The organism is Paenibacillus sp. FSL L8-0502, assembly GCF_038593055.1.
Lineage (GTDB): Bacteria > Bacillota > Bacilli > Paenibacillales > Paenibacillaceae > Paenibacillus > Paenibacillus polymyxa_D.
On sequence record NZ_CP151958.1, the window covers coordinates 1,371,372 to 1,429,042 of the forward strand.

56 protein-coding genes and 1 riboswitch (1 of these 57 only partly in view) are annotated in these 57,671 nt (G+C 47.9%); of the genes, 45 read left to right on the forward strand and 11 right to left on the reverse strand.

The features are described from left to right. The 10 genes from NSQ57_RS06105 to NSQ57_RS06150 all read left to right on the forward strand — a co-directional run. Positions 1-310 carry the 3' portion of a glycosyltransferase family 2 protein gene (locus NSQ57_RS06105; protein ID WP_039269533.1) on the forward strand. 530 nt of this gene lie to the left of the window's left edge, so only the last 310 of its 840 coding nucleotides appear in the window; its start codon lies beyond the left edge, outside the window; it ends in the stop codon at positions 308-310. Then, complete coding sequence (locus NSQ57_RS06110) at positions 297-1,484, forward strand: glycosyltransferase family 4 protein (protein ID WP_029516197.1); 1,188 nt, start codon at positions 297-299, stop codon at positions 1,482-1,484. Before NSQ57_RS06105 ends, NSQ57_RS06110 begins: the two co-directional genes overlap by 14 nt. Further along, positions 1,481-2,629 carry a glycosyltransferase family 4 protein gene (locus NSQ57_RS06115; protein ID WP_029516198.1) on the forward strand — a complete coding sequence of 383 codons (1,149 nt, stop codon included), beginning with the start codon at positions 1,481-1,483 and terminating at the stop codon, positions 2,627-2,629. The genes NSQ57_RS06110 and NSQ57_RS06115 overlap by 4 nt, the downstream gene beginning before the upstream one ends. Positions 2,630-2,657: 28 nt before the next feature. Beyond that, entirely contained in the window at positions 2,658-3,758 is a 1,101-nt protein-coding gene (locus NSQ57_RS06120; protein ID WP_029516199.1) for a glycosyltransferase, read from the forward strand. 5 nt (positions 3,759-3,763) lie between these two features. Continuing rightward, positions 3,764-5,092 carry a UDP-glucose/GDP-mannose dehydrogenase family protein gene (locus tag NSQ57_RS06125; RefSeq protein WP_029516200.1) on the forward strand — a complete coding sequence of 443 codons (1,329 nt, stop codon included), beginning with the start codon at positions 3,764-3,766 and terminating at the stop codon, positions 5,090-5,092. Positions 5,093-5,334: 242 nt separating this feature from the next. Beyond that, positions 5,335-5,472, forward strand: coding sequence for a hypothetical protein (locus NSQ57_RS06130; protein WP_342425786.1), 138 nt, complete (start codon positions 5,335-5,337; stop codon positions 5,470-5,472). 262 nt (positions 5,473-5,734) lie between these two features. After that, positions 5,735-7,111: a sugar phosphate nucleotidyltransferase gene (locus tag NSQ57_RS06135; RefSeq protein ID WP_029516201.1), complete on the forward strand. Its 1,377-nt coding sequence runs from the start codon at positions 5,735-5,737 to the stop codon at positions 7,109-7,111. A 155-nt stretch (positions 7,112-7,266) separates the two neighbouring features. Continuing rightward, positions 7,267-7,347, forward strand: a riboswitch (cyclic di-GMP riboswitch). A gap of 13 nt (positions 7,348-7,360) precedes the next feature. Then, positions 7,361-8,962, forward strand: coding sequence for a glycosyl hydrolase (locus tag NSQ57_RS06140; protein WP_340884651.1), 1,602 nt, complete (start codon positions 7,361-7,363; stop codon positions 8,960-8,962). A 48-nt stretch (positions 8,963-9,010) separates the two neighbouring features. Further along, positions 9,011-11,308, forward strand: coding sequence for a hypothetical protein (locus tag NSQ57_RS06145; protein ID WP_029516203.1), 2,298 nt, complete (start codon positions 9,011-9,013; stop codon positions 11,306-11,308). Positions 11,309-11,617: 309 nt separating this feature from the next. Then, positions 11,618-11,800 (forward strand): hypothetical protein, encoded by a 183-nt coding sequence (locus tag NSQ57_RS06150; protein ID WP_029516204.1) that lies wholly within the window; start codon positions 11,618-11,620, stop codon positions 11,798-11,800. Positions 11,801-11,853: 53 nt separating this feature from the next. Here NSQ57_RS06150 and NSQ57_RS06155 read toward each other — a convergent pair whose 3' ends face one another. Continuing rightward, positions 11,854-12,222: a helix-turn-helix transcriptional regulator gene (locus NSQ57_RS06155; RefSeq protein ID WP_025720479.1), complete on the reverse strand. Its 369-nt coding sequence runs from the start codon at positions 12,220-12,222 to the stop codon at positions 11,854-11,856. 326 nt (positions 12,223-12,548) lie between these two features. On the opposite strand from NSQ57_RS06155, the gene NSQ57_RS06160 reads away from it, so the two are divergent. The 16 genes from NSQ57_RS06160 (at position 12,549) to NSQ57_RS06235 (ending at position 29,553) form a co-directional block, all read left to right on the forward strand. Next, entirely contained in the window at positions 12,549-13,298 is a 750-nt protein-coding gene (locus NSQ57_RS06160; protein ID WP_029516205.1) for a Wzz/FepE/Etk N-terminal domain-containing protein, read from the forward strand. After that, positions 13,279-13,965: a CpsD/CapB family tyrosine-protein kinase gene (locus NSQ57_RS06165; protein ID WP_029516206.1), complete on the forward strand. Its 687-nt coding sequence runs from the start codon at positions 13,279-13,281 to the stop codon at positions 13,963-13,965. The genes NSQ57_RS06160 and NSQ57_RS06165 overlap by 20 nt, the downstream gene beginning before the upstream one ends. 85 nt (positions 13,966-14,050) lie before the next feature. Then, positions 14,051-14,749, forward strand: coding sequence for a sugar transferase (locus tag NSQ57_RS06170; protein ID WP_029516207.1), 699 nt, complete (start codon positions 14,051-14,053; stop codon positions 14,747-14,749). A gap of 36 nt (positions 14,750-14,785) precedes the next feature. After that, positions 14,786-15,724 carry a GDP-L-fucose synthase gene (locus NSQ57_RS06175; RefSeq protein WP_069012566.1) on the forward strand — a complete coding sequence of 313 codons (939 nt, stop codon included), beginning with the start codon at positions 14,786-14,788 and terminating at the stop codon, positions 15,722-15,724. A 21-nt stretch (positions 15,725-15,745) separates the two neighbouring features. After that, the gene (gene gmd / locus NSQ57_RS06180; RefSeq protein WP_029516209.1) at positions 15,746-16,735 is read left to right on the forward strand and encodes a GDP-mannose 4,6-dehydratase; all 990 of its coding nucleotides are present in this window, start codon (positions 15,746-15,748) and stop codon (positions 16,733-16,735) included. 78 nt (positions 16,736-16,813) lie between these two features. Further along, complete coding sequence (locus NSQ57_RS06185) at positions 16,814-18,157, forward strand: flippase (RefSeq protein WP_039269547.1); 1,344 nt, start codon at positions 16,814-16,816, stop codon at positions 18,155-18,157. Next, entirely contained in the window at positions 18,144-19,406 is a 1,263-nt protein-coding gene (locus NSQ57_RS06190) for a hypothetical protein (protein ID WP_209949660.1), read from the forward strand. The genes NSQ57_RS06185 and NSQ57_RS06190 overlap by 14 nt, the downstream gene beginning before the upstream one ends. A gap of 752 nt (positions 19,407-20,158) precedes the next feature. Next, positions 20,159-21,391 (forward strand): glycosyltransferase family 4 protein, encoded by a 1,233-nt coding sequence (locus NSQ57_RS06195; protein ID WP_029516212.1) that lies wholly within the window; start codon positions 20,159-20,161, stop codon positions 21,389-21,391. Continuing rightward, positions 21,388-22,629 carry a glycosyltransferase family 4 protein gene (locus tag NSQ57_RS06200; RefSeq protein ID WP_342425787.1) on the forward strand — a complete coding sequence of 414 codons (1,242 nt, stop codon included), beginning with the start codon at positions 21,388-21,390 and terminating at the stop codon, positions 22,627-22,629. The genes NSQ57_RS06195 and NSQ57_RS06200 overlap by 4 nt, the downstream gene beginning before the upstream one ends. Beyond that, positions 22,607-23,416, forward strand: a complete 810-nt coding sequence (locus NSQ57_RS06205; RefSeq protein ID WP_342425788.1) for a WecB/TagA/CpsF family glycosyltransferase — start codon at positions 22,607-22,609, stop codon at positions 23,414-23,416. Before NSQ57_RS06200 ends, NSQ57_RS06205 begins: the two co-directional genes overlap by 23 nt. A 51-nt stretch (positions 23,417-23,467) precedes the next feature. After that, positions 23,468-24,808 (forward strand): UDP-glucose/GDP-mannose dehydrogenase family protein, encoded by a 1,341-nt coding sequence (locus NSQ57_RS06210; protein ID WP_342425789.1) that lies wholly within the window; start codon positions 23,468-23,470, stop codon positions 24,806-24,808. A 14-nt stretch (positions 24,809-24,822) separates the two neighbouring features. Next, entirely contained in the window at positions 24,823-25,800 is a 978-nt protein-coding gene (locus tag NSQ57_RS06215) for an LCP family protein (RefSeq protein WP_342425790.1), read from the forward strand. Between the two features lie 130 nt (positions 25,801-25,930). Then, positions 25,931-26,422, forward strand: a complete 492-nt coding sequence (locus NSQ57_RS06220; protein ID WP_342425791.1) for a hypothetical protein — start codon at positions 25,931-25,933, stop codon at positions 26,420-26,422. Between the two features lie 108 nt (positions 26,423-26,530). After that, positions 26,531-27,451 (forward strand): ABC transporter ATP-binding protein, encoded by a 921-nt coding sequence (locus NSQ57_RS06225; RefSeq protein WP_029516218.1) that lies wholly within the window; start codon positions 26,531-26,533, stop codon positions 27,449-27,451. Further along, positions 27,444-28,226: an ABC transporter permease subunit gene (locus NSQ57_RS06230; protein WP_029516219.1), complete on the forward strand. Its 783-nt coding sequence runs from the start codon at positions 27,444-27,446 to the stop codon at positions 28,224-28,226. Before NSQ57_RS06225 ends, NSQ57_RS06230 begins: the two co-directional genes overlap by 8 nt. A gap of 241 nt (positions 28,227-28,467) precedes the next feature. Next, on the forward strand, positions 28,468-29,553 hold the full coding sequence (locus NSQ57_RS06235; protein WP_029516220.1) for an AI-2E family transporter: 1,086 nt from the start codon (positions 28,468-28,470) through the stop codon (positions 29,551-29,553). Between the two features lie 39 nt (positions 29,554-29,592). Here NSQ57_RS06235 and NSQ57_RS06240 read toward each other — a convergent pair whose 3' ends face one another. Continuing rightward, positions 29,593-30,054, reverse strand: coding sequence for a polymer-forming cytoskeletal protein (locus NSQ57_RS06240; RefSeq protein ID WP_318626969.1), 462 nt, complete (start codon positions 30,052-30,054; stop codon positions 29,593-29,595). Positions 30,055-30,099: 45 nt separating this feature from the next. After that, a complete protein-coding gene (locus NSQ57_RS06245) occupies positions 30,100-31,131 on the reverse strand; it encodes a M23 family metallopeptidase (protein WP_165144681.1) in 1,032 nt (343 codons plus the stop codon). 146 nt (positions 31,132-31,277) lie between these two features. Between NSQ57_RS06245 and cls the strand changes: the two genes are divergently transcribed. Continuing rightward, positions 31,278-32,708, forward strand: coding sequence for a cardiolipin synthase (gene cls / locus NSQ57_RS06250; RefSeq protein ID WP_342425792.1), 1,431 nt, complete (start codon positions 31,278-31,280; stop codon positions 32,706-32,708). Between the two features lie 192 nt (positions 32,709-32,900). After that, complete coding sequence (locus NSQ57_RS06255) at positions 32,901-33,845, forward strand: YitT family protein (protein ID WP_029516224.1); 945 nt, start codon at positions 32,901-32,903, stop codon at positions 33,843-33,845. 69 nt (positions 33,846-33,914) lie between these two features. Here the strand turns inward: NSQ57_RS06255 and ligD are convergent, their stop codons facing one another. Beyond that, the gene (ligD, locus tag NSQ57_RS06260; protein WP_165144687.1) at positions 33,915-34,817 is read right to left on the reverse strand and encodes a non-homologous end-joining DNA ligase; all 903 of its coding nucleotides are present in this window, start codon (positions 34,815-34,817) and stop codon (positions 33,915-33,917) included. 213 nt (positions 34,818-35,030) lie between these two features. Between ligD and NSQ57_RS06265 the strand changes: the two genes are divergently transcribed. From NSQ57_RS06265 to NSQ57_RS06300, 8 genes are all read left to right on the forward strand, one after another. Next, positions 35,031-36,299, forward strand: a complete 1,269-nt coding sequence (locus tag NSQ57_RS06265) for a sulfotransferase (protein WP_342425793.1) — start codon at positions 35,031-35,033, stop codon at positions 36,297-36,299. Further along, a complete protein-coding gene (locus NSQ57_RS06270) occupies positions 36,296-38,221 on the forward strand; it encodes an asparagine synthase-related protein (RefSeq protein WP_342425794.1) in 1,926 nt (641 codons plus the stop codon). The genes NSQ57_RS06265 and NSQ57_RS06270 overlap by 4 nt, the downstream gene beginning before the upstream one ends. 52 nt (positions 38,222-38,273) lie before the next feature. Then, positions 38,274-38,402 carry a paeninodin family lasso peptide gene (locus NSQ57_RS06275; protein WP_134902123.1) on the forward strand — a complete coding sequence of 43 codons (129 nt, stop codon included), beginning with the start codon at positions 38,274-38,276 and terminating at the stop codon, positions 38,400-38,402. A gap of 199 nt (positions 38,403-38,601) precedes the next feature. Then, positions 38,602-39,645 (forward strand): serine kinase, encoded by a 1,044-nt coding sequence (locus NSQ57_RS06280; RefSeq protein WP_029516228.1) that lies wholly within the window; start codon positions 38,602-38,604, stop codon positions 39,643-39,645. Further along, positions 39,632-39,934 carry a lasso peptide biosynthesis PqqD family chaperone gene (locus NSQ57_RS06285; protein ID WP_029516229.1) on the forward strand — a complete coding sequence of 101 codons (303 nt, stop codon included), beginning with the start codon at positions 39,632-39,634 and terminating at the stop codon, positions 39,932-39,934. The genes NSQ57_RS06280 and NSQ57_RS06285 overlap by 14 nt, the downstream gene beginning before the upstream one ends. A gap of 1 nt (position 39,935) precedes the next feature. Continuing rightward, a complete protein-coding gene (locus NSQ57_RS06290; RefSeq protein WP_029516230.1) occupies positions 39,936-40,421 on the forward strand; it encodes a lasso peptide biosynthesis B2 protein in 486 nt (161 codons plus the stop codon). Between the two features lie 28 nt (positions 40,422-40,449). Beyond that, on the forward strand, positions 40,450-41,943 hold the full coding sequence (locus NSQ57_RS06295; protein WP_342425795.1) for a nucleotidyltransferase family protein: 1,494 nt from the start codon (positions 40,450-40,452) through the stop codon (positions 41,941-41,943). A gap of 142 nt (positions 41,944-42,085) precedes the next feature. Further along, positions 42,086-43,939, forward strand: a complete 1,854-nt coding sequence (locus tag NSQ57_RS06300) for an ABC transporter ATP-binding protein (protein ID WP_342425796.1) — start codon at positions 42,086-42,088, stop codon at positions 43,937-43,939. 22 nt (positions 43,940-43,961) lie between these two features. Here NSQ57_RS06300 and NSQ57_RS06305 read toward each other — a convergent pair whose 3' ends face one another. After that, a complete protein-coding gene (locus NSQ57_RS06305) occupies positions 43,962-44,876 on the reverse strand; it encodes a Ku protein (RefSeq protein ID WP_340884684.1) in 915 nt (304 codons plus the stop codon). A 210-nt stretch (positions 44,877-45,086) separates the two neighbouring features. Between NSQ57_RS06305 and NSQ57_RS06310 the strand changes: the two genes are divergently transcribed. From NSQ57_RS06310 to NSQ57_RS06320, 3 genes are read left to right on the forward strand one after another with little or no spacing between them, the layout of a single operon-like run. Beyond that, entirely contained in the window at positions 45,087-45,326 is a 240-nt protein-coding gene (locus NSQ57_RS06310) for a hypothetical protein (protein ID WP_029516234.1), read from the forward strand. Positions 45,327-45,378: 52 nt separating this feature from the next. After that, positions 45,379-45,558: an H-type small acid-soluble spore protein gene (locus NSQ57_RS06315; protein WP_029516235.1), complete on the forward strand. Its 180-nt coding sequence runs from the start codon at positions 45,379-45,381 to the stop codon at positions 45,556-45,558. Between the two features lie 3 nt (positions 45,559-45,561). Then, positions 45,562-45,729, forward strand: coding sequence for a hypothetical protein (locus NSQ57_RS06320; protein ID WP_342425797.1), 168 nt, complete (start codon positions 45,562-45,564; stop codon positions 45,727-45,729). A gap of 375 nt (positions 45,730-46,104) precedes the next feature. On the opposite strand, the gene NSQ57_RS06325 is transcribed toward NSQ57_RS06320, so the two are convergent. From NSQ57_RS06325 to NSQ57_RS06345, 5 genes are all read right to left on the reverse strand, one after another. After that, positions 46,105-46,761, reverse strand: coding sequence for a 3-oxoacid CoA-transferase subunit B (locus tag NSQ57_RS06325; protein ID WP_029516236.1), 657 nt, complete (start codon positions 46,759-46,761; stop codon positions 46,105-46,107). Further along, positions 46,758-47,423: a CoA transferase subunit A gene (locus tag NSQ57_RS06330; RefSeq protein ID WP_029516237.1), complete on the reverse strand. Its 666-nt coding sequence runs from the start codon at positions 47,421-47,423 to the stop codon at positions 46,758-46,760. Before NSQ57_RS06330 ends, NSQ57_RS06325 begins: the two co-directional genes overlap by 4 nt. Positions 47,424-47,466: 43 nt before the next feature. Further along, positions 47,467-48,207: an acetoacetate decarboxylase gene (locus NSQ57_RS06335; protein WP_039269579.1), complete on the reverse strand. Its 741-nt coding sequence runs from the start codon at positions 48,205-48,207 to the stop codon at positions 47,467-47,469. A 54-nt stretch (positions 48,208-48,261) separates the two neighbouring features. Further along, positions 48,262-49,446: an acetyl-CoA C-acetyltransferase gene (locus tag NSQ57_RS06340; protein ID WP_342425798.1), complete on the reverse strand. Its 1,185-nt coding sequence runs from the start codon at positions 49,444-49,446 to the stop codon at positions 48,262-48,264. A 588-nt stretch (positions 49,447-50,034) separates the two neighbouring features. Then, complete coding sequence (locus tag NSQ57_RS06345) at positions 50,035-50,565, reverse strand: cysteine hydrolase family protein (RefSeq protein ID WP_342425799.1); 531 nt, start codon at positions 50,563-50,565, stop codon at positions 50,035-50,037. Positions 50,566-50,699: 134 nt separating this feature from the next. On the opposite strand from NSQ57_RS06345, the gene tsaE reads away from it, so the two are divergent. Genes tsaE through tsaD form a run of 4 tightly spaced genes read left to right on the forward strand, consistent with a single transcriptional unit; the run spans position 50,700 to position 53,613 of the window. Continuing rightward, positions 50,700-51,179, forward strand: coding sequence for a tRNA (adenosine(37)-N6)-threonylcarbamoyltransferase complex ATPase subunit type 1 TsaE (tsaE, locus tag NSQ57_RS06350; RefSeq protein ID WP_342425800.1), 480 nt, complete (start codon positions 50,700-50,702; stop codon positions 51,177-51,179). A gap of 3 nt (positions 51,180-51,182) precedes the next feature. Continuing rightward, complete coding sequence (gene tsaB / locus NSQ57_RS06355; protein WP_342425801.1) at positions 51,183-52,019, forward strand: tRNA (adenosine(37)-N6)-threonylcarbamoyltransferase complex dimerization subunit type 1 TsaB; 837 nt, start codon at positions 51,183-51,185, stop codon at positions 52,017-52,019. Between the two features lie 17 nt (positions 52,020-52,036). Further along, positions 52,037-52,552 carry a ribosomal protein S18-alanine N-acetyltransferase gene (rimI, locus tag NSQ57_RS06360; protein WP_029516243.1) on the forward strand — a complete coding sequence of 172 codons (516 nt, stop codon included), beginning with the start codon at positions 52,037-52,039 and terminating at the stop codon, positions 52,550-52,552. Further along, a complete protein-coding gene (gene tsaD, locus NSQ57_RS06365) occupies positions 52,549-53,613 on the forward strand; it encodes a tRNA (adenosine(37)-N6)-threonylcarbamoyltransferase complex transferase subunit TsaD (protein ID WP_209949649.1) in 1,065 nt (354 codons plus the stop codon). The genes rimI and tsaD overlap by 4 nt, the downstream gene beginning before the upstream one ends. Before the next feature lie 547 nt (positions 53,614-54,160). Here tsaD and NSQ57_RS06370 read toward each other — a convergent pair. Further along, positions 54,161-56,125 carry an ATP-binding cassette domain-containing protein gene (locus NSQ57_RS06370; protein WP_209949684.1) on the reverse strand — a complete coding sequence of 655 codons (1,965 nt, stop codon included), beginning with the start codon at positions 56,123-56,125 and terminating at the stop codon, positions 54,161-54,163. A gap of 270 nt (positions 56,126-56,395) precedes the next feature. Here NSQ57_RS06370 and NSQ57_RS06375 point away from each other — a divergent pair, with 270 nt between their 5' ends. Both NSQ57_RS06375 and moaC read left to right on the forward strand, forming a co-directional pair. Next, on the forward strand, positions 56,396-57,049 hold the full coding sequence (locus NSQ57_RS06375) for a 5-formyltetrahydrofolate cyclo-ligase (RefSeq protein WP_029516246.1): 654 nt from the start codon (positions 56,396-56,398) through the stop codon (positions 57,047-57,049). 38 nt (positions 57,050-57,087) lie between these two features. Continuing rightward, positions 57,088-57,576 carry a cyclic pyranopterin monophosphate synthase MoaC gene (gene moaC, locus NSQ57_RS06380; RefSeq protein ID WP_029516247.1) on the forward strand — a complete coding sequence of 163 codons (489 nt, stop codon included), beginning with the start codon at positions 57,088-57,090 and terminating at the stop codon, positions 57,574-57,576. The last annotated feature ends 95 nt before the right edge of the window (positions 57,577-57,671 follow it).

The window sequence follows — 57,671 nt, forward strand, 5'->3', positions numbered from 1 at the left end:
CATCAGTGATCATATGACCCGTTTTAATAAATATACAGATCTGGAAGCAGAGACGGCGTTTAACAAAGGAAGATCCTTTCGGATGACCAGACTGTTGTGGCGGCCTCCTGCCCGCTTTGTGCAGAAGTATTTTGTCCAAGGCTTATACCGCAAGGGATTGGCGGGTTTTGCCGTAGCCGTTTTCTGGGTGATGTATGAGTTTCTCGTCTGCTTCAAGCATTATGAGCTAACCAAGCGGCGAAAAAAGATAGAAATCGTGGATGACGGACATACCGAGCAGAAAGGAGAAACCAGCTATGTCGTACAATAACGGATTTCGTATTGCGGCAACGGGGTTGAGCTGGCCGTCTTTGCAGCCAGGAGGCCTCAACACATATTTCCAATCGATCTGTGAGCAGCTTACGTTAGAGCGCAATACGTTGGATGCTCTAATCTGTAGTGACGAGCAGCCGCAAGCACCCGACCGTATTCGGATTCATACGATTGGCAGCAAGCAGCAATCCATCTGGAAGCGCCGGGAGCTAATGCAAAAATATGCAGCAGAGTTGTTCGACAAGCAACCGATGGATATATTGTATTCCCATTTTGCTCCCTATAGTGTCGGGCCAGCGCTGGAGGCGAAAAAAAGAGGAATCCCGGTAGTTACCACCTTTCACGGACCGTGGACGGAGGAAATGAAGATTGAAGGACAGGGTATCAAGCATTTTCTAAAAACGACGTTGGCTAAATCCATTGAAATGAAGGCCTACGGTCTGTCGGATAAATTTATAGTGCTAAGCGAGACTTTTCGGGATATTTTGCATGAGCACTATAAGGTTCCACTCAGCAAAATTCACATTATTCCCGGAGCGGCGAATGTAGAAAGGTTCCACCCAGCAGAGGATCGGGGAGCAGTACGAGAGCGTCTGAATTTGCCGCAAAACGCGACGATTGTGCTAACCGTTCGTCGTCTTGTTAATCGAATGGGACTGCTACAGCTACTCGAAGCATGGAGACGAGTAACCGAGCGTCATCCTGATCATCTGCTGCTGATTGGAGGGAAGGGCCCCTTGATGGAGGAATTGGCTTCCAAGGTAGCGGAATACAATCTTCATAACCATGTAAGGCTGCTCGGTTATGTGTCGGATGAGGAGCTTCCACTGTACCACCAAGCATCGAATTTGTTCGTCGTACCTACACAGGCGCTGGAAGGTTTCGGTCTGATCACGGTGGAGGCAATGGCTTCGGGACTGCCAGTGCTGGCCACTCCTGTGGGCGGTAGCAAGGAAATTTTAAGGGGATTCCGTCCCGAGCTATTGTTCCAGGGAACGGACAGTGAAGCCATTGCTGAAGGGTTGCTGCGTGTGCTGGATCATCGTGAACTTCTACCGAATGCAAGGGAATGCCGGGACCATGTCCTGAGCAGATATACATGGGGACATGTAGCGGAGCAGGTGGAAGAGGTGTTCCGACAGGTCCTTGACAGAAAGGCGGCGGCGAAATGATGAGAGTAGCTTATATTGACCATACGGCAAGATGGAGCGGCGGCGAAGTCGCTTTGTATAACATACTGACGAATATCGGGGAACATATCGACCCGCTCGTTATTTTGGCAGAGGAGGGCGATTTGGCAGATCGGCTTCGGCAGCGTGATATTGATGTGCGCATCGTTCCATTGGACGATTCGATTCGCAATCGGGGACGGAACGCCGTGAATCTAGGTGCGCCTGCAGCAGCTTTTCGTTTGCTGGCATACGGTAGAAAACTTGCGCCCTTGCTGCGTGAGGAAAAGGTCGTGTGCGTTCACACGAACTCGCTCAAGTCTGCACTGTATGGTACAGTAGCTGCCAAATCGGCGAAGCTACCCTTGATCTGGCATATCCGTGATCACATCGGTCCGCCGTATCTGAAGCCGATTGTAGCCAAAGGGATTCGGCTGATGTCCCGCTTTTTGCCCAACGGAGTGATTGCCAATTCCAAGTCCACGCTGAGTGCATTGGAGTTACCCCCGGACAAAAAGACGCTCGTCGTTTATTCCGCTTTTGCCAAAGCAATTACAGCACGTGACACGGCTGCGCATTCACGTGGTGATGACTCGTTTAACGTCGTATTGGTCGGCAGATTGGCGGAATGGAAGGGACAACATATTTTACTGGAAGCGGCACGTTCCTTTTTACCAGATCAGCGCGTGAAATTCTGGCTGGCTGGAGATGCATTGTTCGGAGAAGAGGAATACAAGCAACGATTAGAGTCCACGATGCGCGAATACGGGTTGGCTAATGTCAATCTGCTGGGGCACGTCGATGACATTCAAGGCCTGATGCAGCGTTGTGATTTACTGATTCATACCTCTATTACACCAGAACCATTCGGTCAGGTCATTATTGAAGGCATGGCTGCTGGTCTCCCAGTGATTGCTTCCAATGAGGGTGGACCCAAGGAAACGGTGGTACCCCATGAAACCGGGCTACTTATTGAACCGGGTGACCCGGCTAAGCTGGAAGAAGCCATCCGCTGGATGTTGGAGCATCCACAGGAACGTCAGCAGATGGGTGAGAGAGGGATGGAACGGGTCAAGAAGCATTTTGTCATCGAGAACACAGTTAAGGATATAGTTCATTACTATAAGGGTTTGTTGGCAGGAGTCTGACCGACATTCGCGTTAAAGGATGATTTAGATGAAAATAGCGATAGCACACGATTACTTAATCCAAATGGGCGGAGCGGAAAGGGTAGTAGAGGTATTCCACGATATGTATCCGGAGGCTCCTATCTTCACAACGGTGTTCAGCGACGACCGCCTGTCGCGTAACTTGAAAGATGCGGATATTAGAGCCACTTGGCTACAAAAAGTCCCAGGAGTGAAGGCCAACTTCAAAGGAGTGCTGCCGCTATATCCCATCGCTATCCGTGATTTTGATTTTAGGGATTTCGATATTGTTTTAAGCTCCAGCAGTGCATTTATGAAAAGCATCCAGGTACCCAAACATACGTTTCACATTTGTTATTGTCACACACCGATGCGGTTTGCCTGGGATTACGATACATATATGGCCCGGCAGTCCAAATCCAACCTGCTCAAAAACATGCTAAAGCTGTACATGAACCGGTTGAAAACATGGGATGCCAAAACTTCGCGCAACGTAGACCAGTTTGTCGCCAACTCTTCGGTTGTTAAAAGAAGAATTTTGCACTATTACCAAAGGGATTCGGATGTCATTTTCCCACCTATTAATACATCCCGTTTTAAACGCGCTACAAACATCGGTGACTATTACCTGATCGTATCCCGATTGGTGTCCTACAAGCGCATCGATCTCGCGATCGAAGCATTCAAACGTAACGGTCTCAAGCTGCGCATTGTGGGTGAAGGACCAGATCGTAAACGACTCGAAGGTATGGCTGCCCCGAACATTGAGTTCCTCGGCAGGCTTGAGGACGAAGAGGTTAACAAGCTGATGGCAGAATGCCGAGCGCTCGTTTTTCCGGGCGAAGAGGACTTCGGTATTACGCCTTTGGAGGCGAATGCGGCCGGACGGCCTGTTATCGCTTTTCAGGGTGGGGGAGCGCTGGATACGATTGTTCCTCATGTGAACGGCGTATTTTTCCGCAAGCATCAAGTAGAGGATGTGCTAGAGGCCGTCGCAAAGGTCGAGCAGCATGCATGGAATGTGGACGATATCATTACCCATGCCCGCAAATTTGATGAAGATAACTTCAAGGATCAACTAAAAAAGTATGTAGAACAAGCCTATGTGAACTTTCTAAAAGGAGGATGAACGGAATGAAGCTGGCTGTAATTGGTACTGGATACGTTGGGCTCGTCTCGGGTGTATGTTTTGCGCAAAAAGGTAATGAGGTGATTTGTGTCGATCTGGAGCAGTACAAAATCGACATGTTGAACCGGGCAGAATCTCCGATTTATGAACCGGGTATTGAGGAATTGATTGCGCTGAATCTGGAAGCAGGTCGATTGGAGTTTACTTCGGATTTGGCTGATGCGGTACGCCGCTCGGATATCGTCATTTTGGCGGTAGGTACGCCTTCTCTGGCTAACGGCGAGGCGAACTTGTCCTACATTGAACAGGCGGCTGCTGATGTTGGGAAAGCCATGAACGGGTATAAGATTATTATGACCAAGAGTACTGTACCTGTCGGAACGAACGAAAAGATTAAGGACGTATTGGCTCGTCACACGAGTTTGTCTTTCGATATCGTATCTGCGCCGGAGTTTCTGAGAGAAGGCTCAGCTATCAATGATACGCTTCATCCGGATCGCATCATTATTGGTTTGGACAATACTGGATTGCGTGAAACAATGGTCACTCTGCATCAGGTGTTCACGGATAAAATCTATGTGACGGATATCCGTAGTGCTGAAATGATCAAATACGCGTCCAATGCGTTCCTGGCAACTAAAATTTCGTTCATTAACGAAATCGCTAATATTTGCGAAAAGGTTGGCGCCGATGTAACCTGTGTGGCTGATGGTATGGGTATGGACAAACGGATCGGCTCCTCTTTCCTACAAGCAGGGATCGGGTATGGTGGCTCTTGCTTTCCAAAAGACACAAATGCGCTTATCCAAATTGCGGGTAATGTAGACTATGAATTTAAGTTGTTGAAATCGGTGGTCGAGGTGAATACCGACCAGCGATTTATGATCGTATCCAAGCTGCGTGAATCGCTGGGTCAACTGAACGGTGTGTCGATTGGCATTTGGGGCCTCGCCTTCAAGCCAAATACAGATGACATCCGCGAAGCTCCAGCACTGGAAATCGTAGAAACGCTCATTCAGGCAGGCGCAATTGTCAAGCTGTATGATCCCATTGCGATGGATAAATTCAAGGAGCACGTGGATCACCCGAATATTGTGTGGTGCTCATCCCCACAGCAAGCCGCCGAAGGTAGCGACGCTGTGTGCCTGTTGACCGATTGGGAAGAGTTCAAAAAGGTCGATCTCGTACAACTGGCCTCCCTTCTGCGCAAACCGGTTCTAATTGACGGTCGTAACGTATTCGCCGAGGAACAGATTCAAGGCTCCGGGCTGGAATACTATTCCGTGGGTCGTCCGCGGATGAGTGGGTGGAACAGAGATAAAGTGGAAGTTTAAAAAGTGACTGTGGTGGTGGGGGAGGCGCTGCGCGTGCAGATTGTTCTTCCGATTGCTGTTACCCCCGGATTTTCTTGATTGTGTAAAACATTCAAAGGTTAAAATCCGGGGGTAAAGGCAAACGCTGACGCTTCTTCAGAACAATTCTGCCCGCTCCGCTGCTTTCCGCCGTGGAGTCACAGTTTTAAACTCCCACCTTATGGGATGGGAGTAGGAAGGGCGTATCGGAAGGAGCGGCGCGGTTGATGCCGCTCCTTCCGATCAAGGCTGCCATTGTGGTTGCCGAAGGCAATCTGGGCAAGGCGTTACGAAACCTCGATTACTTGAAGCTTGCAAGCACAGCGGGCAAGCGCCGAAAGCGTGAGATTTTTACAGGCTGACCGGACTTAATCATGTCCGGTCGCGCCTTTTGCAATAAACGGTATGATCGGCATGATGCATTTTTGAGTAGCGCAGGGATGGATTTGAATCTGGAGAAGCGGAGCGTTCGCCTTTGACGTGGGATTCTTACATATAAATGTTTTACACAATCCGAAGAATCCCACGGCAACAGCGATCGTAAGATCAAATGCATTCCGTAGCGGGTAGTCAACTCATCATCAGAACGATCACCCAACCAATATAGAGAGGAAGTGGAGAGTTATGAAGCTCGTACTTTTGTCTGGTGGTTCCGGTAAAAGATTATGGCCTTTGTCCAACGATTCCCGTTCCAAACAATTTTTGAAGGTACTGGAGAGCCCGGAGGGGACTTCGGAATCCATGGTACAGCGGGTATGGAGACAATTGGGAGACAACGGATTATCAGAATCCTCGTTTATTGCGACAGGGAGAGCACAGGTCGAAATGATCCAGAGTCAGGTTGGGCCGAATACGCGTATCATTGTTGAGCCAGAACGCAGAGACACCTTTCCTGCGATTGCGCTGACAGCGACTTATTTATATTCCATTGCAGGTGTTTCACCTGATGAAATTGTAGCTATATTGCCTGTAGATCCTTATGTTGAGGATGCTTTCTTCGCCTCCGTAGCCCAACTGGAACATACGCTTCAGGAGAGTGAAGGCAAGCTTGCATTAATCGGGGTTGTCCCTTCCTATCCTTCAGAGAAATATGGTTACATTATTCCGAAAAACGATGCCACCCAAGGTAGCACTGGCTACCGCGAAGTGAGCCATTTTCAAGAGAAACCCGACCGGGAGCAGGCGGAGCGTCTGATTGAACGCAATGCTCTATGGAACTGCGGGGTTTTTGCGTTCAAATTAAGTTATTTGCTGGATATCTTGGCATCCAAGGGATTGCCGCTGAATTATGAAGAAATGCAAAAGCAATACGCATCTCTGGAAAAAATCAGTTTTGACTATGAAGTAGTCGAGAAGGAAAAGGACATTGTAGTTCTTCCGTATGATGGTTTTTGGAAGGATTTAGGTACTTGGAATACGCTCACAGAAGAAATGTCTAATCAACAAGTGGGCAGAGGTGTAGTAACGGAGGATTGCGTCAATACGAGTCTTATTAACGAGTTAGACATTCCTGTGGCGATCATTGGAACGAATGATCTGATTGTAGCGGCTAGCCCGGATGGCATTCTTGTGACCAATAAGGCAGAAAGTCCTCGTATTAAAGAAGTGCTCAAGGCTCATGATCAGCGTCCAATGTATGAAGAACGTCGTTGGGGGCAGTATCGGGTTGTGGATTATGTCAAATATGACGAGGGCAACGAGGTATTGACCAAACGAATCCGCGTACGAAAAGGCAAAAATATCAGCTACCAGCTTCATTTCAAACGGAGTGAAATCTGGACCATTATTAGCGGTGAAGCGGAAATTATTTTGAATGAGAAGCTACACAAAGTAAAGGCTGGTGATGTAGTCCGCATTCCTGAAGGGACGAAGCATAGCATTTTGGCTGTGACAGATGTGGATTTTATTGAGGTGCAGACTGGCTCTGAATTGGTTGAAGAGGATATTGTCCGCTTTTGTATGGATTGGAATGAAATTTCCCGTCACCAATTTATCTCATAATTATTTTCGTAAAAACGAAAAAAAGACAAATTCATGAAAATTCATGGCTCAAACTGTCGAATTTGGGCGAAAACCTGTAAATTCATGAACATGACCTATTAAATTTTGGTAAAATAAAGTCGATACTTAGGGTAAGAAGGAATCCAAACTCCTTCCAACGATAAACGCAGCCCTGTCGAAAGGCAGGTACGCAAAGCTAAAGGGCCTTCCACAAGGATGGCAGCCTGGCTACCGAAAGGAAGAGCGAAAGTGAGATTCAATTTTATTCCTCTGTATCGACTGATACGTCATGTACTCCCCGTTGTTATGCTTTTTTCATTGTTGCCCGTCGGTTTTGGTGATTCTCTGTCTGTGGCGAATGCCGCTTCATTACAACCTGTTAATTCGGACGCTTCTACTCAGGCCCGTGAACTATACAATTATTTACTCAACATCTCAGGGAAAAAAATAGTCACCGGTCAGCATGATTATTTGGAAAGTCCGGATGAATTAAGTAACAAGGTCCAAAAAATCAGTCAGGCATATGTAGGTGTACACGGCTATGAGATGGGAGCTATCTCTGGTCAATCTGACGCTACAGAAGCAGCGCAACGTAAAAATGTCGTCGATAGTGCTATCCGTTGGGACAGATCCGGTGGTATTGTGACGATGACTTTTCATGAAGCGCTACCAGGTAGGCCACTGACTTGGGCCAATGTACAGGCGAAAGTAAGTCAGACAGAGTTCAACAAATACGTGACCCCAGGTACTACGCAGTATAACCTCCTCATTGCCGATCTGGATAAGGCCGCTGTATCGTTAAAGCAGCTTCGTGATGCAGGGGTTCCGGTTTTGTGGAGACCTTACCACGAGATGAATGGCGACTGGTTCTGGTGGGGAAACAAAAATAATTTCAATCAGCTATGGAATATCATGTACGACCGTTTTACCAACACACATCAATTGAACAATCTGCTGTGGGTATGGAGTCCGAATGCGCCCAATTCGTATACTGTCCCGTACACCCCGAAATACCCGGGGGATGACAGAGTGGACATCTTGGCAGTAGATATTTACAACAATGATTTTAAGCAAAGTCATTACGAAGGTCTGCTTGGGCTGGCACGGAATAAGCCGATTGCCATTGGGGAGCACGGTGAGATGCCTAGTTCTGAGGTGTTGCAGGCTCAACCTAAATGGGTATATTCCATGACTTGGGGCAAGATGCTGACTGAGAATAACACAACAAATCAAATTCAGGATTATATGAATGATTCGAGGAGTTTGACGCGGGATGATGTGAAGAATGGATTGGAAACGATTCAACCACCTGGGACAGATATACCGACCTTACCGGACGAGGGACAAAGTGAGCCTATCCCGGCTCCGCCAGTAGTGATCGTTCCCCCAGCTCCGACTCCTCCTTCTGTTCCTGATGTGGTATATGTGAACGGGTTGCGTGGCGAATATTTTAACAATATGAATTTGAATGGAAGTCCTGTTTTGATCCGTACAGATAGCAAGCTGGACTACAACTGGCGTGCCAATGCCGCTGACCCTAAGGTGAATGCCGATCAGTTCTCGGTTCGCTGGACGGGTAAAATCAAACCGCAATATAGCGAGACCTATACGTTCACCACGATATCCGATGATGGTATCCGTGTATGGGTAGACGGCAAGTTGGTGATTGACAGCTGGTTCAAACAAAGCTGGACAGAGCGTAAAGGCAGTATGACTTTGGAAGCAGGCAAAATGGTAGATTTAAAAGTAGAATACTATGATGAAAAAGGCGACGCGATGGCACGTCTAATGTGGGAAAGTCAGCATGAAGCGAAAGCGGTGATTCCCGGAAACGCTTTGTTTCTTCCTTGATTAATACTCTTTCCCGGTCCAAAAATTTGAGGAGAGAGGGTCGATCATATGATAAAAAAATGGTTATCCCATAGGTATACAGTAGTTTTATCTGGACTACTAGCGATCGTAGCTATAGCGATGATCGCTTGGTTTATATACACGCCTTCAAGAAGCGCAGAATTGCAGACGGATAAAGTAGCAGCTGCCAGTCCAGTATGGAAGCTGGGGCAGAGGGATGACTCTTCAGCGGAATTCAAAGGTGTGGTCGGCAGGGATAATATCGACATTTCTACAGCAGCTGCCTCTACCGAATCATCTGCTAAAGGAGCAATGTCAGCGTTGTCGGTAGCAGAAGAGAGTACAACAGTTCCGGTATTGCTCAGCAGTGGAGATATTCCTCCCGGTTTGAATGCGTCCACGAACCCTGAACTGACACTCCAGTATAAGCTGAATCAGATTCCTCCCAATGGTATGATATTCCGTGTTCGGATTTTAGATGCGGGCAAAGCAGTCCCACAAATGGCTGTATTTTCAAATCAACAGCTGTCCGGTATTATTCAGATTGCCGGAGTATCCGGTACTGGGAGTGCTTATAATTTCAAAAACAACTACGAGCTGTATATACCCAAAGAGCAATTGCAAAGCGGTGTTAACGTACTCAAGCTAAAGACAGCGCGCTGCCTATACTGCTCCTCTGCAGAAGATAAAAATGTGTGGTGGACTTGGGATGACTTGAGCTTGGAGACGTTAGCTTCACCTGCGACCGAACCGGTACACGGTAAATATATACTGACCGGAACAAATGTGAACAATAAAGAATTTTATTATGATCAGGGTGCAGTTAAGCATTTACCATACGTTCTCAAATGGCTGGGAATTGCTTATAGTGGCAATGTCATGAGGGTCACCTGTGCCAGCAATGTGGGCAAGGCATGTACAGACGTGGATGATTACTATCAAACGTTAAAGCAGTATAATATGCAATCGTCTGCTTTGTATTTATATACAGGTGATATCAAGCTGCAAAAAGATGGTTCTCTGCCAGAAACGGCCAAGCAAAAGTTGCGCGATTATGTAAAAAAATACGGTTCTTATCTTCAATATTATGAAGTAGATAACGAACCTGGATTATTTAATCGCTCCAAGGCGGTAAATCTGGCTGTAGCTAAGTGGTTGAATACGGAAGGGAAGCAATTGGCACCGCATCTCAAAACGGTAGCGCCGGGTTGGGCCTACTGGCCGACGTACTCTACCAAGGCGTGCAAAAATCAAACCGGAGGTACGAAAAAATGCGGTGATCCGGATGGATGGGAGCGAGACCCGGCGCAGCGTAAACAGCTGGAGGAAGTCACTGACCTGACCAACGGACACGCCTACGGTGAATCGTATAATGAAGAGGGCGGGGGCAGCTTCATTCAAAATTTGAAAACCTTCGGCGGTTCGAGCGACGGACTGGCGAAGAAGATGCTGAACACGGAGTTCGGTACCAATGATACGCATCGAGATAATCCAGATTATGGGGCTAGTCAGCCACAAGCAGCCGCATTCGACCGGATTATGCGTTCACAAATTGGGTTTGCCGATATGTTTATCCAGCACGCTGCTTTTTATAAAGATTATACGCTGTTTAAAACAGGCTTCGATCTGCAAAGTCATAACCCGGCCAACACAGAAATTTATCCGTTCGGGCAGGGACAGGACACTCGTGTTAAGATCATGAGACGCTTGAGTCTAGCCTATGCCACCCATGGAAAACCTCTGACTTATACAGTGCTGAATCCAGAGGATACCAAGGATAAAATGGTGTATGTGCGTGCGGTGGATACGTCCAAGCTTAAACCGCTGGCAGGTAGCGGCGCTACTTCAAACAAATTGCTGGTGAATCTAGTGAATTTCGAATCCACCACGCAGACCGTTCGTGTACGGGTGACAATGCCGAATGCCGGTTTGTACACGGGTGAACGTTTTGGAGCGGGTTCCACTTACAGTCAGGCACAGCGTTCCATATCAGGGCTCAAGGCTTCTCCTGCCCTTGATTTTGAAGAAAAGCTGGGTCCTGGCGAAGCGGTACAATATATTTTGGAATTAAAAAGTACAGATCAGACCGCAGCTTCAGCTCCAACAGGGGTGAAGGCTGCCTCTGTTCAGGATGGGGCGGTAGAGATTAATTGGCTTCAGGCAGAAGGCGTATCTTCCTATGATGTGCTGCGTGCTGACGGAACCGACGGGGCCTATCAGGTGATTGCCTCGCAAGTAGCGGGAAGCACGTATACAGACCGCACGGTAAAAGCCGGAGGCCACTATGTCTACAAAGTCCGAGCGACCGGAGGTACTCAGGTTTCCCAGGCAGCCGAGGCCGCTTAATCAGATCGGAATGCATATAGGACCTTAGAGTTCGAATACCTAACATCATTTCGAAATAAAACAAAAAAGAACCTATCAGGAGAAAATAGGACCTGACAGGTTCTTTTTTGTTGGAAAATCGTTCTGATTTGCCAATACTTTACGTATAATGAAGAAAAAAATAAGAAAATCCTTTTTTATTCTCGTCATAAGACGACAACATTGCAGGTGTGTATTCATATATAATAGTTTTGTTCGTGACTATACATACAAGGTTTGTGGGAAATTTCTTTCCGGTGACCAAGAATAATAAAGTGAGGTTAGTGCTGAATGAACAAGGAGACAGAATTAGGGGGGAACAACCCTCTTTTTCAAAACAACGTACAGAAAGCAGACAAAGCTGCCATCCACTTGGACATCCGGGACATTTTGCTCCAATGTGGGTTCACGATGCCAGAATGGCTAGAAAGCGACGCGGATGGAACCACATACCGGAAGGACAAGCGCGTGTAAATTCCAACGGCTGGTCTTACTTGAGCGAGACGTGAAGCAGTCGGCCGCTTTCTTTATTCCATCATTCGTTCCATTCGGACAAATGCAATAAAACGTTTGGCTTCTTCCTCAGACAAGGTGCGTCCATCAATGGTCAGGTTGAAACGTTGCAGAATATCCTCATCGGACAGTTCAAGCTGGTCCACAAATTCCCTCACATCTGAATCCAATATTGCCGCCGGATGGCTCGTACGTCCCACCAAGTAGTCAATCGTTACCCCGAAAATATCAGCGAGCTTGGTCAGGATCTCGAAATCTGGCTTGCGCCTATTTTTTTCATAGTGAGAAAGAGCTGCCCGCGTAATTCCGAGGGATTGTGCTAGTTCCTCTTGTTTTAATCCCTTATGTTCTCGTAATTCAGCGATGCGGGTGCCATAATTCATCCGTTTTTCCTCCTGAAGGCAAGGTTAAGAAAGGTAAAAAAGCAAGTTTACGCTTGACAAGATACGTTTTGTATCATAAATTAGTTATGTAAGTTACATAACGTATCTTTATTTAATAGTTTTCACTGATGTCTTCGTTTATATACCCTAAGAGGCCACCGATGATGAGCATTTTGTGCTTATTCGCTGGCTAGACCTTCTATGCGCTATTATACAACATTTTACTATAGATTAGAGGGTCATGCACCGTTCTTTTCCCCGTTATGCAGAGGATCAGTACAAGCGTTATTGCATCGAAAACAAGTCAATCAGGGAGGACTGGTCTTGTGCAGTTGAAAGAGTACATCCGTTTGATCCGTAAAAGAATGTGGTTGATTGGTAGCATCGTACTGCTAGTATGTACTGTAGTGGGCATAAAAAATATGTATTTTACCCCGCAGATTTATGAAGCTACCGCAAAGCTCATTATCAACCAGACGCCACGACCGGATCGTGCAGGTGTCGTCGATTACAGTGTAGTTCAAACGAATATAGCCTTAACGAACTCCTATAAGCAAATTATGATCTCCTCGGCGATTATGGATCAGGTGGTCGCCAGCTTCCCCGATCTTAAGGTCACTCCGTCAGCATTGGCGCAAAAATTAAGAGTGAACACCGCAGGTGATTCACAGGTCATGGATGTAACAATCCGCGATTTATCGTATACGAAGGCTGTGAAAACCGTCAATGCGGTAGCCAAAGTATTCAAACGGCAAATCCCCTCTATCATGAAAATGGACAATGTCACCATCCTAAGCGAAGCCAGTCTGAATGATCCAGCAGTTCCCGTGAACAGTAATGCCACTATACAGATATTTATTGCTTTTGCCACCTCTTTATTGTTGGGAATAGGCTTGGCGTTTCTGCTGGAGGTACTGGATGATACATTTAAGAATGAAGAGGATATTGAAATAGAACTCGGTCTGCCTACCCTAGCCCTGATTACGAAAATGAAAAAAGAAGATAAACGCTCTGACAGCTCCACTACAACTCCTAAACAGGTAGGTGAAGGGCAATATGCCGCGATTAATCAATAATCAGCTCGTTACATCCCTACATGCTCAGTCTTCCGTTTCGGAGGAGTACCGCATGCTTCGCACTAACATCCAGTTTTCTTCTATAGACGAGCCGATTGAGGTTATGATGGTGGCGTCCGCTCAGGCGGGTGAAGGCAGAACGGTCACAATTAGCAATTTGGCTGTAACCTATGCGCAAGAGGGGAAAAAGGTGCTGATTATGGATATGGATCTGCGCCGTTCCTCCTTGCACCATATGTTTGGTTTGCGTAATCATACAGGGCTGACACGGGTGCTTGCCAATCAACAGGCATGGCAGGATGTGGTTCAAGAAACCGGGATTGACCATCTGCATGCAATTACAGCCGGACCGAACCCGCCCAATCCGTCCGAGATGCTCAGTTCCCGCAGAATGAATGCTCTGCTGGTTGAGCTGAAAGAACATTATGACGTGATCCTAATGGATACACCGCCGTTGCTGTCCTTTCCGGATGGCTTCATTATAAGCGCCATGTGTGACGGAGTCATTCTGGTGGTGCAGGCAGGGAAGGTCAAAAAGGATGTCGTCAAGAAAGCAAAAGCGAATTTGGAAAGAGTAAAGGCGCGCATTCTGGGCGTAGTACTTAATAATGTGAAGCGTTCGAATACCCGTGTCGAGCGGGGGATGGAGGAACGCAATCTGACATGAATAAAAAGGAGGAAAATGGGAGTATATAAAATTCTTTTAACAGTGTATAAATAATACTTATTAATAAGGAGCGAGGTGATGAGACGTGTCTTCTTCCCGCTCGAATGAGGTCGAAGTGCGGGGTGCGTCAGTGGATGTTTATTCGGTCGCTCATGGGCTTGAACGGCGGCAAGGATGGAACGTATACCCGTTCGTGAAGCGAAGCATGGACATTATATTGTCTTTCATTGGAATCATCGTGCTATGCCCGGTATTTCTGCTTGTCATTTTGCTGATTAAGCTGGAGGACCCCAAAGGAAGTGCAATATTTTATCAAGTACGTATTGGAAAAAATGAGCGGCCGTTTCGCATGATCAAATTTCGTTCCATGGTGTCTGATGCCGAAGCCAGATTATCTGCACTGCTGGTGGAAAATGAAATTGAGGGTGCGATGTTCAAAATGCGGGACGATCCCCGAATTACCCGTGTGGGTCGCTTTCTTCGCAGAACGAGCATCGACGAGTTGCCACAACTGTTCAATGTACTGCGTGGGCAGATGAGTCTGGTAGGACCCAGACCCCCATTGCCAAGAGAGGTCCATGATTACACAGTGAGGGATAAGCTGCGTCTGACGGTTACACCGGGCTGCACTGGTTTATGGCAGATCAGCGGCCGTAATCATCTAAGCTTTAACCAGATGGTAGAACTGGATTTGGAGTACATATCCAGACGCAGTTTCCGCACAGATATGATTATTATGCTGAAAACATTTCGTGTGCTGCTAGGCTCCAAGGATGCGTATTAAAGTCTTTCATTTTCACGAAGAAGGTAGGGGATAAGTATGGATCTTCATTCCAACATATATGTAGCAGGGCATCACGGACTGGTGGGTTCCGCTATTGTCCGAGCGCTTCAGGAAGCGGGTTACCGTCATATTATTACTCGCACAAGCCGTGAGCTGGATCTACGTAATAAAGAGGCAGTAGATCATTTTTTTGAAACAGAGCCTGTGGATTATGTATTTTTGGCAGCGGCCAAGGTTGGTGGGATTTTGGCGAATAACGAATATCCGGCTGATTTTATCCGTGACAATCTGCTTATACAAACAAATGTGATTGATGCGGCATACCGGGCAAATGTAAGTAAGCTATTATTCCTAGGTTCTACCTGTATCTATCCTAAATTTGCTCCGCAGCCGTTACGGGAAGAATATCTGCTCACGGGTGAACTGGAGCCTACTAATGAGGCCTATGCGATTGCTAAAATTGCCGGGATTAAAATGTGTCAGTCTTACAACCGTCAGTATGGAACCCGGTTTATTTCTGTGATGCCGACGAATTTATACGGTCCGGGCGACAATTTTGATCTCCAGACTTCTCATGTGTTGCCTGCGCTCATCCGCAAGTTTCATGAAGCCAAGCTGAATCAATCTCCGACTGTAGAAGTATGGGGTTCTGGTACGCCGCGGCGAGAATTTCTTCATTCTGATGATTTGGCTGAAGCCTGTCTATTCCTAATGAACAATTATGAGGGAAATGAAATTGTAAATATCGGCGTAGGTGAGGATATCTCCATTCGTGAGCTGGCTGAGCGAGTGAAGAATGTAGTCGGCTATGAGGGGGAAATTACCTTTAACACCTCCGCTCCTGATGGAACGCCGCGTAAGTTGGTAGATGTATCCCGAATTTCCGGGCTGGGCTGGTCGGCGCGTATTTCACTAGAAGAGGGATTAAAGTCTGTGTATCAGGCATTTCAAGGTCTGGATCTGGTTGAACAATAAAAAAACGGTGGGGGAATTGGAATGAAAAAAGCGCTGATCACAGGAATTACCGGGCAAGACGGGTCCTATCTGGCTGAATTGCTGCTATCCAAAGATTATGAGGTGTACGGGATGCGCAGACGAACCAGCACACCGAACTTTGAAAATGTAGCGCATATCCAGAATGACATCCACTGGCTTTCCGGTGATATGACCGATCTGGCTTCATTGATTGAAGCCGTTCGGCAGTCCGACCCGGATGAGGTCTACAACTTGGCTGCTCAATCCTTCGTAGCGGCCTCATGGCCGCAGCCGTTGGCTACAGGGCAGATTACAGCATTATCTGTCACCAATATGCTGGAGGCGGTTCGAATTGCCAAACCGGAAGCGCGCTTTTACCAAGCGTCAAGCAGCGAGATGTTTGGTAAGGTGCTGGAGACACCGCAGACAGAAACGACCCCGTTCTACCCACGTAGTCCCTACGGTGTTGCCAAAGTGTACGGCCATTGGATTACAGTGAACTATCGTGAAAGCTTTGATATGTTTGCTTGCTCTGGCATTCTGTTCAATCACGAATCCCCACGTCGAGGATTGGAATTTGTAACGCGTAAAGTGTCGGATGCGGTAGCTCGTATCAAGCTGGGGTTGCAGCAAGAGCTGCGCATGGGAAATTTGGATTCACTGCGAGACTGGGGTTTTGCAGGGGATTATGTAAAGGCGATGTGGCTGATGCTTCAGCAGGATCAACCGGATGATTACGTCATTTCCACGGGAGAAATGCATTCTGTGCGTGAACTGCTGCAAATTGCCTTTTCCCATGTAGGTTTAAATTATGAGGATTACGTCGTGATCGATCCTCAATTTGTCCGTCCGGCAGAGGTAGATCTATTACTCGGCGATTGTGCCAAGGCGAAAGAAAAGCTGGGCTGGCGATTGGAAGTAGGCTTCGAGCAGCTCATTCGTATGATGGTGGATACAGACTTGGAGCGGGTAAAAAGGCAGGCTGCAGTTGAAGCTTCTGTCGTCGTGTAAGAGATGGAGAGGCCATCCGCCTGAGCGGGGGGTCTCTTCGCTGTACGCAAGGTCATTTTTCAAGATGGAGTAAAACCTATGACATTAGTCGAAAAACGCGCCAAACCGCGCAGAAGTTTGCTGGTGAATACATCCTGGCTGTTCGGTGACAAAATGATTCGCATGGTGTTCGGCCTGGCAGTCAGCATCATCATGGCGAGAGTGTTGGGACCAGAGGAACTGGGAAAGTGGAATTATGCGGAATCCTTTTTCGGGATGTTTCTGATTTTTACGACCCTTGGCTTTGATTCTATATTAGTACGCGATCTTGTCAAAGACCCCAAGGATGAGCATGAGCTATTGGGTACGGCGGTTCTGTTGAAATTGTTAGGTACTCTGATAGCCATTGTACTGTCCTATTCCTTCATTTCACTACTCAGACCGGAAGACAGTTCGGTGCGGTTGATCAATCTGATCTTGGCTACGGCCTCGGTATTTCAATTGTTTGATATCATCGACTACTGGTTTCGTGCGCAGATGCTGTCCAAATACACGGTTGTTGCCAAGAATACCGCTTTTGTTCTCGGCTCCACTGTCAAAATCATTCTGTTGTTATCGGGTGTTCCGATATGGATGGTGGCGTTGTGTGCTCATGGAGAGTTTCTGTTGGGAAGCCTACTGCTGCTGTATTTCTTCCGTAAGGAAGGACGACGCGTGAACCAATGGACGTTCCGTTTAGCCACAGCTCGGCGAATCATGAATCACAGCTGGCCGCTTATACTGTCATCCTCCGCTGTATATGTACAGGCACGGATCGACCAAGTCATTATCGGTGAACTGCTGGGAAACGCTGCGGTTGGGCAATACTCCGTTGCACTCCGACTCATCGAAGTGTTGGGCTTCATTCCGGTCGTTCTGACAACGGCTTATGCTCCGGTGGTGACGCGTTCCAAGCAGAAAGGAAGCGACGAGTACAGACAGACATTGTCCAAGGTGTATCGGCTGATGTTTATATGCTTTCTTGTGACCTCGGTACCTTTATTTTTTCTATCCCAATGGGTAGTGGTTGTGCTGTATGGGAGAGAATTTACCGAAGCAGGTTCGCTGTTGTCTCTATTCGCGATTCGTCTGTTTTTCACCAACTTCAGTGTTGCTAAAAGCTTGTTTATTACCAATGAAAATTTGTTCAGATACACGCTGCTGACCTCGGTGGTGGGGGCGGTCACGAATATCGCTTTCAATTACGCGCTAATCCCGTTGCTTGGTGTCCGAGGGTCGTTAGTGGCGACGATTTTGTCCTTTACGATATCTGTATTTCTATTAGATTTGTTGTTTAAGGAAGTTAAATCTAATTTGGGTTGGATGATGAAGTCCATCCTGACCTTCTGGCGTGTTCATATTACAGTACCGAAAGTTGGAGAGAACAATCATGATACCCATTAAACCGTTTGTTCGGCATGAGGAACAGTGCCCGCATTGTGGAGGTAAGGTACGTGGTGGAGAGGTGCTGTGGCAGGGAATCCATGTATGTGTCAGCACTATGTGTGAGGGGTGCGGACGCGAATATCTTGAGGACATGAGGGTCGGCCATGCTACGTATTCACCTTATCGTGTAGAAATGCCTGACTATATTCTGACCGGTGATGCGAAGTCGAGAAAATGGCTCGGAGAACCTTTGCGACAATCGTTGATGAATCCTTCCTATGACTTAGCAGTCGGCATGACCGTGCATAAAATGAAAGCTTCTACACGTGTAATCATCGTCAACACAATGGATTATTTGTATGGTCATGCTTTGCTCAAGCTGCTCAATGTGCAACGCGAATACGAGCAATCGCCGGACCTGGGCATCATCGTCATTGTGCAAAAGTCGCTGGAGTGGATGGTGCCAGCATATGTGTCTGAAATTTGGACGGTTGATGTGCCGTTCAGCAGGGCACGAAACTTTTATCCTGTACTACATCATCGGATGATTGAGGAACTGATGCGTTTTGATGAGGTGTATGTCAGCCCGGCGTATTCACATCCCAATCAGTTTGATATTGAGCAGTTTACAGGTGTCTCCCGTTATAACGAGGATCGTGAACCGGAGCCGCGCATTACCTTCGTATGGAGGGAAGACCGCTTGTGGAGCGGCAGCCATCATATCGCAAGAGCGGTACAGAAATTTCCGCAGCTCAAACGTGGGCTAAAACCGCTAATTTATCATCAGCGCAGTAAAATCATACGGCTGTTCCGCAGGCTGAGAGAAAGCTTCCCGGATCATCGCTTTACAGTCGCTGGACTTGGGCGTACCGGGAGCTTCCCGGCATGGATTTCTGATGAGCGTGTCACACGCTTCGACCGGGAAAGTGAGCTGCGGGTCTGCAAGGTATATGCAGCCAGCCGATTAGTGATCGGTATCCACGGCTCTAATATGCTGCTGCCCTCTGCGCATGCCGGTATGACCATTGATTTGATGCCCAAGGACCGATGGGGGAATTACGCTCAGGATATTTTATTTCACGAAACCGACCATCGGCTTACAGCCTACAAATACCGCTTTGTGCCGATGGAATCGAGTGTAACTCTAGTGGCAGATATGGCAGCTGCCCAGCTCAAAGGGGCAGATCATTTTAATATGCAGATGACGGAGGAGAGGCAACGGGAACATTCAAGTTGGAGGGGGGAGGCCGCTTCGGGACGGATTTGATCCTGGAGCGACTTTTGTGGATGGAAGTCCGCTGCGGGACGGATTTGATCTTCCGATCGCTGTTGACGAGGGATTCCCTAGATTGAATAGGCCCTGTAAAAGGGCGGAATCCCTCGTCAAAGGCGAACGCTGCCGCTTCTCCAGATTCAAATCCTTACCCTCCGCTACCCACCGCCGCCAAAAAGAATTTCCCCCAGCCTATTGGGTGGGGAAGGTAAAAGCCGCCTGGTGATAGCTTCGCCCTATCGCCTAGAACTTCTATGCCGGGCATGCATCCCGGCGTAATTAATGCTCTGTACAGTTCTCTGTCAGGGTGACAGGGTCCGGTGGATAACAATCTGGACAGGCGACAGTCTAGCCATAGTTAAGGCATCTTGGTCAGCTAGCGGTAGTAGTTCCATGTTGTTTTGTGAGCTTGCCATAACCGTACCAAGCTCACAAGCTGTTCGACGAGGTCAGCGCCCTGCATGCATTTGCTCGCGTATCCACGCAGCGAGGGCACTTCATACCCAGCATTCCCTTTTTTTAAATGGGGTGACTTTATGGACACGGTGGTCAGCAGCGGAGCGGTCCATTTGAATCTGAAGAAGCGCTAGCGTTCGCCTTTGCAGTGGGATTCCTACCTCGGAATGTTTTATATATCCAGGAATCCCACTGCAACAGCGATCGGAAGATCAAATGGAACGCGCAGCGTTCTCTGAACCCTCCGTGCTCCATAACTCACTCAATATGAAATGGCAGGAGCCCTGATGATGATTCGAAAAATATTGTATCTCCGCAATTTTGCCAGCAAGGTGAACGGGGACTCATACAATTTACAGGAAGTCGGTTTGGGCAAAGCACTCGTTCGAAAAGGCTATGATTGCGACATTGTTTACTACAACGATCGTAAGGAAACCCATCTGGAACAGGTCTACCGTCACGAAGGATGCACCTTGCGTATTATCTGGCTCCACGGGTTTAAGTTCCTAAGCAACAGCATCTACAGAGATGTTCTCAAAGATTCTTTTCTGGATGCTTATAGTCTGGTCATTACTACAGAATACAACCAGATCATGACCTATCTGCTTTCCCGCAAATGTCCTGATAAGCTGGCGTTGTATCACGGCCCATACCGAGATAACACGCACGCGCTGATCCGCAAACTGTACGATATTATGCTGCTGCCGAAGGTAGCAAAATCTCTACGCCGTACCTATGTCAAATCCGATCTTGCCAAGCGCTATTTGGAGAATAAAGGTTTTGACAACGTGGTTACGATTGGAGTCGGATTGGATCGCAGTAAAGTAGAGAGAGCATCCGACAGTGACACCAGTAATAAAAGTGACAACATAAGCGGAGAGCGTGAGGAAAACCGTGAGGTCGCGAATGAGCTACGTCGAATCGGAGATCGTCCGGTGCTTTTGTATGTTGGTGTACTGGAGGAACGGAGAAATATACGTTTTATGCTGAGTACGTTCAAAAGGGTACTCCAAAAGCATCCTAGCTGTCTTTTGTTAATGGTCGGGGATGGACGGAAGACGGACACAGACCGCTATTGGACATATGCTCATGAACTGGGAATAACGGACAGTATTATACATTTTTCAAGAGTGGAGCAACGTCATCTGTGGCAAGTTTACGGAGCGGCGGATGTGATGCTGTTTCCGACCCAATACGATATTTTTGGTATGGTGCTGCTGGAAAGCATGCTGTTTCGCGTTCCGATTATCTCTTCGGTAAACGGGGGCTCGGTTACCTTGATTGAGGACGGAGTGAGCGGAGTGATGCTGAGAAGCTTTTCAGAAGAGGAATGGTCTGGTCGAATAGACGATTTGCTGGATAATGCTGAGCTGAGACGAAGTATGGCGGAGAAGGCCTTCCTTACGGTCGAGCGTATGTCGTGGGATCGCATTGCGGATGAAATCGTAAGCCATCAAGGGATCAAGCCCAGAAGTTCGAACCACGCTATGCAATCAACGCAGGAAAGAGGGGCAACCACGTGAGACAACAGGTCAGCAGACAGATGAGCCCTCCTGTGAGCAAGGTGCTGATCATCCATAACTTTTATCAGCAAAGCGGGGGAGAAGACAAGGTTGTCGAGCAAGAATCAGCTATGCTGCGTTCCAGAGGAATAGAGACAGAGCATTACTATGTGCACAACGACAGCATTCAAAGCAGAGGGCTAGCGAACATGGCAAAGCTGGCGGTAGAGGCGGCATGGTCTCTGCCGGAATTCAAAAGAATCAAGAAGCTGCTTTTACAGGTGAAGCCAGATGTGGTACATGTGCATAATTTTTTTCCGGTTATATCCCCTTCGGTCTATCATGCTTGTGAACGGCTGGGGATTCCGGTTGTCCAGACACTGCATAATTACAGGCTGATTTGTCCGGCGGCAACCTTTATGCGAGGGAATAAGGTTTGTGAAAAATGTCTGCACGGCACGCTGCTGCATTCCATCCGTCATGGATGCTATCGAGGTTCACAGCTTCAGACGATTCCGGTAGCGGCGATGATTAAGTTCAACGATCTGATCGGCACATGGCAGCACAAGGTAAGTCGCTATATCGCGCTGACAGAGTTTGCACGGGACAAATTTGCCGAAAGCGGTATTCCACTGGATCGTATCGCGGTAAAGCCAAATTTTGTCCATCATAAAACCATGAAAACCCAATATGACCCGAATGATCGTTATTTATTGTTCGTGGGACGGATTTCAGCTGAAAAAGGGGTTCGCAATCTGCTGCAAGCTTGGTCACAGTTGGAAGATCGGGGGGGATTGAGACTGGTCATCATTGGAGATGGTCCGGAAAAGGCTGAATTGACCGCTGCTTATCCACAGGAAGATGTTCGGTTTCTCGGTAAGCAGGATGGAGACACGGTACTGGATTGCATGAGCCGGGCCATGTATGTCATGGTGCCTTCCATTTGGTATGAAGGATTTCCCATGACCATTGTAGAGTCTTTTTCTGTTGGAACTCCGGTATTATGCAGCCGGCTCGGTGCACTGGAGGAAGTCGTGGAGGACGGGGTGACGGGTTTCCATTTTCAACATGATGATTTGGAGAATATAAAGACCGTGATTCGCTGTGCAGTAGCCTATGAAAACTATGCAGTTATGAGACAGAAGGTGTCGGAAAACTACGCTGCACGCTATACGGAAGAAGTGAATGTGAAGCAGCTGATGGCGATATATAGCGAGGCGATGGAGGAGCATGATTATGAAGCAGCTGCCCCAATATAGAGTCGGAAGGATTGCGGATGCAGATATTGCAGCACTTACGTTTCAGGAGACGGTACACATGCTGGAACAATGGGCAGTCGAACGAAAGGACGGCTATGTTTGTATTTGCAACACGCATTCCATTGTCACAGCCGGGAATCATTCCGAGTTCCACGAAGCGCTCACTCAAGCAGATCTGTGTACTCCGGACGGTATGCCGTTGGTATGGGCGCTCAAGCTGTACGGATTTGAGCATCAGGATCGGGTAGATGGTCCCAGTCTGATGCTCAAGTTGTGCGAACGTGCGCCACAGACGAAGGTGAGTATGTATTTTTACGGCAGTACGCCGGATACGCTGGATAGCTTAAAAGAAAGAGTAAGACAGGATTACCCCGGGATCCGCATCGCGGGCAGCTTTTCACCGCCATTTCGTGAGCTTCACCCAGATGAGGAGGAGCGGATCATTGATGAAATCAATGCGTCCGGGGCGCATATCATATTCGTCAGCTTAGGCTGCCCGAAGCAGGAAATATGGATGCATCGAAACAAAGACCGCATTCATGGCGTGATGATTGGAGTAGGGGCGGCCTTTGACTATATCACTGGAAAGGTTCGTAGACCGCCAATAGCGATACAAAAGCTGGGGCTGGAGTGGCTGTACCGTCTGATCTGTGAACCGAAGCGATTATGGAAGAGGTATGCCTATAACAATCCGATGTATGTATACCGTTTTCTAAAATCTTATCGGCAAAACAAACGGCTTACGCTTTATCAAAATCGGCTTGCAGGAAGAGATATAGACAAGTGAAGTCGGTAAAAGCAGGATGCAATGAGACAGCATGTAAAAGGGGGAGTTGCTTTGAAGTTATGTGTAATGGGTGCAGGGTATGTCGGGCTGGTGTCGGGGGTCTGTTTTGCCGCACTCGGGAATACCGTCGTCTGTGTAGATCAGAATGAGGACAAAATTCTTCAGCTACGTGCAGGTGGGGTGCCGATTTATGAACCGGGATTAAAGGCTCTAATTAAAGATAATGTAGAACAAGGCCGACTAAGCTTTACAACAGATACGGCTGCTTCGGTGGAGGCAGCTGAAATTGTTATTTTGGCGGTCGGCACGCCTTCACTGCCGGGCGGGGAAGCGAACCTGTCCTATATTGAAGAAGCCGCTTGCGAGGTGGCAGACGCCATGAATGGCTACAAAGTAATTGTCACCAAAAGCACGGTGCCTGTCGGAACGAACGAACGTATTCAAAACTGGATTGCGAGCCGCACAAACTATCCGTTTGGTGTGGCTTCGGTTCCTGAATTTTTACGCGAAGGTTCAGCAGTCCTAGACACCTTACAGCCAGATCGAATCATCATCGGGGCTTCCGATCCGCATGTGTCCGCAGTGCTCACTACACTGCACGAGCCGCTGACGACAAATATCGTAACCACAGATATCCGTTCGGCGGAGATGATCAAGTATGCGTCGAATGCTTTTTTGGCGACCAAAATTTCGTTTATTAATGAGATTGCAAATATTTGCGAAAAGGTGGGCGCAGACGTTACACGTGTGGCACACGGTATGGGGCTGGATCAGCGGATCGGCTCCTCCTTTTTGTCTGCAGGTATCGGCTATGGGGGTTCCTGTTTCCCAAAGGATACACAAGCTCTAATCCAAATTGCAGGCAACGTGGACTATGAATTCAAGCTGCTGAAATCTGTGGTGGAAGTGAATCAGGGTCAACGCTTTAACGTGATTCGTAAGCTGAAAGAGGCGCTGGGTGATCTGGAAGGAGCAACGATTGGTATATGGGGACTGGCCTTTAAACCGAATACAGATGACGTAAGAGATGCCCCGGCGCTGGATATTATGCAGTCGCTGCTGGAGGCAGGGGCGCAAATCCGTGCATATGACCCGATCGCTACCGCTAACTTCCGCAGACTGCTGGACAGCTCGGAAGTAACGTGGGCAGATAGCGCACGGGAAGCAGCAGAGGGATGCGACGCACTGTGTCTATTGACGGAATGGGAGGAGTTTGGTGAAATCGGGCTGGGTGAGCTGAATGAGCTTATGAAGTATCCTATTATGATCGATGGACGCAATGTGTATAGCGAGGAGCAAATCAGACAATCCGTCTTTGCATACTATTCTGTCGGTAGGCCACAGATGAACAATCTGGATGTAGATCGTCATCAGTCTGTAGTAAATCCGTAAAGGGGAGGCTGCATATGAAACGGTGGCTGAAGATAACATTGGGGGCTGCGGCGTTATTGGTCATAGGGGCTACTGCCTACACCGCTTATGTGTATCATTCCTTTAAAACAGCAGCGAATGCGATGTATCATCCGCGTAGCATGTTTCAGCCTGGGGCGGTTTCTACCCTTGCAACGGGCGGAGCAGGGCGATCCATAGATACAGACTCTGGATCAAGTACACCCAATCCGGCAGCCATCTCCCAGTTCAAGCCGTTCACCGTGCTGGTACTGGGCGTAGATCGGCGGCCTCACGATCCAGGACGATCGGATACGATGATCGTCTTGTCTGTTAACCCTGCCGAAGGCTCTATGTTGATGTTCAACATTCCGCGTGATACGCGAACAGAGTTGATCGGCAGAGGGCGTGAGGACAAAATCAATCACGCTTTTGCTTTTGGGGGGGTGGATATGTCGATTCGTACGGTAGAGCATTTTTTGAACCATCCGATAGATTACTATGTACAGATGAACATGGAAGGGTTTGCGAAAATGGTGGACCTTATGGGGGGAGTCGAGGTTCATAATCCACTAGATTTTCAATATGAGGGCTATCATTTTGCACAGGGTAATTTGAACTTGAACGGGGCTGAGGCGTTGGCCTACGCCCGTATGCGATTCGATGATCCACGTGGGGATCTCGGAAGAAATGCCCGCCAGCGGGAGCTACTCAAGCAAATTCTTGCCCAGTCCATCAGCAAGGAAGGGCTGTTGAGGGTAAAACCGATACTGGAAGCAGCGGGGGAGCAGATTCGCACAGATATTACCTTTGACGATATGACCACTTTCCTGACCCGGATCGGTCCGTCCCTCAAGCAGACGGATACCGTTGAACTGAAGGGACATGGGCGTAAAATCAACGGTGTGTATTATTACATTGTGGATGAGCAGGAACGCCAGCGTATCCATGGAGTGATGGAGAAGCATTTGCTTACCACTGCCATATTACCTTAGGCAGACTTACGCAGGCGGGTGCCCTATGGGGAGATCACCCGTTATTTTCTTCTAAAGTCTTCTAAAAAAGGCTTGTCCCACATACATCTGTAGAGAATTCGGTATAGTCCAACAGAGGGAGGGGCAATGTGTGCTGTTTAGAAGGAGAGCGGCTTCGGCGTTCGTCCGTAAGCTATTATATTTTGCCATTATATGTGGATTGTTATGGCTGCTGTGGCTGGGTCTGCGTGGGGTCATGTCTACAGGCGATGGCGATCAAGCGGTAGAAGCACTGAACGAGTTCTACACGATGGAGCAATCGGGAAATTTCGGAGGTTCATGGGAGCTTTTTCATTCGCAAATAAAAAAGAAATTCGAGAAATCTACGTATGTACAGCAGCGTGCGCACGTTTTTATGCAGGATATGGGGACGGATACGTTCACGTTTGAACTGGGGGAGCCGCAGACTGAATATGACATTCGTACGGATCAGAATGGAGAAGAGTTAGGGAAAGTTTACCGTATTACGGTCACTCAGCATTACAAGACCCGATTCGGTAATTTTGATATCGTACAGCCTTGTTATGTGACGCAGGAAGATGAGAAATGGCGGGTGCTTTGGATATACAAGGACAAGGAATAGAGGTTGCGAGGTGTTTCTAAAAGGTTAAATATGGTACAATACTTCCAAAACCGGAAATGTACAGTAAATGGATAACAGCTTCACTCCGGATGGAAGGAGTTTCATAGCATGCAGCAAGCGACAGGACAGGTTCCCGTCATACGTATGGAGGGTGTGAGTAAAATCATTTCCTCCAAAGCGATCGTGGATGATCTGACGCTGGAGGTTCCGGCGGGGCAGGTATTTGGTTTCCTTGGACCCAATGGTGCGGGAAAAACGACAACCATCCGTATGATGGTTGGCCTGATTTCGATCAGCAAGGGCGATATTCATATTTGTGGAGACAGCATTAACACCGATTTTGAAAAGGCCGTTTCCCATGTCGGCGCGATTGTTGAGAACCCGGAGATGTACAAGTTTTTGACAGGCTATCAAAATTTGCAGCATTTTGCGCGGATGTCTCCTGGGGTGACCCAAGAACGCGTGGATGAAGCGATTCGTTTGGTGGGACTCGGAAACCGGATTCACGATAAAGTAAAAACCTATTCGCTCGGGATGCGGCAGCGACTTGGGGTAGCTCAGGCGATTTTGCATCGACCGAAGCTGCTTGTGCTGGACGAGCCGACCAATGGTTTGGACCCGCAGGGTATTCGTGAACTGCGGGATTATTTGCGTCAGTTGACCCGTACGGAGGGAATTACCGTATTCGTATCAAGTCATTTGTTGTCCGAGATGGAGCTGATGTGCGACCGTGTAGCCATTATTCAGAGCGGACGGCTGGTTGATATCAAGCAACTGAAGAATACAGGGGAGGAAGTGCAGACGGCGGAAATTGCTTTTGAGGTAAATGATGCCGAACAAGCCTATGCGCTTGCTGGAGCAGGACGCGTTGAAGGTAATCAACTGCTGCTTCACCTGGAGCGGGAACAGATCGCAGAGATGAACAGCCTGCTGGCTGCAAACGGAATTAAAGTATATGCGATTCGCCCGGTTGCCCGTACGCTGGAAGATCAATTTTTGGAAGTGACGGGAGGCGGGTTCATTGGGTGATTTCTTCAAACTGGTACATAACGAAAATCTGAAAATTTACCTGCGTGTGCGCACATGGATTATGCTGGGATTGCTGGCGGTCATCACTGCTGCGATTCCGATGCTGATCTCCCTGGTTTCCGATCAGGTCAGTGTGTGGGATGGGATTGCGTTGACGACGTTGTTTACGTTTTTCCTCAATACGACGTTTACGGTCATTGTAGCTGCTGATTCGGTGGCTGGTGAATTTACTTGGGGAACGATTAAGCTGCTGCTCATCCGACCTTGGACTCGCAGCAAAATATTGTTGTCCAAGTATATATCCGTGATTTTGTTCAGTTTGCTCGGAACGATCATTTTGATCTTGATGGTTACGCTGTCCTCATGGCTGATGTTATCCAAGGATGCACCAGCGGGTTCTGTTCCGCTGTTCAGTGATCCGATATCTTACGTAACGTTGAACTTCTTGTATAGCTATATTGCCTTGTTCGTGACGATGGCCTTTGCTTTTATGCTGTCCGCTGTTTTCCGTTCCAGTGCCTTGGCGATTGGGCTGTCGCTGTTCATGATGTTCACCAAAACAATCTATAACTCTATTGGCTTGTTCAGCACAGATCGTTTTGAATGGACCAAATACGTACTATTTACGCATATGGATCTGAAAAAATATCTAGATATGCCGCCGGGTACGGTAAGTTCCAGTCTAACCTTTTCGCTCACCGTGCTGGCCGCTTATTATGTAATTTTTATCGCCATTGCCTGGGTGGTTTTCGTAAAACGGGATGTTTCAACCTAAATCGCAGTGTCTTAGAGTTACACAAAGGACGTTCAAATGCTCAGCATTTGGACGTCCTTTTATTATTTCAGGATTTTGCAAAATCCTCATTTAACACTGTTTTATCCAGTATCTATGTCATTTTTGTTACATATTCTGCGTGCAGGGGTATATTGTAATCTATTTTCAGCAAGAATCAATCAATAGGGTCATTTTGCGTTTAAAGAGGTAGAGAGAAATAGAACAGAGGGGGCCGCATGGTATGCTGCAAAATAATCGTTTTTTTCGTGTAACTACAGGTATCGTCATGCTATTACTCATCATTTACTTGGGCACCAAAGTAAGTTTTATATTTAGTCCTCTCGTATCCTTGGTCAGCTTGCTGGTGGTACCGTTAATGCTATCTTTTTTCCTCTATTATTTATTGAGGCCGATTGTGGATGTAATGGAACGGAGAAAAATCAAACGATCGATCTCCATCTTGCTGATTTATTTGGTCATTGGAGTGTTATTGTTTGTTTTCTCATGGGGTGTGTGGCCTACGCTGCGTGATCAAGTAACCAATTTATTTGAAAATGCGCCGAAGCTCATTAAAAGTCTGGTTGATCAATTGAGCCAATGGCGGCATAATCAATCCTTGAGACAAGTGCTGCCTCCGGGTGAAGACCCGCTGTCACAACTGTCAGATACGTTGAACGAAGCCTTTTCGACGCTATCTGATTATTCGGTAAAGCTGGTATCGTTCGTGTCCTACTTTTTTATCGTATTGGCTACCTTTCCCATATTGCTCTATTACATGCTGAAGGAAGGGAGCAAGTTTGGCCCTAAAATGCTAAACTTCTTTCCTAAAAAATATCACAAGGACGCATTGGAGGTTATGGAAGATATCGATAGTGCACTCAGCAGCTTTATCGTCAGTCGGGTGCTGATCAATGTCGCGTTGGGTGTGATGATGTTCCTTGGATTTTTGATTATTGGTTTGCCTTATGCCTTGCTGCTCGCCGTTATTTCGATTTTCCTTAATTTTATTCCCTATGTGGGGGCAGTGGCCGCTTCTATACCCGTGGTTATTATTGGATTTCTCGAATCACCTTCGATGGCGCTCTGGTCGCTGGTCGTGGTGATTGCTGCACAGCAAATTCAGGATAATTGGCTGTCACCTATAGTTTTTGGTAAACAGCTGGATATTCATCCGTTGACTGTCGTTATTTTACTGTTAGTTGGTGGCGACCTGCTCGGGATTCTGGGTATCATTTTGGTGATTCCATTGTATATGTGCGGAAAAATCGTCATACGCAAGGTATACCAATTATTTTTGGAACGCAGAGTGGAGGATATTATGGAATGAATGGAGAATGCACTGGATTTAAAGGAGTATATACTGACTTTACCCTGCTTCGGATTGCAGAGCGGCTTGGCTGTCCTCCCTGTCTTTGCTGAAACTAGATTGGGTTTCGTCGTTTGGCTCATCCGTAGAAGTTGACAACTCTACATCCTTTGTTCGGTTCATTTGACTTGTGCCGTCCAGTACACCGCCTTCAGAAATGACCAATGCAGCGGTCGCGGTATTTCCGTACAGCTCACCTGTCGGCGTAATGGTCAGTCGTCCTTCTGTAGTAATGCTGCCGAACACCTTACCGGCAAGGATGACGTCTTGTGCGAAGATGTCCGAACGTACAACAGCAGATTCTCCAATGACGACAGTACGAGTGCTGCGGATATCGCCCTGAAAATGACCGTCAATCCGAATATTGGCCTCTGCCTCAACTGTACCTTCAAAGCTGGTGCCATTAGCGAGCAGTGTATCCATAGCTGGGGTGGAGAGCTTTTTTTTGGATTCCTTAAACATGATGGTTTTCCCCCAATCTTTTATTGTGAAAATTTTGCAAAATCCTCATTGTACATACAGTAATGGATCGACAGGTTGGTTATGCTTGACGATCTGAAAATGAAGATGAGGTCCTGTGCTTCTCCCGGTACTTCCCAGCAGACCGATGGTCTGTCCTTTGTGGACACGATCTCCTGGAGCCACCTGCATGCCGCTCAGGTGCATATACCAGCTCTGGAGTCCGTCAGGATGCTGGATGATGATGCACTTGCCGCGGGCTCCACTAGAAGCAGCCTCCAAGACGGTGCCTGCTCCTGCTGCATAGACAGGATCACCGGTTTGTCCGGCAATGTCCACGCCTGAATGAAAGGCAGATCTACCCGTAAAAGGGTCGCTGCGATAGCCGAAGCTGGAGGTCATTCGCCGTGAACCTACAGGCCAAACGGAGGGTTTCCCTTGCACGGCAAGAGCCAGCCTACGAGTCTGGAGTAACTGTGCGGCTTGTTTGCGCTCCAGATTTTGCTGGACGGCATTTGCTTGCTGAATAGAGCGAGGAACCGTACGTTCCACCGTGTCCAACAGAGATTCGATCTCCTGAAAATCATCCATTGCCTGGCGAGTTAGGAAGGCAGTATTTTCATGTACTGCGATCAGCTCACCCCCAATATGGCCGGAAGCATCCCAGGAGAGCGGAGTCATGTTTTTTTTATGGTTACTTGTGGCAGATGAGTTTCCGTGTTTACGAATGAATTGTTGCATTTGCTGTTCCAGCTCTGTTACGCGCTGAAGGCGTTCACGAATATGGGTGGCTTGATTTGTCAGCTCCATGACTTCCTGCCGTAGTCGCCCAATGGCTGCATCCTTGTCCGCTACCGTGACCTCCATCTGCAAACTCTGGACAGCAAGATTCGTTTCCATTTGGGAAATAATATGGGAAGAACGGATTTGCAGCCCGATCACGAGCGTAGAGATAGACGCGATCACAAGAGTCGGGACGAGAATGACAGCGGCTGTAGAGCATTGTAGCTGCTTGGGCGGTTGCTGTGCATCCCGAATAACAAGCAGGGTCATCCGGCGATTTAGGCTTCCTTTTTTCATAATCGCTCCTTTCCGGACATCGCTCCTATAGTGCTTGGTTACTATCTATTCAGCTTAAGAGGCAAACATGTCAAAAAAATTGGAGCTTAGTATAAAACGTAGATGAGGATTTTGCAAAATCCTGAGATATATAAGGAGGCTTAGACATGCTGTGGTTGCTGTTGGTTTTAATTGTTTTTATTTTTCAGACCGGGACGATCCTGCTCTTTGAATTTCGCAAGCCGTCCAAAGCGGTAGCCTGGCTTTTTATTTTGTTTTGCTTCCCGCTCATTGGCTTTGTCGTGTACTACTTTGTTGCACAGGATTATCAGAAGCGTAAAGTGGTTCGAAAAGGGGGATCGCAGCTGTTTCGTGAATTCCGCGAGCGTCTATGGGCGCAATCCAAGGTCATTGAACATGTGGAGCAAATGCATAATCCTCATTTCAAACATCAGGAGCGCCTGTTTAACCAGTTAATTCGTATGTCGGAAAACCCGTTGACTGGATGTAACCGCACACGTGTGCTGACGAACGGTGAAGAAGCCTTCGAGGCCATGCTGGCAGCGATGGAACATGCGCAACATCATATCCATGTGGAGTTTTACATATTTCGGGCCGACGAAATCGGAAGAAAGTTTCAAGAGGTCATGATCCGCAAGGCACGTGAGGGAGTAAAAGTACGATTCGTTGTAGACGGTGTGGGGAGCTACAATTTGCCCTATTCCTTTATTCGCACCTGTAGTGAGGCGGGAGTGGAATTTCATTATTTTCTACCTCCGTTTTTCGCCACGCTGGACCGCCGGATTAACTATCGTAATCACAGAAAAATCGTGGTGGTAGACGGCATGATCGGATTTGTGGGGGGGATTAATGTAGGCGACGATTATCTCGGAAAATACCCCAAAGTGGGATTTTGGAGGGATACGCATTTGCAGATTGAAGGAGATAGCGTCTATTTTCTGCAAAATGCGTTTCTTAGTGACTGGAAGCTGGCCTCAGGGGAGAGACTGATGGATGTGAATTTATTTCCCCCGCATACCTGCACCGGGGATGAGGAAGTACAAATTTTGAGTAGCGGTCCCGATCAGGTATGGGATACGATTCAGGAAATGTGTTTTGGGGCACTCACGGTTGCCAAAAAGCGGATTTGGATTACAACGCCGTATTTTATTCCCGATCCGGGGATTTATGAGGCGCTTAAGCTGGCGGCAGTCAGTGGCGTAGATGTGAAAATTATTATTCCCTACCAGTCCGATTCGAAGTTAGTTCATTTGGCGTCTCTGTCCTATGTACAAGAACTGCTGGAGGCAGGGGTGGAGTTCTACCAATATCGAAAAGGATTTATTCATGCCAAAGTGGTGATTGTCGATGATTTACTCGGCTCGGTCGGGACCGCCAATATGGACATGCGCAGCTTTTTCTATAATTTTGAGTTGACCGCTGTAGTTTTTGCTAATTCAGCGCTGGAACGGCTTTCGGCAGATTTTGTAGAGGACATTTCCAACTCCTCACGCATAGATTTAAACGTGTTCCGCAGACGGCCTAGATCTCAGAAAACAGCTGAAATTCTAACTCGCATGCTCTCTCCACTCCTATAAAGGCGATTTTCGCCGTTTTTATCGCTATAATCCCGCTTTATTGTGATTTATGTGCTCTTTGCTAACTTTTTTGCGCGAAATCACAGTTTTGTGATATACTATTTATATAAATAGCGCGGTAAAGAATAGGGGACTGCGGATAGCAGCCCCTTTTTTGTCCAATATATCATACTGTAACGGGGGGATTTATATATGAGTGTAGTGAGCAAGGAAGTCCAAAGTTTATCTGAGATTACAGATGTGACCGGAGAGTTGACCAAGATCAGCAAAATTCCAGCTAATCCGAAGAACAAAGTAAAACGCCTGTTTCAGCGTGCAGCCATGATTGTAGTTGGTGCAGCTCTGATGGCAGTGGGATTGGAAATATTTCTGGTTCCTAACGGCGTTATTGACGGAGGCGTTACAGGTATTTCCATTATGGCCTCCAAGATTACTGGCTATCCGCTCGGTATTTTCCTGACCCTGTTGAACCTTCCATTTTTACTTATCGGCTACAAACAAATTGGTAAAACCTTCGCTTTATCCACATTATTCGGTATCGTCGTTATGTCCATTGGAACCGCGTTACTTCACAATGTAAGTGCGTTGACTCCTGGTGAACCGCTGCTCGGCGCTATTTTTGGGGGCGTCATTCTCGGTGTTGGGGTGGGTCTTGTGATTCGGTCCGGCGGTTCGCTGGATGGAACAGAGATCGTAGCTATTCTCGTCAGTGAAAAGACTCCTTTTTCGGTCGGTGAGATCGTACTGTTCGTTAACATATTCATTCTGGGAAGTGCAGGTTTTGTGTTCGGTTGGCCAAATGCCCTGTATTCCATGATTGCTTATTATATCGCCATGAAAATGATTGATATTACGATTGAAGGTCTGGATCAGTCCAAATCGGTCTGGATTATTAGTGACAAATACCGTGATATCGGGGATGCCCTGACGGATCGTCTTGGACGGGGCGTAACTTATCTGGAAGGTGAAGGTGGCTTTACAGGCGAAAGCAAGAAAGTGATTTTCGTCGTCATCACCCGACTGGAGGAAGCGAAGCTGAAGAGCATCGTTGAAGATTGGGACCCGCACGCTTTCGTTGCGATCGGTAACATTCACGATGTGAAGGGCGGACGCTTTAAGAAAAAAGGAATACACTAGCGCAAGGGGACAATTTCTCAGCCTAATGGCTGTGGGGTTCGTCCCCTTTTTTATTCTTCCAAGCATGGATCAGGTTCGGTGTGCCTTGGTGCGCATATGCTTGAGGACGTCTTCTACAGGTTGGGGAGGAACCTTGTCGATCAAGTCGCCTACCCGATTTAGTCGTTCCTCAATATTCAGCAAATGGTAGTCAAGTGGTGATACATCTTGCCGTACCTCTTCCCATGTTAGCGGAGTGGAGACCGTAGCGCCGGGACGTGCCCGCGGGGTATAAGGAGCGGCCAGAGTTTTCCCCTGATAATGCTGCAAATAATCAAAATAGATGGCTGTTCCACGATCCTTCTTTAACCTTTCGAGTGTGAACAGATGCGGGTGCTTTTCTGTCACAAACTGTCCGACTAATAGCCCGATGCTGCGAAGTTCGTCGAAGGTTATGCCTGTACGGATCGGAACGATAATTTGTACACCTGTGGCCCCGGATGTTTTGGGGACGGAGTCCAAACCAAGCGAAGCCAGTACTTCACCGACAATAGAGGCTGCCTCCATAATACGTGGCTCCACCTCTCTGGATGGATCAAGGTCAATCATCCATTCACAGGGCAGCTTGTTTCCCGCTTCGTGCAGAGAGGGGTGGAATTCCAACGCAGCTTGATTACCAAGCCAGAGGAGTTGTGGCAATTTGCCGAGCACGATATATTCAATGCCATCATGCAGGGCGGTTTCAATATAGTCCGGCCGAGGACGTGGGGCATTTTTCTGATAAAAAAAATCACCGTGAATCCCATGTGGCCAGCGGATGACGGTCAGCAGACGATGATGACAATATTTGAGCAGGAAGGGAGCCAATACCGCGAGCTTGCGAAGATACAGCGCCTTAGTCACGCCTGCTTCAGGCCACAACGGTTTATCCGGGTTGGTGATAGGAATTTCATGACCTTCAATGGTAATAGTACCTTTAACAGCTTGTCCCATAGTGCTATCCTCCTTTGGCTAATATGCAGCAAAATCTTTATTTACAGGCTGATTGTTAAGCTTTTAGATCTACATAGGGTTTAACATGAACGTGAAGTGCTGAATTTATCCATCAAAAGGATTGACAAGATACATTATGTATCATAAATTTATAATAAAAATACGATATGTATCTATTAAAGTGTCTTGAGCAGAGGTAGAGGAGGAGTTTGCTTGATTGAAAAGCAAGGCGGAGGGCTGGTATTCCTGTTAAGTGTCCCTCGGAGTGGAAGCTCGTTGCTTACCGCCATTTTGCAAAACCATTCCCGCCTGTTTGCCACGCAGGAAATGTGGTTTCTGCTCAGTTTATATGATCTTCCGCAGTCACATGCACGTCCATATGGAGGAACAGGGATACTCCGGCAATTTTTTAAAGGTATGGTCCCCTCCGACGTATTGGAGCAGGCCTCCCGTTCGTATGCACTTGAAATATATAATGGTTTGCTTCAAGGTACAACAGCAGATATGCTTATCGACAAATCCCCGCGTTACTATACGGTGCTGGAATTTATAGACCGTTTATTCCCTGCTGCCCGCAGGTTGTGGCTTATCCGAAACCCTTTGGCCATTGTGGCCTCATTCAAAAAGGTCAATCAGCTACGGAACGGACGTTTTCAACTACTGGAGGAACTGGGGAGTCCGCATTTTAATATGAAAATGACGGATATTACGGTTGGTTTGTTCCGTTATACTCATTATTTTGCTACACCTCATCCACTTGCATACCCGCTTAGGTATGAACAACTCGTATCCAATCCAACGATGGAGATCGAGAAACTGTGCAGTTTTTTGGGAATCCATTATGAAGCGGGGATGGAAAAGTACGGAGATTTCGCGGATACGCCCAAATCCAGTCTTTTTTATAGTATGGGAGCGGGCGATCCATTCGTAGGAGAGCATGAACAGGCGCATCAGGATTCGGTACATAGCTGGCAACATGTGTTGAGTAAAAGGGAAATTGAGCTGTATTGCAGAAGCATTGGGTCCCGCATGTTTAAGCAACTTGGTTACGCGGAAGCGCTGGAGCAGGCTGAACAGATGACTGGAGTTCGCTTTGAAGATGAGCCAGATATGGAGCTGCTGAGTCGACGTACACAACAATTCCTCCAGCAAAGCGGCTTTGAATGGAAGGAAGCTTATCGGATGCTGGAAGAACAGGATACAGATAACAGAGAACTCATGACAAATGCAATCCATCATACTCCACCCCAAGATCCCGCAAGGATGCATGTGGACCAGAGCGTGAACGATCGACGGATCCAATCACTGGAAAACAGATTGGCACATAGCTATGAGGAGCGGAACCGTCTTATCGCTCAGCTTCAAAGCTATCAACGCCCACATCAAGGTCTCCGATCTCGCAGCCTCTTGGCCCGTAAACTCAGGTACTTGGCGTCTGTAGCATTATCAAGTATAGGAAAAGAAAAAGGGGGAAGAACGTGAGTGCGATTGCCGGAATCTATAGCTTTGGGCATGAGTCTGTATGCACCGAAGAAGGCGGGAAAATGATGCAGGCCCTGCGGAAATATCCCGCTGACCGCGTATGCGCTTGGTGTGAAGGCTCTATTTTTTTGGGTTGTCATGCCCAGTATGTGACCCCGGAATCTGTTCATGAGCGTCTTCCCTTTTATGATGAGCTAAGAGATTTGGCAATCACGGCGGATGCGCTTATTGACAATCGTTCCGAGCTGTTTGAACGGCTGGGAGTTGAGCAGGAACGGCGGCAAGATATCACGGACAGCGAGCTGATTTTGCTGGCATATGACAAATGGGGAGTGGAGGCAGCCAGTTATCTGATAGGTGATTTTGCCTTTGTCATTTGGGATGCCAAGGAACATCGATTATATGGTGCTCGAGATATGACAGGCCATCGTACGCTGTACATCTACCAACATGACCGAGGATTCGCGTTTAGCACGGTAGTCGCTCCGCTTTTGGCCCTGTCCTCTCTGCGAAAAGAACTGCATGAACCGTGGCTGGCCGAATTTTTGTCCATCCGCACCATGCAGGAATCCGTCGATATCGGGACGACCGCCTACAAGCATATCAACCAGCTTCCTCCTGCACATTGGTTCACTATGGAGGAGGGGAAGCGAACCCTTCATAAATATGCATGCCTGGATGAGGTAGAGCCACTGCGGCTCAAAACAGGAGGTGAGTACATAGAAGCTTTCCACGAGGTGTTCACACAGGCGGTCACTGCCCGATTACGGACGCATCGCGCTGTAGGGGCTGCCTTGAGCGGAGGGCTGGATTCCGGAGCGGTTGCCAGCTTTGCCGCGCCAGCGCTGCACTTGCAACAAAAGCCGCTACATGCCTACAGCTATGTGCCTGTTCAAGATTTTACAGACTGGACACCGCCTACATTGCTGGCGAACGAACGAAGCTACATTCATTCTACGGCTCGCTATGTGGGCAACATTCACGAGAACTATATGGATTTTGAGGGAAAAAGTCCGTTTTCAGAAATTGATATTTGGCTGGATTTGATGGAGGCTCCCTACAAATATTTTGAAAACTCCTTCTGGATCAGAGGTTTTTATGAAAAAGCGCAGGAACACAATGTCGGTGTACTGTTGACCGGGGCACGAGGCAATTTTTCCGTATCGTGGGGCCCTGCACTGGACTATTATGCCCGTCAGTTTCGTCATTTGCACTGGTTGCAATCCTTTCAGGGATTGAGGCGGTACAGCAAGCTTACGGGCAGGCGTATGTCTCATCTACTCCCCGTGATGTTGAAGAAAGCGACTTCACTTGAACCTCGTTTATGGCTGCGGCGTGGCCATCGCAGTCCCGTTCCTTCACTGATTCACCCAGAGTTTGCCCAACGGATGAATGTAGAAGATATTCCTGTATTGAGCGGAACAGGTTGGATGAAAAATGCCGATCAGACGAGAAAAGAGAAGTTCTCAAATTTGGCGATTGCCAACAAAAATGGTGTGGTCGCGACCAAACTTTCACTACGTTACGGCCTATGGGAACGTGATCCGACCGGGGACAGCCGGGTAATTCGCTTTTGCTTATCGGTGCCTTTTGAGCAGTATGTACAAAACGGTCGGGACCGTGCCCTCATTCGTACGGCCATGCGTGATCATCTACCTGATGATGTTCGGTTGAACCAGCGGGTACGCGGCGTGCAGCCTGCAGATTGGCTACATCGTATGCTTCCTTGTTGGGATACGTTTATGGGGGAGCTTCAACTGATGTGTCATGATTTACGAGCCGCCGAATATCTCAATATTGAGTTTATTAAGACGGCTATGGCAAAACTTCACCACCCCGGCCCTGAGCAGGCGTCTGATCCGAATATAAGACTACTCATGCATAGCCTGATTGTGTACCGTTTTCTCTGTAGATTCAACTGATCGAATCTGTCCGGTCAGACAGTTCGCCATTCGTTGGAGGGGAGGTGATGAAATGAGTAAAAAAGAATGGCAGGAACCGACGATAGAGGTGCTGGATATTAGCCAGACCATGGCGGGTAAAGGCTGGAGACAGATTGATTGGGTGTCCGACCACGATGCCGATATCTATAATCCAAGCTAATAGATGGTTATACATGTTATACATGCAGCCAATGTTGGACTGGAAGCCAGACAACTGGGCCGATAACGATTGAATGAACGAAAATAGCATGATCCATTGGACTCGTATTCAATACACAGCCGTCTTTATTTCTTTCGGGTTAGAGGTGTTGCCCAAGAAATAAAGACGGGATTTTTAAAGACAGAGGAGTGAGTCCTACGTGCATGACAGGAGTGCAAATGTCAGTTGGACGAAATATACAGCCTTTGGACTCAGGATTGCGAGTGAGCTGAATCTGCCTGAGCTAATGCTGGCAGCACCAGGAGTGGTAGAGGATGTAGTCATTCGACAGGCTGATTTGACTGCATGGAGTGGTCAGCTGGAGCAGGCCAATTTTGTGATGCTGGATGAGCGATTTATGTTCCGAATACCGGGCACGGCCATTTATGCCGTCAGGGAAGGCAAGGAGATCGAGGTAAGTATATTCTCTGGGGCTGATCCTGACACCGTGCGGCTGTTTGTGCTGGGTACATGCATGGGTGTTCTGCTGATGCAAAGACGAATATTACCTATTCACGGAAGTGCGGTCGTCATCGGGGGGAGGGCCTACGCATTTGTGGGTGAATCGGGTACGGGGAAATCGACATTGGCTGCTGTTTTTAGGCAGGCAGGTTATCAGATGGTTAGTGATGACGTGATTGCTGTAAAAGCTACGGGTTCCTCTGCCATTGTGTATCCAGCTTATCCGCAGCAAAAGCTGGGGCTTGAAAGCTTGCTCCAACTGGAGGCTTTACGGGAGAACAAGCATGTACGCAAAAGAAAGCACATACAGTCCCTAACTGACGACAATTCTGTAATGCCACAATACACAGATCTGCGTACGCTTGCAGGTGAGCTGAATAAATATGCCGTACCCGCCGTAGATGATTTTTATAACGATCCGCTGCCCTTAGGGGGCGTATTCGAGCTGGTGGCAGATTCTCCAACCCGTGCGTTGATGCGCGAAGGGGAGCTAGTGGCGGTTACGGAACAGCCCTTGAACGTTCTGGAGTGCTTGCATACATTACTACAACATACATATCGCAGGGTGATTATTCCGCGAATGGGTTTGAGTGAATGGTCGTTTGATACAGCGGCTAGGATGGCTCGGAAAGTGGAGGGCTGGCGCTTGCTGAGGGATAGTTCCGTCTTTACTGCGTCCGAGGTTGTACAACGGGTACTTGAACTCATTCGTAAGGAGGAAAAGAGTTATGGCAGCCACTAATCCAGCTAAGGATCATTATCGCGTCATTTACAATGAAGAGGTCTACGTCAGTGATATGGACGGAGAAAAAGTGATGATGAGCATTAACACTGGTAAATATTACAATTTAGGCTACACAGGAGGACGAATCTGGGAACTGGCAGAATCCGGTCCTTCACTTGGCGATATCGTAACTGTCCTGACGAACGAATATGAGGTGGACGAGGAACAGTGCAGACAGCAGGTACATACCTTTGTGGCTGAGTTGGAGCGGGAAGGACTGTTAAAGCTTCTACGGGAGCCGGTATAACATGCGGATACAACGGCTTCTTCTCCTGTCTCCAGAAGTCAGAAGATTGTTGCCGGAAGCCTGGCTGGAGCTGGGATGGGCGAGGCTGCGCCAGCGTCGTTCTTTTTGGGATTACTCAAGGGCTTGGGGCATACGTATGGAAGAAACCCCATGGCAGTGTGACGTTGGGCAAGAGAAGTCCATTCAGCAGATTTCACACGCTGTAGAGCTGGCAAGCAGTTATACTCCTTGGCGTAGTAGTTGTCTTGTACAAGCCGCTGCGGCGATGACGTTGCTGGGGCGCAGGAAACTGGACTGCACGCTGTATCTGGGTACAGCCAAAAATGCCGCTGGACGCTTGGCTGCACATGCATGGGTACGTAGCGGACCGATTTATGTTACGGGGAAACGGGAGATGGAAGCATTTACGGTGGTGGGGATATTCGGAAGACGTGCTGTGATGGATACAAATAAGAATATGGAAGATAAAAGTAGTTCTTTACTTTAATGCGATGAGACACGAAGGAGAAGAATGCATGCCCACCAAGTCTGTTTTGGAACTTGCGAATTGGAATGAGGATCAAGAATTAACGTTGTTACTCTCTCTATTGGGGAAGGACGTTATTCATTGGCAGGATACGACTGCTGCTACCCAGCTGCGTGAGATGGATTGGGTCCGCTTTTTACGTCTGACCGAGCACCATCGAGTGGTACCTACGGTGTATCTCCAGCTAAAAACATTGAATCATCCATTCATTCCCGCAGAATTGTTGCGAAACCTTCAGGCGCAATATCATCGAAACACGCTTCGCATGCTCCATCTTCAAGCAGAAGCCGAGCGTCTGACCAGGCTGCTCATAGCTCATGGAATTCGTGTGCTTATGTTGAAGGGGCCTGCTCTGGCGCAGCAATTATACGGGGATGTTTCTCTGCGTACTTCCAAGGACATAGACTTACTCATTGCCCCTGACGATATGGATGAGGCTGAGCATTGGATGCAGGAAGCTGGATATTCGTCCAAGAGCGGAGAAGTGCGTGTCCTTGGCAGTTGGAAATGGAAGGACCATCATGCATCCTATTTACATCCGCAAAAACGGGTAGAGATAGAGTTGCATTGGCGGCTTCACCCGGATGGGGGTGGGGAACCCTCTTTTAACGAGCTGTGGAACTGCCGGAAAAAGGGCAAAGCTGCAGGAGCCATTCGGCAGGTACCGTTGGGATCTGCCGACAACAGGACTGTGATGACGTCCTGTATGTATACGCTTGGCAGCGAGCATCAATTTCTGTACTTGAGTGCGCATGGTGCGCGTCACGGTTGGTTCAGGCTGCGCTGGCTGGTTGACATCGACAGGCTTGCGATATGTGCTGTCGATTGGGAGGCGCTACTGCCGATGATGCGCCGCTACGGGGGCCTGCCTGCTGGCGGGCAGGCTTGGGCACTCGCCGCTGCGCTGTTGGGTACGCCGATACCGGAGCCGATGCGTCCGGTATCGGCTACCCGGCAGGCGCATAGGCTCGCGCTGAGCGCGCTGGCTTTCATGCAGGCCAGCGTACCCGCACCGTACCTGATCACCCACGGGTCGGGTACAGGTAGGCTTGCTCCATCAGAGCTGCTGCACAGCAGAGCATTGGCAGAGCAAGCGGTGGCCGCCCCTCCAGGTGGCGGTCCTTCAGTATGCAGTACCTCTGGCGAAGCAGCCATGCTTGCCACCCGTGGCGTTACTAGCATCACGGAAGATGCCAGTAACGACGATCATAGCCCGATGAGCACCGCTACCAGTTGTGCCCCGATGACTCCAGCTGCTGCCTCCAGCCAAGTCATGACCAAAAACAGGGCTGTCTATCAGCCGGTCAGCCGCACTTACTTGCTTTCCTTAAAAGAGCCAAGACACAGACTATGGTATCTCATCAGCCGTTTGTTTCCTTCTACGGGCGATTCGAGCGTTTTTCCATTGCCTCGTCAGCTGCATTTTTTGTATATCCCTTTACGTCCATTTCTCTGGCTGAAGCGGCGATTTTCAAAGCACTGACTCGATAGAGGATTTTGTGAAAATCCAATAAGCGGCTTTTAATGAACAATATATAGATCGAAATGGTCTAGTTCGTCTATATATTGCACTTTGGAGCGATTGGGATCGAATTTTGCAAAGTCCTGAATAAGGAGTGTGCATTATGGTTCACCTGCGATTATATATGACAAAGCTGTATAGCGTGAACGGCGGTGCGTTATTTCTCAATATTGGGTGTATGATCATTGTCAGTCTACTGGAGGGTTTTGGCATTTATATGCTTGTTCCTATGCTGGCGGCCATCGGCGTATTTGTCGGTCATTCAGGGATGCCATTTCTGTCTGATGGATTGGATCATTTTTTGCCGTTCGTTCCTAAAAGCTGGCTATTGCCGGGGATGTTGATGGTTTTTGTAGTGCTGCTTACAGGGCAGGCTTTGCTTCAGCGTTACCAATCCATCCTGAATTCGCGGATTCAGCAGCGTTTTATGCGTTCTCTTCGAATAGACGTGTACACTTCCTTTATGAAGGCGCAGTGGGCCTTTTATTTGCGTCAGCGTAAATCTGATTTTAGCCATGTGATGACGACCGAGCTGGCGCGTGTCAGTCAGGGAACGAATTTGCTTCTTCAACTGACTACAGCCGTCATGTTTACGCTGATCCAGATTGCGCTGGCTTTTTGGTTATCCCCCTCTTTAACCGGACTGGTATTTCTGAGTGGATTGGGGCTGTTTGTCGTGTTCCGCCGCTCCATTCGAAATGCCAAACAATTAGGTGATCGTACGACTGAACTGTCACAGGTTTATTTTGCTGGAATTACGGATCACATGAACGGTATGAAAGATATAAAAAGCAATCTGTTGGAAGCGGCGAATATCCATTGGTTTCGCTCCCTGACGCAACGCATGGAGGATAATACGACTCAATTTGTCCGGCAAAATGCGACCACACAGTTTTTTCATCGTGCAGTGGCAGCTGTTTTTGTCGCTTGCGTCATATTTATATCGCTGCAGTGGCTGCATGTTACACCTGAAAAACTGATTGTGCTGATTCTTATATTTTCCCGCTTATGGCCTCGATTTGCTCTTATTCAAGCGAGTCTGGAATACATCATGTCTATGATCTCCGCTTTTGAAAGTGTCACCAAGGTGCAACAAGAGTGCGAAGCTTTCACAGATCCGTCATTGATTGCACTTGCATCCTCTGAGACTCGCGTTCCATCCGCGGTGGTCAATCTATCATCTGCATCTGAACGGCAACCCCTGTCCCTTCGTCATGGGATTGAATGCAGCCATCTGGATTATCGCTACGAGGGTGCAGCAGAGCCTGCACTGCGTCATATTAATTTGTTCATACCCGCCCGGGAAATGACAGCCATTGTAGGGAAATCAGGAGCGGGTAAAAGTACAATGGTCGATGTCCTGATGGGTTTTTTACGTCCAACTGGGGGGCAGATTACAATAGACGGGCTTGTTCTGGGCGACGAATTATTGCCCCAGTGGCGGCAGTCGTTTGGCTACGTGTCACAAGATCCATTTTTATTTCATGCGACTGTCCGCGAAAATTTGATGCTAGCGGATAAGGATGCTAGTGAGCAGCAGCTATGGGAGGCGTTACATTTTGCAGCAGCAGACAACTTTGTATCCAGACTGCCCGAAGGGCTGAACACGATCATTGGGGATCGCGGGATTCGTCTGTCTGGAGGAGAACGTCAACGGCTAGTATTAGCACGGGCTATCTTGCATCATCCTCCGGTACTTATACTAGATGAAGCGACAAGTGCGCTGGATGGTGAACATGAAGCCGCAATTCAGGCAGCACTGGAACGGATGAAAGGTCAAATGACGTTGATCGTCATTGCTCACCGCCTGTCAACCATCAGACATGCGGATCAAATTGTCGTACTGGATCAAGGCGAGGTCATACAGCAGGGGAACTACCGCCAACTGGAACAAGAGGAGCGGGGGGCGTTCAGTCAGCTACTATCGTATCAAAGCAGTGTCACCGCCACCCCTTAACCAGACTTTTTTGTAACTCAGCTTAAGTTTCTTTACGTTTGGCAGTGCTTCTTTTCTTTTTGACTGGAGTCGGAGAGAGGTTGTCGCCTGCCACCGCCTGCTGTGCTGTTGGGGCTGCTGGTTTACGCGCAGGGCGTTTTTTCGCAGAAGGGCCGGGATCGGTAACGACAGGTTGCACTGCCTCGATGCTGGCCTGAAGGGCGGCCATTAAATCTACTACATTGGTCTGAGGCTGTGTTGGGGCGATTCGCACCTCTTCACCAGCAACTTTATGCTGAATGAGATCCAGCAGACGCTCGCGGTACTGATCCGTATACTTGGCTGCATCAAAAGGTGTAGATAGCTGCTCAATCAGCATTTTGGCCATGGTCAGCTCCTTCTCTTTAACCTCTTCCTGCCCCGGTAAGTTAGGAACTTGAGCAATGGGACGAATTTCATCGGGGTAAAACATCGTCTCCACCGCCAAACATTCATCCAACACCCGAATCGCCGCCAAGCTGCTTTTAGAGCGGATGGAGATTTGGGCAATCCCGATTTTCCCGGTATCCTTCATTGCATTCATGAGCAGCTTATACGCATTGGAGCCGGCCTGATCCGGGGATAAATAATACGTTTTCTGAAAGTAAATCGGATCAATTTCCTGCAAATCAACAAAATCCAAAATCACGATATTTTTATCCGCTTGTCCGCTAACTTGCTCCAGTTCCTCCTTGTCGAACATGACAAATTTTCCTTTTTCATATTCGTAGCCTTTTCCAATTTCCTCCCATTCGACCTCCTTGTCACAAACGGGACACTTTCGTACATAGCTAAGTGGGCTTCCACACTCCTTGTGAATGTAACGCATGGAAATGTCCTTATCCTCCGTAGCTGAAAACATTTTAACGGGCACATGAACCAGCCCGAAGCTGATCGCGCCTTTCCAGACCGTATGCATACCGCCAGTCCTCCTTCTCTTTAATCCGCATTTTGCATCCTTCGATTCCGGGCACCCCGGGATATGAGCATATGATTTTCACTTAGTATGCTTCGTATAAGTGATTGTATGAGGTGTAGATGAAGACTGCGAATTGCTGCCGCTTGCGCATGGTTACAGCAATTTTGGTACATAGTAAGGCATATCCGATTCAAAGGGGGTACGCAATTTATGTCCGGAAAATCCTATCCTCGGCAGATCAGTCATCGTGTGGGTCAAAGCCATATCGCCTTTCGGGGTCCCGCCGCAGGCGAACAAGATGCATTGCCGCCCGAGTTTGCCCTTTCACATGGAACTCAGCCGCCTTTTCCCGTTGCTGTGGCTCATGTGGATTTAGAGGCTGTAGTTTCAACCTCGCCTTCCCATAGCTTTCCTTCATTGGACGTTGAACGACTTATAGATGAAGACTAGGTGACCTACATTTCTAAATTAATGCACCAACATTCAGCAGGAGGAGAACAGCATGAACGTGGAACGAGCAAAAGCCATTTATGATTCATCTGAGAATATTGCCGTACAATTGGATGGCAAACCGATTTGGATTGAGCATGTGGATGAAGCAAACGGTATGGCTACCGTACAGGTGGGCAGCAACCCCGGCAATACTCAAACCGTCCGTGTGGATCGTCTGGAAGAGCGGTAGGAGATGGGAACCAAACATCTGGTCATTATCCATGGCCGTGACAAAAAGCCCAGATGCGACGAAATGCTTCGTCTTATTAAAAAAGCACTGATCGCAGGATTTCGTCGAGTAAACGAGGAAGCGGCACAAAAACTGGAGCAAGAGCAGATTTTACTGACATTTAACGGTTGAAGATGATTTCCATCTGATGCTGAATCGAAATTTAATAGAAAGTATTGATGATCAGCCGCTTATTCAGACATTCTGGAAAGATAGTCACACTGGGCGTGCCAATCCCCACAACTTATTTGCTTATCTTAACCATACGAAGGTGGCTGAGCAGTAGGGGATTGGATTTTACGCTCATAAAAGGCGCATTTTATTTGCACAGCTGTAGGCTTTCATCGCAGATACTGCTTGAAAGGTCCCGCTCCAACAAAAAAAGGCTCGCAATTGCTCAATGAGCAATTAGCGAACCTTTTTTTGTAATAACAAGTGCAGTCGTAGGGACGAGTTAAATGCCAGACAAGTTAATTTGAAGATGCAGCTGGTTCCTTTCTATGACCTTCACACTGCAATGGCCCTCAAATGTGGTGAAACTATCAGTTTAGCCTCTGTTGCTAATTGAACGTCTTCCACCGTCAAACCCGGAGCAATTTCTTTTAGCATCAGCCCTTTACCCGGAATAACATCAATGACAGCCTTTTCGGTTACTATGGTCTTTACAACATTTACAGCAGTCAAGGGCAGCTTGCATTGTTCCAGTATTTTCGGTGCGCCATTTTTGTTCACATGCTCCATGGCTACAATCACTCTCTTGGCTCCAACTACCAAATCCATGGCTCCCCCCATACCCGGCACCTTTTTCCCAGGGATCATCCAGCTTGCAAGGTTGCCTTTCTCGTCGACCTCCAGGGCGCCCAGCACGGTGATATCCACATGCCCTCCGCGGATGATGGAAAATGAAAGTGCACTGTCAAAAAAGCATGCTCCTTCCATGGTTGTAACGTAGTTTCCGCCTGAATCGATACAATCGAGCCTTTCTTTTCCCTGAGCCGCTTTGGGGCCTACACCGAGGATTCCGTTCTCAGCCTGCAGCATAATATGAATGTCCTCGGGGATATAGTCCACTACCATTGTAGGCAATCCGACACCAAGGTTGACAACTTCACCACTTTTGAATTCCTGGGCTATTCTTCGAGCAATGAATTCTCTGTTATTCATGCGTTTTCACCCACCTTTACAATTGCGTCGACAAATATTCCGGGAACGTTGACATGATTGGGATCAATTTCACCCGTCTTTACGTATTCGTCTACCTGAGCAACTACATACTCTGCCGCTGTAGCCATAACCATATTGAAGTTACGTGAAGAGCCGTTGATGACAAGATTCCCCGCTTCATCAGCCTTATGGGCTCTGATTAACGCCACATCCGCTTTGAGCGGGAGTTCGAGCAAATATTCCCTTTCATCAATTTTGATTTTCTTTTTTCCTTCCTCTACAACGGTGCCTACACCTACAGGTGTTAAAACCCCGCCCAAACCGGCTCCTCCTGCGCGTATTTTTTCAGCGAGCGTGCCTTGCGGGAAGAGTTGGACCTCAGCTTCTTTCGTCATCAGGAGCCTTCCCGTTTCCGGATTGGAGCCGATATAGGATGCAAAAATTCGCTTTACTCTGCCGCTTTTTACAAGCTTATAGATAGATAATTCTGGTGTGCCTGTGTCGTTGGAAACAATCGCAAGATTGCTGGCGGGATTGGTGTCGACAAGCGCACGAACCAGCTCCTCCGGAAAGCCTCCTGCCAGAAAACCTCCGACCATCACCGTGTCTCCGTCTTTGACCTTCTTAACTGCTTCTTCAGCGGAGATTACTTTGTTATTCATGGTTCCTTCTCCTTATATATATATATTTTTAGGAAAGCAAACTTTATTGAAGATAATCGTAGAGGACTCTTCCATATGGAAGCGTTAAATCAGCAATAAAATGTTTCCCGCCAATATAAGATTTAACCGGCAAATCTGCCACAGGAGCGTTAACATGGGGGATCAGGCTTAATCTGGCAGGCCCTGACCAGGCTCCTTTTACAGTAATGTTCTCAAGATTATACGCTACTAACTGAGCGATTTTGGGGGTACCGTCAACATCAGGAATTAACTTTAAATTAACTTGTGTTTTTGCGATGGCTTTTGCCGTTTCCTTTTCATCAAGAATGTTATATTTGAAAGGCATAGTTCCCGTGGCCACCAGGACGTTGTTATAATGTAATGTACCCGTCAGCGTCTCCGTCTCCTCAACGATCAAGCGAGGCTTTGCCCATTTTTTCGGAAAACCCCAGACTTCGCGTCCCCCCAGAATAGCAGGCGCGTTATCCAAATACATTTGGGCGACAAAATTGCAGGGTTCTCCTTGAAAAGTACACGGAATGACAATACCGCTTTCCTCATAACTTCCTAACCCGGATGAATCGGGCATCTTGATCCATTCATAGGAAACCGTATTGCTTCCATCCGGCTGAAGAGGTTCCGGGACCGCCTGTCTAATCGCAGCGGGATCGGTCTCATAGGTAATGATAAAAAATTCCCGGTTGATGAAGCGGTATGGCGGGCGCCCGTAGCTGCCGCTAGCCGCAGGCATGGATTGGAGTGAAAGTACATCTTTTTGATTCATAACGGTCTCCCTTCCCTTTAACAGATATTCTAAAATTCATCTTGAATACGCACTTTAAATGAGCGCATTTTCAACCAGCATCGCTATGCCCATTCCTGTTCCGATGCATAACGAGGCGATGCCGTAACGTGAAGATCTTCGCACCATTTCATGAACCAACGTAGCCAATATCCTAGCACCACTGGCCCCGACAGGATGCCCGATCGCGATCGCGCCCCCATTGACATTCACTTTGTCCAGACTGACCCCTAGCTCCTTCACTACCGCTAATGCTTGTGAGGCAAACGCTTCATTAATTTCAAAAAGATCAATGGCATCGATGGATATACCTTGCTGCTTCAGAAGTGTCGAAATGGCTTTCACTGGCCCCATTCCCATATATGCAGGGTCAACGCCAACAAGGGAATAACCCTTGATATATGCCATTGGCTTTAATGCATGTTCTTTGCATTTGTCTTCCGACACCACAAGTACGGCCGCCGCGCCATCATTGATTCCCGAAGCATTCCCGGCGGTAACCGTTCCGTTCTCCTTAAACGCAGGTTTTAATTGAGAAAGTTTTTCTTTCGTTGTATTTCCTCTTATGTGTTCATCCTCTGTGAAAGAAATAGTTTCTTTTTTGTTTTTGATCATGACTGGAACAATCTGCTCTTCAAAAAGCTTCTTGTTTTTTGCTTCTACGGCCTTTATCTGGCTTTGATAGGCAAATTCGTCCTGCTCCATTCTTGAAATTCCATATTTATCGGCAACATTTTCTGCGGTAATTCCCATATGGTAATGGTTGATCGGGCATGTAAGGCCGTCGGCCACCAGGGAGTCTACCAACTCACCGTTACCAAGTTTGTAGCCGTTTCTTGCATTTCTTAGCAGGTAAGGGGCATTCGACATGCTCTCCATGCCTCCGGCCAAGACGATGTTGCCTTGTTCAGCCAATATTGAATTGTAAGCTAAAGCAACGGCATGAAGTCCTGAACCGCAAACCGTGTTTATCGTTGTTTCGGGTACATCAATAGGGATACCGGCTTTTAATGCCGCCTGTCTGGCAGGATTTTGTCCATTGCCCGCCTGAAGAACATTTCCCAAATAAATCTGATCAATCAAAGAAGGCTCTAATTTACTTTGCTGAAGGCATGCTGTCATCACGGTTGCTCCCAGTTCGGAAGCGCTTAGAGGCGCAAGGGTTTTGTTAAAAGAGCCGACCGCTGTTCTTAACGGGCTTACTAAAGCTACTTTTTTCATTAAAAACTCACATTCCTTTCGCTGTGTTAAAACACAATACATCCATGATTGCACTTCAATTGGTAATTTCCGCTCTTAACCTACGAGACGCAGCGATTGCAAGATATATTTGCATGCGGGCATATCATGGTGCCTAAGACAGTAAATGTGACGGTTCGATCGCCTTCTCCCATTGGAAATTAAAACCAGTTTTATCATAGTTCTAATGCAGATTTTGCTCAATGTCCAAATATTTACACATATCTATGTACAGATGTTTATAGGGTCATATAGGCCACAATAATTAGGCCATTCTAACGTTTTCTGTTATTTTCTTGTTTTTTCTGAAAATCATGATCATAAATTGAATTTTATGTTAAAAATGAAAGTTACAATCCATACGTAAAAAAGTTTTCCTCGCAAATATCATCTAACTCAGCTGGAAAATAAAAAAAGCCTACAGAATTTTCTGAAGGCGGCTTTGTTTCTGACCAATCTGGTCTTGAAAAAGCTAGGCAGATTGCCAATCCAATTGAATACATTTGGAATTCCAATAAAAATGATGACGTCTTTGCGAGATAGTGAAAACTTGTGAATTGGATCAATAACTCACGAAAAATGTACATCTGCTGTCGCGAGTAAACGCACAAAACGATTGCCAAGCATCTCATTATGATGAGCTACAATTTGTTCACTGCTCAGCACCTTGCTATCAAATGTACTATGCGCATCCAATACGAGCACGTTGTTCTGGTATCCCAGACTATAGGCGCTTCGGCAAGTCGTGTCGAGGCAAAACTCGGTCTGCATCCCCGCGATTACGAGCTGATCGGCCCCCAGTTCCTTCAGCACATGGCCCAATTCGGTTTGGTAGAAGCTGTCCCAGGATGATTTACGGACAATTCGTTCATGAGGAAGAGGGCGCACCACATCGGCGATGGCCCAGCCTACACTGTTTTCCCGGAAATCCTCATCCGCTTCATCGGTATGCTGTACAAAAATCACGGGTGTACCTGTAGCTCTGGCTTTGTCCAAAAGCTGCTGCAAATGCGCTACAACTTCCTGCTCACGATACAGCTTCTCATCATACATGAACATCGCCTGCTGAACATCAATCAAGAGTAAAACGGTTTGTCCCATCGTTTCGATCCCTCCCTGTGTGTATCATCTAACTTACAATAGCATGTCTTCATGCCTTGCGGCGACATAAGGTGAACTATATAATAAAGAACAAGTTGGAACGGTCCGATTCGGACGAAAGGTGATTAAAATATATGACAATTTCGCAGGAACAGTTTACGTTCCGTTCTGTCTCAGAGGCACAGACCGGGGCATTGGCAGGTTTTTTGGCAGCCAAAGCGGTTCCCGGAACAGTGATTGTGCTGGATGGAGATCTGGGGGCGGGCAAAACTGCTTTTTCCAAGGCTTTTGCCAGCCATTTAGGTGTGCCGGGTATCGTAAATAGTCCAACCTTTACCCTCATTAAGGAGTACGAGGGCCGATTGCCTTTGTATCATATGGATGTGTACCGGATTTCCCAGGATGAGGCGGAGGATCTCGGGCTGGACGAATATTTTTACGGGACAGGAGTATGTCTGGTGGAATGGGGTAGTATTATACCGGATATATTGCCGGAGCAGCGGCTTCATATGTATATAGAAACAACGGATGTGAGGGAGCGCTTGATTCACCTGACCGGGTACGGCGAGCCTTATGAACAATGGTGCCGCAGTTTGCGGGAGAATGGAGTTTGAACCATGCAAAGAGAGCATACAGATGTAAATGTAAAGCCGCGTGAGCGGTTTTTGACGTTAGATACAGCGACGACCGTGATGGCGGCCGCTCTGATGAACGGAAGAGAATTGCTGGGAGAAAGCAACGTCTATGGCGAACGTAATCACTCCGTGCATGTGATTACCGAGCTGGAACGACTGCTGAATGAAGAAGGGCTGACACGAGATGATGTAGATGGTATTGCAGTTGGTGTTGGACCGGGGTCTTATACCGGTATCCGGATTGCGGTGACTGCAGCCAAAACACTCGCTTGGGCCTGGGGTATCCCGGTGACGTCCATATCGACTTTGCACGCTTTGGCGTGGGGTGGTTGGAATCGCGGCATCGAGATGAAGGGACAAGAAGATAAAAATGAGTCTGTGCATAACGGTTCGTCCGGAGCGCAGGCAGCAGACTGGATTGTGCCTGTGCTGGATGCGCGCCGTGGTCAGGTTTACACGGGGCTGTTCGCCGTGAATACAGTTGACGACGTCGAGAGTCCGCAACGGCTGGAGCCAGATGCAATTCGCTTAATGACTGCTTGGACCGATGACCTGCTGCAACGGCTGGAGGCTTTGCCCTCTGAAGAGCGTCCTCCAGTCATTTGGCTAGTCGGTGAAACGACGGTTCACGCCGAAACAGCTGAGCGTCTGCGTGCTTGGAGCGAGCTTCATATTGTACCTTATGAGCTGGAAGGAAGATGGGTTGGCCGCCTTGGGGCGGATAAGCTGCTTCGTCAGGAACATGACGAGCTACATACGCTGGTTCCTAATTATACCCAGCTGGCGGAGGCGGAAGCCAATCTGCTTCGTCAGCGCTGAAGAGAGCGGTGAACAACATGGCAAAGAACATACAGCGGGAAGAGAAACTTGAGTTTCGCTTGATGCAACTGGATGATATTCCCGATGTGCTGGAGATTGAGCATGAAGCGTTCACGCTACCGTGGACGGAGGAAGCATTCCGCAATGAGCTGACGATGAATCATTTCGCTAAATATATGATTATGGAACTAGACGGACAAGCCATTGGTTACGCAGGCATGTGGACGATTATGGATGAGGCCCATATTACGAATATTGCGATTCGTGAGGCTTATCGCGGACGCAAGCTTGGAGACAAGCTGTTGAATGAGCTGATGCAGACCGCCTCTTATTTAGGGATGGAACGTATGACGCTAGAGGTGCGGGTAACGAACCGGATCGCTCAGGGCTTGTATGAGAAAAAAGGCTTTAAGCCCGCGGGTGTGCGCAAAGGCTATTATTCGGATAATAACGAGGATGCCGTGATCATGTGGGCGGATCTTCCCGCGCATGGGGCATCCGGTGAACAGGAAGGAAGCGTGCAGAAGCAATGACGCAAGAGGAAAAAGCAGGTACAGGCTCCGCCTCCAGCGAGCCTTGCTATATACTGGCAGTGGAAACGAGTTGTGATGAAACGGCTGTTTCTGTCGTGAAAAATGGCACAGAGGTGCTCTCGAATTTGATTTCCAGTCAGATTGAAACACACAAAGCCTTTGGTGGTGTTGTGCCAGAGGTGGCTTCACGCAAACATGTGGAGAGCATCACCTATATGCTGGACGAGGCCATGCAAACATCAGGAATTACTCCTCGTGAGATTTCGGCGGTTGCCGTGACACAAGGACCAGGACTGGTTGGCGCATTGTTGGTTGGTATTGTCGCTGCCAAGAGTGCTGCCTTGGCGTTTGGCAAGCCATTAATCGGGACGCATCATATCGCGGGACATATTTATGCCAATCAGTTGGAGCATGATATCGTGTATCCGTGCATTGCTCTCGTTGTGTCAGGAGGACATACAGAGTTAGTGCTGATGGAGTCCGAAGGTCATTTTCAACTCATTGGTCGTACAAGAGATGATGCGGTTGGGGAAGCCTACGACAAAGTAGCGAGAGCCATTGGATTTCCGTATCCCGGCGGTCCGCATGTGGATCGTGTGGCTCATGAATCGGAGGAAGTGGTTACTTTGCCGCGTGCATGGCTGGAGCCAGATTCTTATGATTTTAGCTTTAGTGGTTTGAAATCGGCGGTGCTGAATGTAATTAACCAGACGAAAATGCGCGGAGAAACCGTTCATGTCGGAGCGATCGCAAGAGGCTTTCAAGAGTCGGTCGTCGAGGTGCTGGTGGAAAAGGCGATTCGTGCCATGCGTGAATACGGTGCGAAGCAGCTCCTGCTTTGTGGCGGTGTGGCAGCTAATCGCGGACTGCGTACAGCATTGCGGGAGCGCTGTGAGCGCGAAGGAATCGATCTGCTTGTACCATCGATGAAATATTGCACAGATAATGCAGCGATGATCGGCGCTGCGGCCTACGCCAAATGGAAGCGCGGGGAATTTACCTCATTGGATATGAAGGCTGATCCAGGGCTGTCTCTGGAAGAATGGTCTGTCCAAACTTAATTGAAGAAGAATGAGCAAGACATGGCACAGTTGAGCCGTGTCTTTTTTGTTCCGCACCATAACGATCATAAAAATATAAATTCAAGAGGATAAAATACAGGAGTTTGAGCAAAAGAATGGCAGCATCTCATTCCCTCGCATGATTCGTCACAATGGTTCACGATTTTTCATAATCCATCAAAAAAATCTGGAATTTTGATATTGCCCGAATAATGATGTGATTTGTCAAGTTGTGAACAAAGTTATCCACATATACCGTTTCGAATGTGGATAACCCAGCCCGAAGCAAGCAGGCTAAGACTTTTTGGAGATAGCAAGTTGGGGGATATGTAACACCTTTAGTTCTTGTAAAATCTGTGGATAATGTGGATAAAAGGGTGGATAAATTTGGTTTTCATTTGAAAACGGCTCTTTATCAATAAAAAAATGGCCTAAAAGGCCATTTTTCAATCTCATTCATACACATAAGCTGTGGATAATCTTGTGTACAAAAATATAGAAGAGGAAAATGTGAAATTTTTAAGGCTAAGATTTTATGCAGTAGTGTTTATTCTTCTAACAGCTCTTCCCAAGAGGTATAGGTTTCAGTCAATTCCTGTTTACGGGTGTCGAGCTGTGCCTGAATATTCTGAAGCGCTGTGTAATCCTGATAAATCTCAGGTAGGGTCATTTGTTCCTCCAGCCCTAAAATTTGTTCTTCCAGCGTTTTGATCTGGTTTTCCAATGCCTCCAGCTTGCGTTGACGGCTACGTTCCTCGCTTTTGGCTTGTTTGTCTGCAGCATAGGTGGCTGCGCGTGATTTGGATGTGGTCTCGTCTGTCACGGATGCAGAGGTAGCCGATGTTTTGCCGCGTGCGGCCTGATTTGCCTCCAAAGCTTCCTGCGCAATTTCCTCCAATTCCTGCTTTTTGGCTACATAGTCATCATAATTCCCCAGGAAATGTTCTATCCCTCCAGGATGAAGCTCGATGACACGTTCCGCCATTTTGTTCAGGAAATAACGGTCATGGGAAATGAACAACAGTGTACCGTCATAGTCCATCAAAGCCGCTTCCAGCACTTCCTTGCTAAACAGATCCAGATGGTTGGTAGGCTCATCTAGAATTAACACGTTGGCTTCGCGCAGCATGAGCTTGGCCAGAGAAACGCGGGCTTTTTCCCCTCCGCTTAATGCAGCTACCTTTTTTAGTACATCGTCACCGCTAAACAGGAAATTACCCAGCACTGTACGAATACGTGCTTCTTCCATATGAGGATACTCGCTCCACAACTCCTCCAGTACGGTATTGGCAGGGTTCAGGTTCGTCTGCTCCTGGTCATACAGACCGATTTTGATTTTCGTGCCCCAGTGGATGGAGCCCGCAGCAGGTTTAAGTGATCCGGTCAGACATTTGAGCAACGTCGATTTTCCGATCCCGTTCGGACCAATCAGTGCCACGGTATCTCCACGTTTTAAGTCGAACGATGCGTGCTGGAATAAAGGCTTTTTCCCTTCATATCCCACAGAGAGGTCACGGACCTCCAGTACTTCCTTACCTGACATATGGGCTGTTTCAAAGGAAAAATGAGCCTTTTTCAAGTCTCCCATCGGTCGATCCATACGCTCCATTTTATCTAACTGCTTGCGCCGACTTTGAGCGCGTTTGGTCGTGGAAGCCCGCACAATATTACGTTGTACGAATGCTTCTAAACGGGCAATTTCTCCTTGCTGCTTTTCGTAATGCTTCAGATTCGTTTCGTACTCGGCAGCTTTCAACTCCATGTAGCGGCTGTAGTTGCCTGTATATCGGGTAGAACGATGGCGTTCGATTTCAATAATCGTCGTTACCAGTCGGTCCAGAAAATAACGGTCATGTGATACAACCAGCAGAGAACCGGAGTAGCCGCGCAAATAGTCCTCCAACCAGGTTAGTGTTTGAATATCCAGATAGTTGGTAGGCTCATCAAGCATGAGGACATCTGGGGCGAGCAGTAGGATGCGCGCTAGCGCAAGCCGAGTTTTCTGTCCTCCGCTCAAGGTAGCTACAGGCGTTTCAGGTGCAAATGAGCCAAAGCCCATGCCGTGCAGCACGCTGCGAATACGGGTCTCCATTTCATAACCACCGTGATCCTTGAACCAGTCTGAACGACGTGCATAGCGTTCCAGCAGATCTGCGTAGCGTTTTTCGTTTTGAGCATTGGCCAGGTCAGCGATGTCCTGTTCCATTTGCCGCAGTTCCCGTTCCGCTTCAATCAGGGGAGTGAACACCAGCATCATTTCCCCCCAGATAGAACGGTCAGAATTCAAGCCGCTGTTTTGCGCCAGATAACCGATGCTGGTCTCCTTTGCCTTGAAAATTTGTCCACTGTCATAGGATATTTCACCAGCAATGATTTTGAGCAGGGTCGATTTGCCTGCACCGTTCACACCTACGAGTCCAATACGTTCACGTTCCAATATTTGAAGGTTAATCCCGTCCAGAACGGGCTCAATTCCATAAGATTTAGTAATTCCGGTTACTTGCAATAGCATAGCGTATCGTTCCTCCATTACATTTTGCACAGTTCTACCTGCTTTTTTCGCAGGTACCTTCCTTCCAGTTTACATGAAATTACCCACTATTGCACTGCTTTCACCCTGTAAACCCTTGAGCCGCGTGTAGTCAATTTGTATAAACAATGATAAACTTAAGCGAGAAGTGAAAAAGAATGAAAAAAACTTGCAACGTACAGCACTTACTGACAAATGGGACAATAGCAACGTATTAAAGATTATCGACGATTGTGCGGGAGGGCGGATGTGATGGATGTCTGTAATGTGAAGAACGCGCTGCGTTTGCAGCAACGGGAGGCGCGTGACTCCATGGACCCGCTGACAAGGCAGAAGGCATCGGCTGTGGCCTGTCGGCATGCAATCGAGGCATGGGAGCAGCTTAGAATAGACAGAAACGGAGATAAGCTAACCTTATTTAGTTATCTCTCTTTTGGCAGCGAGATTTCGACGACTCCCCTCATTGAGCATTGCTGGTCACAGGGAGATCGTGTCCTGGCTCCAAGAGTGGATTCGGTAACTCGGACGATGGAGCTGAGGGAGATGGATCAGAACGGAGATATTGTACCCGGCGTCTGGAACATCCCTGAGCCTGCTTTGACATGCAAGGAATGGTCGCCTGAAATGTGGACGGGAATTGACTGGGTTGTTGTGCCTGGCTTGGCCTTTGATCGTCGAGGGGGCAGGATTGGCTACGGCGGAGGCTATTATGACCGCTTTACCGTACAGGTAGAGGCAGAGAAGCGTAACAACAGCCACGTAGGTCCGCTGTATGTCTCGCTGCTACTGCCGGGACAATTGCTCACACAGGTGCCTATGGAGCCAAGGGATTTGCGAGTGGACGTGCTGTTTACTCTGGATGGACGCTTAGATTGTGATTATGCAAAATTGACAAATGATGAATGAAGTAAAGTTGGGTATGTGAAAGGAGCTGTGAGGGAGTCGTGGATTCCTTTACTCATTTTAACGAACAGGGACGTGCTCGTATGGTAGATATTTCGGGTAAAACGTCTACGGTTCGTACAGCAGTTGCCGTGACTCAGATTACGATGAATCCGGCTACATTGACGGCTGTAAAAGAAGGAAGAATCGGCAAGGGTGATGTTCTTGCTGTGGCCCAGGTCGCAGGGATTCAAGGCGCGAAAAAAACGTCAGACTGGATACCGATGTGTCATCCACTGGCTCTGACAGGCGTGAACATTACTTTTTCCGATAATGGACATGATGTGCTTCATATTGAAGTTGAAGTGAAGACCGAAGGTAAGACAGGTGTAGAAATGGAAGCTTTGACAGCGGCTTCAGCCGCAGCGTTAACCGTGTATGATATGTGCAAGGCGCTGCAAAAAGATATGATCATCGGCCCTACCATGCTGCAATCCAAAACAGGTGGCAAGCATGGGGATTTTCAACGGGAGGACCACCGGGAACCTTGACATAGATAAACATTGTCGCCGAGAGGGTACTGTGATGTGATGCAGGATGCAGCGTGGCTGTTTCTGATTTTCAGAAGAGAAAGTATTCTTTCATG

Bases quoted from the DNA above. Each gene is read 5' to 3' on its own strand.
- NSQ57_RS06190 (WP_209949660.1), top strand. From the start codon at position 18,144: ATGATACCCATTAAACCGTTTGTTCGGCATGAGGAACAGTGCCCGCAT.
- NSQ57_RS06325 (WP_029516236.1), bottom strand. From the start codon at position 46,761: ATGAATAACAGAGAATTCATTGCTCGAAGAATAGCCCAGGAATTCAAA.
- NSQ57_RS06110 (WP_029516197.1), top strand. From the start codon at position 297: ATGTCGTACAATAACGGATTTCGTATTGCGGCAACGGGGTTGAGCTGG.
- NSQ57_RS06295 (WP_342425795.1), top strand. From the start codon at position 40,450: ATGCCCACCAAGTCTGTTTTGGAACTTGCGAATTGGAATGAGGATCAA.
- ligD (WP_165144687.1), bottom strand. From the start codon at position 34,817: ATGGGACAAGCTGTTAAAGGTACTATTACCATTGAAGGTCATGAAATT.
- NSQ57_RS06185 (WP_039269547.1), top strand. From the start codon at position 16,814: ATGACATTAGTCGAAAAACGCGCCAAACCGCGCAGAAGTTTGCTGGTG.
- cls (WP_342425792.1), top strand. From the start codon at position 31,278: ATGCTGTGGTTGCTGTTGGTTTTAATTGTTTTTATTTTTCAGACCGGG.
- NSQ57_RS06205 (WP_342425788.1), top strand. From the start codon at position 22,607: ATGAAGCAGCTGCCCCAATATAGAGTCGGAAGGATTGCGGATGCAGAT.
- NSQ57_RS06315 (WP_029516235.1), top strand. From the start codon at position 45,379: ATGAACGTGGAACGAGCAAAAGCCATTTATGATTCATCTGAGAATATT.
- tsaE (WP_342425800.1), top strand. From the start codon at position 50,700: ATGACAATTTCGCAGGAACAGTTTACGTTCCGTTCTGTCTCAGAGGCA.
- NSQ57_RS06275 (WP_134902123.1), top strand. From the start codon at position 38,274: ATGAGTAAAAAAGAATGGCAGGAACCGACGATAGAGGTGCTGGATATT.
- NSQ57_RS06165 (WP_029516206.1), top strand. From the start codon at position 13,279: ATGCCGCGATTAATCAATAATCAGCTCGTTACATCCCTACATGCTCAG.
- NSQ57_RS06235 (WP_029516220.1), top strand. From the start codon at position 28,468: ATGCTGCAAAATAATCGTTTTTTTCGTGTAACTACAGGTATCGTCATG.
- rimI (WP_029516243.1), top strand. From the start codon at position 52,037: ATGGCAAAGAACATACAGCGGGAAGAGAAACTTGAGTTTCGCTTGATG.
- NSQ57_RS06240 (WP_318626969.1), bottom strand. From the start codon at position 30,054: ATGTTTAAGGAATCCAAAAAAAAGCTCTCCACCCCAGCTATGGATACA.
- NSQ57_RS06120 (WP_029516199.1), top strand. From the start codon at position 2,658: ATGAAAATAGCGATAGCACACGATTACTTAATCCAAATGGGCGGAGCG.
- NSQ57_RS06345 (WP_342425799.1), bottom strand. From the start codon at position 50,565: ATGGGACAAACCGTTTTACTCTTGATTGATGTTCAGCAGGCGATGTTC.
- NSQ57_RS06115 (WP_029516198.1), top strand. From the start codon at position 1,481: ATGATGAGAGTAGCTTATATTGACCATACGGCAAGATGGAGCGGCGGC.
- NSQ57_RS06285 (WP_029516229.1), top strand. From the start codon at position 39,632: ATGGCAGCCACTAATCCAGCTAAGGATCATTATCGCGTCATTTACAAT.
- NSQ57_RS06375 (WP_029516246.1), top strand. From the start codon at position 56,396: ATGGATGTCTGTAATGTGAAGAACGCGCTGCGTTTGCAGCAACGGGAG.
- NSQ57_RS06320 (WP_342425797.1), top strand. From the start codon at position 45,562: ATGGGAACCAAACATCTGGTCATTATCCATGGCCGTGACAAAAAGCCC.
- NSQ57_RS06225 (WP_029516218.1), top strand. From the start codon at position 26,531: ATGCAGCAAGCGACAGGACAGGTTCCCGTCATACGTATGGAGGGTGTG.
- gmd (WP_029516209.1), top strand. From the start codon at position 15,746: ATGAAAAAAGCGCTGATCACAGGAATTACCGGGCAAGACGGGTCCTAT.
- NSQ57_RS06245 (WP_165144681.1), bottom strand. From the start codon at position 31,131: ATGAAAAAAGGAAGCCTAAATCGCCGGATGACCCTGCTTGTTATTCGG.
- tsaB (WP_342425801.1), top strand. From the start codon at position 51,183: ATGCAAAGAGAGCATACAGATGTAAATGTAAAGCCGCGTGAGCGGTTT.
- NSQ57_RS06150 (WP_029516204.1), top strand. From the start codon at position 11,618: ATGAACAAGGAGACAGAATTAGGGGGGAACAACCCTCTTTTTCAAAAC.
- NSQ57_RS06300 (WP_342425796.1), top strand. From the start codon at position 42,086: ATGGTTCACCTGCGATTATATATGACAAAGCTGTATAGCGTGAACGGC.
- NSQ57_RS06310 (WP_029516234.1), top strand. From the start codon at position 45,087: ATGTCCGGAAAATCCTATCCTCGGCAGATCAGTCATCGTGTGGGTCAA.
- NSQ57_RS06290 (WP_029516230.1), top strand. From the start codon at position 39,936: ATGCGGATACAACGGCTTCTTCTCCTGTCTCCAGAAGTCAGAAGATTG.
- NSQ57_RS06335 (WP_039269579.1), bottom strand. From the start codon at position 48,207: ATGAATCAAAAAGATGTACTTTCACTCCAATCCATGCCTGCGGCTAGC.
- tsaD (WP_209949649.1), top strand. From the start codon at position 52,549: ATGACGCAAGAGGAAAAAGCAGGTACAGGCTCCGCCTCCAGCGAGCCT.
- NSQ57_RS06370 (WP_209949684.1), bottom strand. From the start codon at position 56,125: ATGCTATTGCAAGTAACCGGAATTACTAAATCTTATGGAATTGAGCCC.
- NSQ57_RS06175 (WP_069012566.1), top strand. From the start codon at position 14,786: ATGGATCTTCATTCCAACATATATGTAGCAGGGCATCACGGACTGGTG.
- NSQ57_RS06195 (WP_029516212.1), top strand. From the start codon at position 20,159: ATGATTCGAAAAATATTGTATCTCCGCAATTTTGCCAGCAAGGTGAAC.
- NSQ57_RS06215 (WP_342425790.1), top strand. From the start codon at position 24,823: ATGAAACGGTGGCTGAAGATAACATTGGGGGCTGCGGCGTTATTGGTC.
- NSQ57_RS06145 (WP_029516203.1), top strand. From the start codon at position 9,011: ATGATAAAAAAATGGTTATCCCATAGGTATACAGTAGTTTTATCTGGA.
- NSQ57_RS06255 (WP_029516224.1), top strand. From the start codon at position 32,901: ATGAGTGTAGTGAGCAAGGAAGTCCAAAGTTTATCTGAGATTACAGAT.
- NSQ57_RS06155 (WP_025720479.1), bottom strand. From the start codon at position 12,222: ATGAATTATGGCACCCGCATCGCTGAATTACGAGAACATAAGGGATTA.
- NSQ57_RS06340 (WP_342425798.1), bottom strand. From the start codon at position 49,446: ATGAAAAAAGTAGCTTTAGTAAGCCCGTTAAGAACAGCGGTCGGCTCT.
- NSQ57_RS06125 (WP_029516200.1), top strand. From the start codon at position 3,764: ATGAAGCTGGCTGTAATTGGTACTGGATACGTTGGGCTCGTCTCGGGT.
- NSQ57_RS06135 (WP_029516201.1), top strand. From the start codon at position 5,735: ATGAAGCTCGTACTTTTGTCTGGTGGTTCCGGTAAAAGATTATGGCCT.
- NSQ57_RS06305 (WP_340884684.1), bottom strand. From the start codon at position 44,876: ATGCATACGGTCTGGAAAGGCGCGATCAGCTTCGGGCTGGTTCATGTG.
- NSQ57_RS06330 (WP_029516237.1), bottom strand. From the start codon at position 47,423: ATGAATAACAAAGTAATCTCCGCTGAAGAAGCAGTTAAGAAGGTCAAA.